The 55589-nt window shown below is 69.2% G+C and carries 53 protein-coding genes and 1 pseudogene; 21 read left to right on the forward strand and 33 right to left on the reverse strand.

Annotated elements, in window-relative coordinates:
• Nucleotides 1–131: 131 nt before the first annotated feature.
• Together BY998_RS21565 and BY998_RS21570 are read right to left on the reverse strand one after the other, a co-directional pair.
• On the reverse strand, nt 132–404 hold the full coding sequence (locus BY998_RS21565) for a DUF3072 domain-containing protein (protein WP_181425588.1): 273 nt from the start codon (nt 402–404) through the stop codon (nt 132–134).
• A gap of 74 nt (nt 405–478) precedes the next feature.
• Nucleotides 479–1366, reverse strand: coding sequence for a branched-chain amino acid aminotransferase (locus tag BY998_RS21570; protein ID WP_110353752.1), 888 nt, complete (start codon nt 1364–1366; stop codon nt 479–481).
• 216 nt (nt 1367–1582) lie between these two features.
• On the opposite strand from BY998_RS21570, the gene BY998_RS21575 reads away from it, so the two are divergent.
• From BY998_RS21575 to BY998_RS21605, 7 genes are all read left to right on the forward strand, one after another.
• Complete coding sequence (locus BY998_RS21575) at nt 1583–2161, forward strand: MarR family transcriptional regulator (RefSeq protein WP_110353753.1); 579 nt, start codon at nt 1583–1585, stop codon at nt 2159–2161.
• Nucleotides 2161–2889, forward strand: a complete 729-nt coding sequence (locus BY998_RS21580; protein ID WP_110353754.1) for a response regulator transcription factor — start codon at nt 2161–2163, stop codon at nt 2887–2889. The genes BY998_RS21575 and BY998_RS21580 overlap by 1 nt, the downstream gene beginning before the upstream one ends.
• 8 nt (nt 2890–2897) lie before the next feature.
• Nucleotides 2898–4304: an ATP-binding protein gene (locus BY998_RS21585; RefSeq protein ID WP_110353755.1), complete on the forward strand. Its 1407-nt coding sequence runs from the start codon at nt 2898–2900 to the stop codon at nt 4302–4304.
• A gap of 147 nt (nt 4305–4451) precedes the next feature.
• Nucleotides 4452–4643, forward strand: a complete 192-nt coding sequence (locus BY998_RS21590) for a hypothetical protein (protein WP_110353756.1) — start codon at nt 4452–4454, stop codon at nt 4641–4643.
• 43 nt (nt 4644–4686) lie between these two features.
• On the forward strand, nt 4687–5868 hold the full coding sequence (locus BY998_RS21595) for a pyridoxal phosphate-dependent aminotransferase (RefSeq protein ID WP_110353757.1): 1182 nt from the start codon (nt 4687–4689) through the stop codon (nt 5866–5868).
• 184 nt (nt 5869–6052) lie between these two features.
• On the forward strand, nt 6053–6466 hold the full coding sequence (locus BY998_RS21600) for a DUF1236 domain-containing protein (RefSeq protein WP_110353758.1): 414 nt from the start codon (nt 6053–6055) through the stop codon (nt 6464–6466).
• Between the two features lie 246 nt (nt 6467–6712).
• Nucleotides 6713–7009, forward strand: a complete 297-nt coding sequence (locus BY998_RS21605) for a hypothetical protein (RefSeq protein ID WP_110353759.1) — start codon at nt 6713–6715, stop codon at nt 7007–7009.
• A gap of 8 nt (nt 7010–7017) precedes the next feature.
• Here BY998_RS21605 and mscL read toward each other — a convergent pair whose 3' ends face one another.
• On the reverse strand, nt 7018–7443 hold the full coding sequence (mscL, locus tag BY998_RS21610) for a large conductance mechanosensitive channel protein MscL (RefSeq protein WP_110353760.1): 426 nt from the start codon (nt 7441–7443) through the stop codon (nt 7018–7020).
• Between the two features lie 455 nt (nt 7444–7898).
• Here mscL and BY998_RS21615 point away from each other — a divergent pair, with 455 nt between their 5' ends.
• Nucleotides 7899–8606, forward strand: a complete 708-nt coding sequence (locus BY998_RS21615) for a sigma-70 family RNA polymerase sigma factor (protein ID WP_110353761.1) — start codon at nt 7899–7901, stop codon at nt 8604–8606.
• Between the two features lie 19 nt (nt 8607–8625).
• On the opposite strand, the gene gyrB is transcribed toward BY998_RS21615, so the two are convergent.
• The 7 genes from gyrB to BY998_RS21645 all read right to left on the reverse strand — a co-directional run bounded on the left by gyrB (nt 8626) and on the right by BY998_RS21645 (nt 15195).
• Complete coding sequence (gyrB, locus tag BY998_RS21620) at nt 8626–11073, reverse strand: DNA topoisomerase (ATP-hydrolyzing) subunit B (RefSeq protein WP_110353762.1); 2448 nt, start codon at nt 11071–11073, stop codon at nt 8626–8628.
• Between the two features lie 252 nt (nt 11074–11325).
• Complete coding sequence (locus BY998_RS21625; protein ID WP_110353763.1) at nt 11326–11970, reverse strand: MBL fold metallo-hydrolase; 645 nt, start codon at nt 11968–11970, stop codon at nt 11326–11328.
• A 78-nt stretch (nt 11971–12048) separates the two neighbouring features.
• Entirely contained in the window at nt 12049–12453 is a 405-nt protein-coding gene (locus tag BY998_RS21630; RefSeq protein ID WP_110353764.1) for an acyl-CoA thioesterase, read from the reverse strand.
• A gap of 82 nt (nt 12454–12535) precedes the next feature.
• Complete coding sequence (locus BY998_RS24515) at nt 12536–12679, reverse strand: hypothetical protein (RefSeq protein WP_181425589.1); 144 nt, start codon at nt 12677–12679, stop codon at nt 12536–12538.
• Nucleotides 12680–12883: 204 nt separating this feature from the next.
• Nucleotides 12884–13168 (reverse strand): hypothetical protein, encoded by a 285-nt coding sequence (locus BY998_RS21635; RefSeq protein WP_110353765.1) that lies wholly within the window; start codon nt 13166–13168, stop codon nt 12884–12886.
• Nucleotides 13169–13286: 118 nt separating this feature from the next.
• The gene (locus tag BY998_RS21640; protein ID WP_110353766.1) at nt 13287–13472 is read right to left on the reverse strand and encodes a DUF1508 domain-containing protein; all 186 of its coding nucleotides are present in this window, start codon (nt 13470–13472) and stop codon (nt 13287–13289) included.
• Nucleotides 13473–13644: 172 nt separating this feature from the next.
• On the reverse strand, nt 13645–15195 hold the full coding sequence (locus BY998_RS21645) for a DEAD/DEAH box helicase (RefSeq protein WP_110353767.1): 1551 nt from the start codon (nt 15193–15195) through the stop codon (nt 13645–13647).
• Nucleotides 15196–15733: 538 nt separating this feature from the next.
• On the opposite strand from BY998_RS21645, the gene BY998_RS21650 reads away from it, so the two are divergent.
• Complete coding sequence (locus tag BY998_RS21650; protein ID WP_110353768.1) at nt 15734–16819, forward strand: calcium-binding protein; 1086 nt, start codon at nt 15734–15736, stop codon at nt 16817–16819.
• An 86-nt stretch (nt 16820–16905) separates the two neighbouring features.
• Here the strand turns inward: BY998_RS21650 and BY998_RS21655 are convergent, their stop codons facing one another.
• Nucleotides 16906–17142 (reverse strand): hypothetical protein, encoded by a 237-nt coding sequence (locus BY998_RS21655; protein WP_110353769.1) that lies wholly within the window; start codon nt 17140–17142, stop codon nt 16906–16908.
• 190 nt (nt 17143–17332) lie between these two features.
• Here BY998_RS21655 and sseA point away from each other — a divergent pair, with 190 nt between their 5' ends.
• The 3 genes from sseA to purH all read left to right on the forward strand — a co-directional run bounded on the left by sseA (nt 17333) and on the right by purH (nt 21881).
• Entirely contained in the window at nt 17333–18181 is an 849-nt protein-coding gene (gene sseA / locus BY998_RS21660; RefSeq protein WP_110353770.1) for a 3-mercaptopyruvate sulfurtransferase, read from the forward strand.
• 270 nt (nt 18182–18451) lie between these two features.
• Nucleotides 18452–20164, forward strand: a complete 1713-nt coding sequence (locus tag BY998_RS21665) for a heparinase II/III family protein (RefSeq protein ID WP_110353771.1) — start codon at nt 18452–18454, stop codon at nt 20162–20164.
• Nucleotides 20165–20282: 118 nt separating this feature from the next.
• Nucleotides 20283–21881, forward strand: coding sequence for a bifunctional phosphoribosylaminoimidazolecarboxamide formyltransferase/IMP cyclohydrolase (gene purH, locus BY998_RS21670; protein ID WP_110353772.1), 1599 nt, complete (start codon nt 20283–20285; stop codon nt 21879–21881).
• Nucleotides 21882–21992: 111 nt separating this feature from the next.
• Here purH and BY998_RS21675 read toward each other — a convergent pair whose 3' ends face one another.
• The 5 genes from BY998_RS21675 to BY998_RS24875 all read right to left on the reverse strand — a co-directional run bounded on the left by BY998_RS21675 (nt 21993) and on the right by BY998_RS24875 (nt 31284).
• Nucleotides 21993–23729 (reverse strand): MFS transporter, encoded by a 1737-nt coding sequence (locus BY998_RS21675; RefSeq protein ID WP_110353773.1) that lies wholly within the window; start codon nt 23727–23729, stop codon nt 21993–21995.
• 244 nt (nt 23730–23973) lie between these two features.
• Complete coding sequence (locus tag BY998_RS21680; protein ID WP_110353774.1) at nt 23974–25659, reverse strand: cation acetate symporter; 1686 nt, start codon at nt 25657–25659, stop codon at nt 23974–23976.
• A complete protein-coding gene (locus tag BY998_RS21685; protein WP_110353775.1) occupies nt 25656–26042 on the reverse strand; it encodes a DUF485 domain-containing protein in 387 nt (128 codons plus the stop codon). Before BY998_RS21685 ends, BY998_RS21680 begins: the two co-directional genes overlap by 4 nt.
• A gap of 343 nt (nt 26043–26385) precedes the next feature.
• Nucleotides 26386–28335, reverse strand: coding sequence for an acetate--CoA ligase (gene acs, locus BY998_RS21690; RefSeq protein WP_110353776.1), 1950 nt, complete (start codon nt 28333–28335; stop codon nt 26386–26388).
• A 270-nt stretch (nt 28336–28605) separates the two neighbouring features.
• Complete coding sequence (locus tag BY998_RS24875; protein WP_245421695.1) at nt 28606–31284, reverse strand: ATP-binding protein; 2679 nt, start codon at nt 31282–31284, stop codon at nt 28606–28608.
• Between the two features lie 240 nt (nt 31285–31524).
• Between BY998_RS24875 and BY998_RS21700 the strand changes: the two genes are divergently transcribed.
• Entirely contained in the window at nt 31525–32001 is a 477-nt protein-coding gene (locus BY998_RS21700) for a phasin (protein ID WP_110353777.1), read from the forward strand.
• Between the two features lie 182 nt (nt 32002–32183).
• Entirely contained in the window at nt 32184–32510 is a 327-nt protein-coding gene (locus BY998_RS21705) for a hypothetical protein (RefSeq protein WP_110353778.1), read from the forward strand.
• A gap of 84 nt (nt 32511–32594) precedes the next feature.
• On the opposite strand, the gene BY998_RS21710 is transcribed toward BY998_RS21705, so the two are convergent.
• Complete coding sequence (locus tag BY998_RS21710; protein ID WP_110353779.1) at nt 32595–33257, reverse strand: L,D-transpeptidase; 663 nt, start codon at nt 33255–33257, stop codon at nt 32595–32597.
• Nucleotides 33258–33674: 417 nt separating this feature from the next.
• On the opposite strand from BY998_RS21710, the gene BY998_RS21715 reads away from it, so the two are divergent.
• Nucleotides 33675–34196, forward strand: a complete 522-nt coding sequence (locus BY998_RS21715) for a hypothetical protein (protein WP_146221826.1) — start codon at nt 33675–33677, stop codon at nt 34194–34196.
• Nucleotides 34197–34221: 25 nt separating this feature from the next.
• On the opposite strand, the gene BY998_RS21720 is transcribed toward BY998_RS21715, so the two are convergent.
• From BY998_RS21720 to hisB, 9 genes are all read right to left on the reverse strand, one after another.
• Entirely contained in the window at nt 34222–34743 is a 522-nt protein-coding gene (locus BY998_RS21720; RefSeq protein ID WP_110353781.1) for a response regulator, read from the reverse strand.
• A 270-nt stretch (nt 34744–35013) separates the two neighbouring features.
• Nucleotides 35014–36150, reverse strand: a complete 1137-nt coding sequence (locus BY998_RS21725) for a transglycosylase SLT domain-containing protein (RefSeq protein WP_110353782.1) — start codon at nt 36148–36150, stop codon at nt 35014–35016.
• Between the two features lie 373 nt (nt 36151–36523).
• The gene (coaA, locus tag BY998_RS21730; protein WP_110353783.1) at nt 36524–37537 is read right to left on the reverse strand and encodes a type I pantothenate kinase; all 1014 of its coding nucleotides are present in this window, start codon (nt 37535–37537) and stop codon (nt 36524–36526) included.
• Nucleotides 37534–37857 (reverse strand): phosphoribosyl-ATP diphosphatase, encoded by a 324-nt coding sequence (locus BY998_RS21735; RefSeq protein ID WP_110353784.1) that lies wholly within the window; start codon nt 37855–37857, stop codon nt 37534–37536. The genes coaA and BY998_RS21735 overlap by 4 nt, the downstream gene beginning before the upstream one ends.
• A gap of 120 nt (nt 37858–37977) precedes the next feature.
• Nucleotides 37978–38754: an imidazole glycerol phosphate synthase subunit HisF gene (gene hisF / locus BY998_RS21740; RefSeq protein ID WP_110353785.1), complete on the reverse strand. Its 777-nt coding sequence runs from the start codon at nt 38752–38754 to the stop codon at nt 37978–37980.
• Between the two features lie 32 nt (nt 38755–38786).
• A complete protein-coding gene (gene hisA, locus BY998_RS21745; RefSeq protein WP_110353786.1) occupies nt 38787–39533 on the reverse strand; it encodes a 1-(5-phosphoribosyl)-5-[(5-phosphoribosylamino)methylideneamino]imidazole-4-carboxamide isomerase in 747 nt (248 codons plus the stop codon).
• Nucleotides 39534–39576: 43 nt separating this feature from the next.
• On the reverse strand, nt 39577–40239 hold the full coding sequence (hisH, locus tag BY998_RS21750) for an imidazole glycerol phosphate synthase subunit HisH (RefSeq protein WP_110353787.1): 663 nt from the start codon (nt 40237–40239) through the stop codon (nt 39577–39579).
• Nucleotides 40236–40730 carry a DUF2628 domain-containing protein gene (locus tag BY998_RS21755; RefSeq protein ID WP_110353788.1) on the reverse strand — a complete coding sequence of 165 codons (495 nt, stop codon included), beginning with the start codon at nt 40728–40730 and terminating at the stop codon, nt 40236–40238. The genes hisH and BY998_RS21755 overlap by 4 nt, the downstream gene beginning before the upstream one ends.
• 16 nt (nt 40731–40746) lie before the next feature.
• On the reverse strand, nt 40747–41334 hold the full coding sequence (hisB, locus tag BY998_RS21760) for an imidazoleglycerol-phosphate dehydratase HisB (protein WP_110353789.1): 588 nt from the start codon (nt 41332–41334) through the stop codon (nt 40747–40749).
• Nucleotides 41335–41534: 200 nt separating this feature from the next.
• On the opposite strand from hisB, the gene BY998_RS21765 reads away from it, so the two are divergent.
• Nucleotides 41535–42440 carry a metallophosphoesterase gene (locus BY998_RS21765; protein ID WP_110353790.1) on the forward strand — a complete coding sequence of 302 codons (906 nt, stop codon included), beginning with the start codon at nt 41535–41537 and terminating at the stop codon, nt 42438–42440.
• Nucleotides 42441–42473: 33 nt separating this feature from the next.
• Nucleotides 42474–42737 (forward strand): YARHG domain-containing protein, encoded by a 264-nt coding sequence (locus BY998_RS21770; RefSeq protein ID WP_110353791.1) that lies wholly within the window; start codon nt 42474–42476, stop codon nt 42735–42737.
• Between the two features lie 120 nt (nt 42738–42857).
• Here BY998_RS21770 and BY998_RS21775 read toward each other — a convergent pair whose 3' ends face one another.
• The 4 genes from BY998_RS21775 to petA form a co-directional block, all read right to left on the reverse strand.
• Nucleotides 42858–43733, reverse strand: coding sequence for an S-methyl-5'-thioadenosine phosphorylase (locus BY998_RS21775; protein ID WP_110353792.1), 876 nt, complete (start codon nt 43731–43733; stop codon nt 42858–42860).
• Nucleotides 43734–43933: 200 nt separating this feature from the next.
• Nucleotides 43934–44827 carry a cytochrome c1 gene (locus BY998_RS21780; RefSeq protein WP_110353793.1) on the reverse strand — a complete coding sequence of 298 codons (894 nt, stop codon included), beginning with the start codon at nt 44825–44827 and terminating at the stop codon, nt 43934–43936.
• Between the two features lie 22 nt (nt 44828–44849).
• The gene (locus BY998_RS21785) at nt 44850–46139 is read right to left on the reverse strand and encodes a cytochrome b N-terminal domain-containing protein (RefSeq protein ID WP_110353794.1); all 1290 of its coding nucleotides are present in this window, start codon (nt 46137–46139) and stop codon (nt 44850–44852) included.
• 34 nt (nt 46140–46173) lie between these two features.
• Nucleotides 46174–46722: a ubiquinol-cytochrome c reductase iron-sulfur subunit gene (petA, locus tag BY998_RS21790; RefSeq protein WP_110353795.1), complete on the reverse strand. Its 549-nt coding sequence runs from the start codon at nt 46720–46722 to the stop codon at nt 46174–46176.
• A gap of 355 nt (nt 46723–47077) precedes the next feature.
• On the opposite strand from petA, the gene BY998_RS21795 reads away from it, so the two are divergent.
• Entirely contained in the window at nt 47078–48358 is a 1281-nt protein-coding gene (locus BY998_RS21795) for an O-acetylhomoserine aminocarboxypropyltransferase (RefSeq protein ID WP_110353796.1), read from the forward strand.
• Nucleotides 48359–48364: 6 nt separating this feature from the next.
• Here the strand turns inward: BY998_RS21795 and BY998_RS21800 are convergent, their stop codons facing one another.
• The 3 genes from BY998_RS21800 to BY998_RS21810 form a co-directional block, all read right to left on the reverse strand.
• Nucleotides 48365–49219, reverse strand: coding sequence for a formyltransferase family protein (locus tag BY998_RS21800; RefSeq protein WP_110353797.1), 855 nt, complete (start codon nt 49217–49219; stop codon nt 48365–48367).
• Nucleotides 49219–49986: an SDR family NAD(P)-dependent oxidoreductase gene (locus BY998_RS21805; RefSeq protein WP_110353798.1), complete on the reverse strand. Its 768-nt coding sequence runs from the start codon at nt 49984–49986 to the stop codon at nt 49219–49221. Before BY998_RS21805 ends, BY998_RS21800 begins: the two co-directional genes overlap by 1 nt.
• 61 nt (nt 49987–50047) lie before the next feature.
• Nucleotides 50048–51355 carry a capsular biosynthesis protein gene (locus BY998_RS21810; protein WP_110353799.1) on the reverse strand — a complete coding sequence of 436 codons (1308 nt, stop codon included), beginning with the start codon at nt 51353–51355 and terminating at the stop codon, nt 50048–50050.
• Nucleotides 51356–51687: 332 nt separating this feature from the next.
• On the opposite strand from BY998_RS21810, the gene BY998_RS21815 reads away from it, so the two are divergent.
• From BY998_RS21815 to BY998_RS21825, 3 genes and pseudogenes are all read left to right on the forward strand, one after another.
• Nucleotides 51688–53634 carry a capsular biosynthesis protein gene (locus BY998_RS21815; RefSeq protein ID WP_110353800.1) on the forward strand — a complete coding sequence of 649 codons (1947 nt, stop codon included), beginning with the start codon at nt 51688–51690 and terminating at the stop codon, nt 53632–53634.
• Between the two features lie 9 nt (nt 53635–53643).
• The gene (locus tag BY998_RS21820) at nt 53644–55113 is read left to right on the forward strand and encodes an LTA synthase family protein (RefSeq protein ID WP_110353801.1); all 1470 of its coding nucleotides are present in this window, start codon (nt 53644–53646) and stop codon (nt 55111–55113) included.
• A gap of 194 nt (nt 55114–55307) precedes the next feature.
• Nucleotides 55308–55589, forward strand: a pseudogene (locus BY998_RS21825) (sugar transporter); the annotation flags it as partial.

Below are 55589 nucleotides of genomic sequence, written 5' to 3' on the forward strand. Positions count from 1 at the left end.
GGTCTCTCGGGTTCGAGGTTGGTCGTCGCAACCCGACCCTACCCGGCAACCGCCGATGACCACCCCTCAGCTACACCACCATCCGGGACACGACCGAGGGCGTCCATCGCCGCGCGTTTCGTGGGGCGAGTTCAGTCCTTGCCCGTCTCCTTGCGCAGCGCGTCGATGCGCTTGGAGGCTTCTGCCTTGTCGAGGTCGGCCTCGAAGGCGTCCGGGGACTTCGCCTGCTCGGACAGCGTCTTGAGATAGGAGGCCTGGGCGCCGGTCATCGGCTCGGCTCCGGTCGTCCACTCGTCGGGATCCTTGATCCGGTTCGACTCGTCCGTCGGATCGGATTTGGGGTTCTCGGCCTGCGCCTGGTTCTTCGTGGTCTTGCCGGTCATCGACACGCTCACATCGTTCATGGAATGTTCTGTCCAGGAACGCGGCGCGGCGGGCGAGGTTCCGAGTGCCTTACACCCGGAACCTCGATCAGTGCTCAGGCCGCTGCGGCCTGCGGCTGCACCTCGGCGAGGTAATCGTCCATCAGCGTCTTGGTCAGGGCGGCGGGCGTGAAGCGGTAGGGGCCGATCTCGGCCACCGGGGTCACCTCGGCCGCCGAGCCTGTGATGAAGCACTCGGAGAAATCGGCCATCTCCTCGGGCCGGATGCGCCGCTCCACCACCCGGACGCCGCGGCGCTTGGCCAGTTCGATCACCGTCTGGCGGGTGAGCCCGTTGAGGAAGCGGTCGGCCTCTGGCGTATGGATCACGCCGTCGGCGATGAAGAAGACGTTGGCGCCGGTGCATTCGGCGACGTTGTCCTCCCAGTCGAGCATCAGGGCGTCGGCGTAGCCCTTGTTCTCGGCCCGGTGCTTGGAGATCGTGCAGATCATGTAGAGGCCCGCCGCCTTCGAGGTGGAGGGGGCCGTGCGCGGATCGGGGCGGCGGTAATCGGCGATGTCGAGGCGGATGCCCTTCATCTTGGTCGCCGGGTCGAAGTAGCTCGGCCATTCCCAGGCGGCGATGGCGAGGTGGATGGTGTTCTTCTGCGCCGCGACGCCCATCATCTCGGAGCCGCGCCACGCCACGGGGCGCAGATAGGCGTCCTTCAGGCCGCTGGTGGTCAGCACCTGCGCCTTGGCCGCCTCGATCTCGTCGACGGAGAACGGGATCTCGAAATCGAGCAGCTGTGCCGAGCGGAGCAGGCGCTCGGAATGCTCCCGGCTCTTGAAGATCCGGCCGCCATAGGCCCGCTCGCCCTCGAACACCGCCGATCCGTAGTGGAGGCCGTGGCTGAGCACGTGGATCTTCGCCTCGCGCCACGGCACCATGGCACCGTCGAACCAGATCGTGCCCTCGCGCTCGTCGAACGGGATCACGGACATCTCTCGAAGTTCCTCTGCGCGGCCTTCAGCGGATCCAGGGCCGCGGGGTCGCAGGTGGTCGGAAAACCGGCGCGCCGCCGCTCGTCGTCGTGGGGAGCGGGCGCAGCCGGACGGGTTGACGGGTAGCAACGAGGCTGAGATATGTCAACAACACTGACTTATCTTCCCGACCCGGCCCAAGCTCCTCCATCCGCCGCCGACCGAGGTGTCCCCGACGTGACCCGCGTGATGACGAGAAGCGCCGAGATGGCCATTCAGCCGGCCGCCGAGGACCCGTTCCCGGGCCGGGTGACGGAGGCGGGTGGCGAGAGCGACGACCTGATCGAGCTCCTGTTCTTCGCGTATCGCGATTTCGTCGCCGATCCCGACCGGATCCTGGCGCAGTACGGCTTCGGGCGGGCGCATCACCGGGTGCTGCATTTCGTCGATCGCTATCCCGGCCTCACCATCGCCGAACTCCTCGATATCCTGCGCATCACCAAGCAGAGTCTCAACCGGGTGCTGAAGGACTTGATCGACCAGGGCTATGTCGAGCAGCGGACCGGAACCAGCGACCGGCGCCAGCGGCTCCTGTTCTGCACGCCGTCCGGGCGGGCGCTGACGGCCGACCTCACCCGCGTTCAGGTCCGCCGGATCGTCCGCGCGCTCGACGCGCCGGCCGAGGCAGACGAGGGCGAGCGCGACCGCGACGCCCGCGCGGCCTCCGCCCAGGACTTCCTGCTCGCGATGATCGAACCGGCCGAGCGCGCCGCCATCCGCCGCCTGATGGCCCGCCGCGCCACGGTGCGCGCCTGATGTCCGCGGGGAATGCCCTCCGGGCCCGAACGGAACTGCCGGACCACGCGCCGCACATCCTGCTCGTCGACGACGACCGCCGGGTGCGCGAACTCCTCTCCCGCTTCCTCTGCGAGCAGGGGTTCCGCGTCACGGCCGCAGCGAGCGCGGCCGAGGCGCGCTCGCGCGGCCAATGCTTCGTCTTCGACGCCCTGGTGCTCGATGTGATGATGCCGGGCGAGAGCGGCTTCGACTATGCCCGCTCCGTGCGCGAGACCTCGCGGGTGCCGATCCTGATGCTGACGGCCCGCTCCAACCCGAACGACCGGGTGACGGGCCTGGAGATCGGCGCCGACGACTACCTGCCCAAACCCTTCGAGCCGCGCGAGCTGATCCTTCGGCTCAACAACATCATCCGCCGCCACGCCTCGGCGCCCCAGAGCCGCCCCATCGGCGACGAGGCGGTGAGCTTCGGCCCCTTCAGCTTCCGCGCGGACCGGGGCGAGCTGCGCCGCGACAGCGAGCCGGTGAAGATCACCGAGCGCGAGCGGGAGATCCTGACCATGCTGGCGCAGGCGCGCGGCGGCAATGTCGAGCGTGAGACGCTGGCCGGCAATGGCGGTCTGGCGGCCGAGCGCACCATCGACGTGCAGATCAACCGCCTGCGCCGTAAGATCGAGCCGGACCCGGCCAATCCGAGCTTCCTGCACACCGTGCGCGGCGTCGGCTACCGCCTCGCCCTCGATTGAGGCACGACATGGCGGCCCCCGCCGGCCCCACCGCGACCGCATCCCGTCCGACCGGCGCCCTGACCGGGCCGTTCGGCCGGGTCCGGAGGATCTGGCGGCGCGTCAGCCGCGCCGTCGGCGACGTGCTGCCCAAGGGTCTCTACGCCCGCTCGCTGATCATCATCATCGCGCCGATGGTGCTGCTGCAATCGGTGATCGCCTACACCTTCATGGAGCGGCACTGGCAGCTCGTGACGCGGCGCCTCTCGGCGGCCGTCACCGCCGATGTCGCCGCACTCATGGACATCTACGAGTCCTATCCGCAGGACAAGAACGCCGAGACGCTCGGGCGCATCGCCGGCGAGCGCCTGAACCTCGATGTCGACATCCTCAAGGGGGCCAAGCTGCCGAGCCCGGGGCCGCGGCCGTTCTTCTCGATCCTCGACGAGGTGCTGTCCGACGAGATCCGGCGCCAGATCCGCCGGCCGTTCTGGATCGACACCGTGGGCCGCTCGAACCTGATCGAGATCCGAGTCGCGATTCCCGAGGGCGTGATGCGGATCACCGCCCGCCGCAACCAGGCCTACGCCTCGAACTCGCACATCTTCCTGCTCTGGATGACCGGCTCGTCGCTGGTGCTGCTCGGCGTGGCGATCCTTTTTTTGCGCAACCAGATCAAGCCGATCCTGAGGCTCTCGGCGGTGGCGGAGGGGTTCGGCAAGGGGCGGGAGATCGAGTTCAAGCCCCGCGGCGCCCGCGAGGTCCGGCAGGCGGGCCACGCCTTCATCGAGATGAAGCGACGCATCGAGCGCGCCATGGAACAGCGCACGGCCATGCTCAACGGCGTGAGCCACGACCTGCGCACCATCATCACCCGCTTCAAGCTCTCGCTGGCCCTGGTCGAGCAGACGCCGGAGGTGGAGGATCTCCAGCGCGACGTGGACGAGATGAGCCGGATGCTGGAGGGCTACCTCGCCTTCGCCCGCGGCGATTCCGCCGAGACCGCCGCCGAGACCGACATGCGCACCATGCTGGAGGATCTGCGCAGCGACGTGGAGCGGCTGGGCGCCCATGTCGAGGCGGTCGAACTCGACGGGCACCCGACGGTGACGGTACGGCCCGACGCCTTCCGGCGCTGCCTGTTCAACCTCGCCGCCAACGCCGCGCGCTACGCCGACACCGTGGCGATCTCGGGCAAGCGCGAGCACCGCTCCTTCCTCGTCTCGATCGACGACGACGGGCCGGGCATCCCGGTCGAGAGCCGGGAAGAGGTGTTCAAGCCGTTCGTGCGGCTCGACGACGCGCGCCAGGATGCGGGCGGCTCGGGTCTCGGCCTCGCCATCGCCCGCGACATCGCCAGGGCGCATGGCGGCGACGTCTCGCTGCAGGACAGTCCCCTCGGGGGCCTGCGGGCGACGGTGCGGATCCCCGCCTGACGCCTGTTCAGCCGTCGTCGAAGCGTGAGCGTCGAGATTCTGAGCCGACGGGAGCTTCCTCGGGTGGAACGGCGATGCTAAGACCGCCGCTGCCTGATCTTCGTCCGCGCCGCCTTGCGGTCCCTCCTGTTGAGCGAGTGTCGTCGTATGAACCCGCTGGTTCCGCTCCTGTCCCTTCTGCTTCTCCCCATCGCCGCGATCTGCGCCCTGCTCTACCTCGATACGGGGATCGAGCCGGCCCTGTTCTGGGCGACCGTGAAGACCTTCGCGATCCTGTTCGTCGTCGGCGGCGCGATGTCCTACGCCGCGAGCCGACTCGCCGACCGCACGCACGCCTGAAGCGGAGCAGCCCGTCCGCGCTTCTGAGCGAGGGCCGCAGGTCGTGATGCAGGTCGTCCCCGCCTTCGGCCGGATCGGCGAGGAGAACGCCTTCGCCGTCCTCGCCCGCGCGGGCGCTCTGGCGGCCCAGGGCCGGGACATCGTCAATCTCGGCATCGGCCAGCCGGATTTTCCAACGCCGGCCCACATCGTGGAAGCGGGCGTCAAGGCCCTGCGCGACGGCCATCACGGCTACACGCCGGCCGTCGGCATCCCGCCCCTGCGCGAGGCGGTGGCGCGCGACATCCTTCGGCGCCACGGCGTCGAGGTCTCGCCCGATTCGGTCATGGTGGTGCCGGGCGGCAAGGTCACCATGTTCATGGCGATCCTGATGTTCGGCGAGCCCGGCGCCGAGATCCTCTACCCCGATCCGGGTTTTCCGATCTACCGCTCGATGATCGAGTTCACCGGGGCCACCCCGGTGCCGGTGCCGATCCGCGAGGCCAACGGCTTCGCCGTCTCGGCGCAGGAGACCTTGTCCCTCGTCACCGAGCGCACGCGCTTGCTGATCGTCAATTCGCCGGCCAACCCGACCGGCGGCGTGACGCCGAAGGCGGAGATCGATGCCCTGGTGAAGGGCCTGGCGGCCTATCCGGATCTCGCCGTGCTCTCGGACGAGATCTACGGCACGATGACCTATGACGGGCAGGCGCACGTCTCGCTTCTGGGCTATCCCGAACTCCGTGACCGGCTGATCTATCTCGACGGCGCCTCGAAGACCTACGCGATGACGGGCTGGCGTCTCGGCTGGTCGGTCTGGCCGAAGCCGCTCTACGACGCCGCCCGCAAGCTCGCGGTGAATTCGTTCTCCTGCGTGAACGCCGCCGCGCAATGGGCCGGAGTCGCGGCGCTCGACGGGCCGCAGGACTGCGTGACCGAGATGATGGCGGCCTTCGACCGCCGCCGTACCCTCATCGTGAACGGCCTCAACGCCATTCCCAGCCTGTCCTGCATCGTGCCCAAGGGGGCTTTCTACGCCTTCCCGAATGTCGCCGGGACCGGTTGGAAGGCGAAGGCGCTCGCCTCCGCGCTTCTGGAGGAGGCGGGCGTGGCCGTGATCGGCGGACCCGATTTCGGCATCCACGGCGAGGGCTACCTGCGCCTCTCCTACGCCAACTCCGCCGAGAACATCGAGAGCGCCCTGGCGCGCCTCGCCGACTTCCTCGCGCGGACGCGCCCCGCCTGAGCGGGAAAGATTCGTGCAGCCGCGAAGACGCACTCGGCGAAGCGTCATCTCCGGTCCGAGGGATCGGAAGCAATCTCGGCCTTTCTCACCTTTTCGTGCATCCCTATCCGCGGATCGGGCGTTGTTGGGGCATGCTTCGCTGCACTCACGGTGCGGTGAACGTCGCAACGACGGAGAACTACGAATGAAGATCAAGACCCTGCTCGCCGCCTCGGCCCTCGCCCTCTCCCTGCCCATGGCGGCCCAGGCTCAGGGCACCCTGCGCGGTGCTGAGCGCGGAGCCGAGGAGGGCGCGGCGGCGGCCGGCCCGATCGGCGGTATCGTCGGCGGCGCGGTCGGCGCGGCTACCGGCACGATCGGCGGTATTCTCGGCGTCGACGACCGTCCGCGCTTCCGCTCCTACGTTCGCGAGCGCAATGTGCGCTCCTACGATTACGACGGTCGCCTCGCGGTCGGCAGCACCCTGCCCGATTCCGGCGTGACCTATTACGAGGTTCCCTCGGAGTACAAGGTCACCCGCGGCACCCGCTACACCGTGGTGAACGATCGGCCGGTACTGGTTGATGGCCGCCACCGGGTCATCGAAGTGCTCGACTAACGATCGCGGACATCGCCGCACGTCCTGATGCGGCTCGATCCGGCCCCGGCACCTACTGTGCCGGGGCCGTTTTGTTGAGTGAGACGGCCCTTCTGCATCCATTCGGCCGATGTCGAGTGTTCGAGCCTCCGGGTTTCGGTGTCGTCTCGCACGTTTGCGAAACCGGCCCGGCGAGATCGTTCGCAACGCTGTCCGTCTTCAATCGTTGAAGTCCACGAGACCTCCGCGCCCCGATCAGGACAGACGATGACCACGCCCAATCCGACGCCTGAGAACGCCTCCGACAGCCCGCCCCTGCCGGAATCCGTGCGCGACCATCTCGGCCACGAGTTGCGCGGCGTCCTTACCGAGGCGGCGCCCGAACCGCGCTATCTCGGCGACGAGCAGCCGGCCGTGCCGCCGAAATTCGAGCCGCAGATCCGTCGGCTGGAAACCCGGCTGAAGACCCACGAGGAAGGCACCGAGGCCGTCGAGCAGGCGCTCGACCGCATCCTCGACGCCTTCGGGATCGCGCCGCCGGATAACGACGCGACCAAGCTCTGAGGACGGGCTCAGCCCCGCCGAGCGGCCAGGAGATCGCGAATCTCCGACAGGAGCTTTACGTCCGCCGGCACCTCGGCCACGGGCTCCGGCTTGGCCTCCTCGCGCGACTTCAGAGAGTTCATGGCGCGGATCACGAGGAAAAGCACGAAGGCGACGATGGTGAAGTTGACGGCGAGCGTAAGGAACTGGCCGTAGCCGACCACCGCGCCGACCTTCTTGGCATCGGCATAGGCCATGCCGGCCTGCACCTTCGATGAGAGCGGGATGTAGTAGTTCGAGAAATCGAGCCCACCGGTGATCGCGCCGACGATCGGCATGATGATGTCCTGCACCAGCGAATTGACGATGGCGCCGAAAGCGGCGCCGATGATCACGCCGACGGCGAGATCGACCACGTTGCCGCGCAAGGCAAATTTCTTGAATTCTTCAAGCATCCTGAGACTCCCGCCGAAAACAGCCGCGCTAGGCTCGTGAAACTAAGACGGGCGCTCCGGCCGCCAAGAGGAGCTGGGCCGGCTTCCGCGCGAGCCATTCCGGACCCTCCTGGCCTGCGCGATCCAACTTTCGCGGCAACCGAGCCTCTGACTTCGACCGATGGACATTCCACCGACCGGCAATCCGGATTGATCGGTTCAGGCCAAGCTTCGCGCGATCGGCCTTGGAGCAGAAGCGTCCCTGACGGCAATGTTCAGCCTCCGCTGACGCCGAGCGGTCAGTTTCTCAGACACCTTTGGAAACAAAAAAATCTTCCCAACCCGTGACTTTGCTCGACGGGACGAGAGGCAATCGCTGTGTCGAAGCGTCCGTTTAGAGTCAGTTCATTTTTCAATTGCTACCGAACAGGGACTACTTCGAACACTCCCCGACGCAACCCGAGGCTCCCCTTCGGATGATCGACGACCCGACGCACCCCCTCTTGCCAGAAGCTCCCGGTGAAAACCGGGGCGAAGCGGCAAAAGCCGTGCCCGGTCACCTCGCCCTGGCCCTGCGCGACTACTTCGATCTAGCCGGACAAGCCCCTCTTCCAAACCGGTTGGCCGAACTCATCCAGCACTTCGAGGCGGCACTCGCCGTCCATGGCGGTCGGATGGAAGTGATCTTCCGGGACGATCTCGTGAAGGCCCTGCCGATGCTGCGAACCTTCGCGATCTCGCTCACCGCCAATCCGGCCCGGGCCGACGATCTGGTTCAGGAAACGATGGTCAAGGCTTGGGCGAACCGAGAACGCTTCACACCGGGCACCAACTTCACGGCCTGGCTGTTCACGATCCTGCGCAACCAATTCTACACCGAAGTGCGCAAGGGCCGCCGGGAGGTGGAAGATGCCGACGGCGTTCATGCCGGTACGCTCACGGCGCATCCGGATCAGGAGCACGCGGCGGGTCTGCGCATGGTGATGAACCTGATCGGTACATTGCCGCTGCCGCAGCGGCAGGCCCTGCTCCTCGTGGGAGCGGAAGGCTTCACCTACGAGGAGGCCGCCGAGCAGCTCGGCTGTCAGGTCGGCACGGTGAAGAGCCGCGTCAGCCGGGCGCGGGCCTTCCTCGTCAGCTCGTACGAGGGCTTGCCGGACGGCCTCTCGGCGGCGCGGGTCTGATCCCGCGCCGCCGGCCAGATTACACGTCGAGATTGGCCACGCTGAGTGCGTTTTCCTGGATGAACTCGCGCCGCGGCTCGACCACGTCGCCCATCAGCTTGACGAATAGGTCGTCGGCGTCGGTCGTATCCTTGACCTTCACCTGCAGCAGCGAGCGCACGTCGCGGTCGAGCGTCGTCTCCCAGAGCTGCTGGGCGGTCATCTCCCCCAGCCCCTTGTAGCGCTGCAGCTGCAGCCCCTTGCGGCCGAAAGCCATCACCGCCTCGAACAGACCGACGGGGCCGTAGAGTTCGGTCTCGTCGCCCTTGCGGGCCAGCGTCACCGGCTCGGCGTAGATCTCACGCAGGGTCTCGGCCCGCTCGGCGAGGCGGCGCGCCTCCTGCGAGGAGAGCAGCGTAGCGTCGAGATTCGCGACCTGGGTGACGCTGCGCAGGGTGCGGCTGAAGACGTAGCCGCCCTCCGAGGCCGCGCCGGTCCAGCCCTTCTCGATCTCGTCGGCGATCCGGTCGAGCCGCTTGGCGGTGCGGTCGGCCAGCACCTCTGCCTCGCCGGGATGCTCGGCCGCGTCCTTTTCGAAGGCGCCCGCCAGAACCGCCTGCTCGACCACGGCGCGGTCGTAGCGGGTGTGGAGGCTGCCGAGGATGCCGCGGAAGGCGCGGGCCTCCTCCACCAGGGTCTTGAGCTGCGCGCCACCGAACTCGGTGCCGGAAGCGAGCCGCAGCACGGCACCCTCGACGCCCTGATCGATCAGGTAGTCTTCCAGCGCCCGCTCGTCCTTGAGGTAGAGCACGCGCCGCCCCCGTTCCGCTTTGTAGAGCGGCGGCTGGGCGATGTAGAGGTGCCCGCGCTCGATCAGCTCCGGCATCTGGCGGAAGAAGAACGTCAGGAGCAGGGTTCGGATGTGCGAGCCGTCCACGTCCGCATCGGTCATGATGATGATGCGGTGGTAGCGCAGCTTGTCCGGGTTGAAGCCCTCGCGGTCGGTGCTCGATCGGCCGATGCCGGCGCCGAGCGCCGTGATCAGCGTGCCGATCTCGGCCGAGGACAGCATCCGGTCGGCGCGTACCCGCTCGACGTTCAGGATCTTTCCGCGCAGCGGCAGAACCGCCTGGAAGGTGCGGTCGCGGCCCTGCTTGGCCGAGCCGCCGGCCGAATCGCCCTCCACCAGCAGCAACTCGCACTTCGACGGATCGCGCTCCTGGCAATCGGCGAGCTTGCCGGGCAGCGAGGCGATGTCGAGCGCGCCCTTGCGGGTGATGGTCTCGCGGGCCTTGCGCGCCGCCTCGCGGGCAGCCGCCGCCAGCACCACCTTCGCCATCACCGAGCGTGCCTGGGCCGGATTCTCCTCCAGCCAGGTCGAGAGTCCCTCGTTGAGGATGTTCTCGACCGCCGGGCGCACTTCGGACGAGACGAGCTTGTCCTTGGTCTGCGAGGAGAATTTCGGATCGGGCACCTGCACCGAGATGACCGCGGTCAGCCCCTCGCGGCAATCGTCGCCGGTGAGCGAGACCTTCTCCTTCTTGGCGATGCCGGAGGACTCGGCGTAGCCGGTCATCTGGCGCGTCAGGGCGGCACGGAACCCCGCCATATGCGTGCCGCCGTCGCGTTGCGGGATGTTGTTGGTGAAGGGCAGGACCGTCTCGTTGAAGGAGTCGTTCCACCAGAACGCCACCTCGACGCGGATGCCGTCGCGCTCGCCGAGCACGGTCACGGGCTTGGCCATGCCGTCGACCGGTTTGCGGGAGCGGTCGAGATAGCGCACGAAGGCCTCGACGCCGCCCTCGTAGCAGAGCTCCTCGCGCTTGTGTTCGGCGTGGCGGGCGTCGGTGAGCACGATGCGCACGCCCGAATTCAGGAAGGCGAGTTCGCGCAGGCGCTTCTCCAGCGTCGGATAGTCGAACTCCGTCATCGTGAAGGTTTCGGTCGAGGGCAGGAAGGTCACCTCCGTGCCGCGCCGGTCGCCCGCCGGGCCGACCACCTCCAGCGGCGCCACCGCGTCGCCGTGGCGGAATTCCATCCGGTGCTCCTTGCCAGCGCGCCAGATCCGCAGCTTGAGGCTTGTGGAGAGCGCGTTGACGACCGAGACGCCGACGCCGTGCAGGCCGCCCGAGACCTTGTAGGAGTTCTGGTCGAACTTACCGCCGGCATGGAGCTGGGTCATGATGACCTCGGCCGCCGAGACCCCCTCCTCCTTGTGGATGTCGGTGGGGATGCCGCGCCCGTTGTCGGAGACCGTCACGGAGCCGTCGGCGTTGAGCGTCACGGTCACGAGGTCGGCATGGCCGGCCAGCGCCTCGTCGATGGCGTTGTCCACCACCTCGTAGATCATGTGGTGGAGGCCGGAACCGTCGTCGGTGTCGCCGATATACATGCCGGGCCGCTTGCGCACGGCATCCAGGCCCTTGAGAACGCGGATCGATTCCGCGCCGTAGCTATCGGCGTGTTCGGTGTTCGGGGAGTCAGCCATGAAATTCCTCGGGCAGGCGGCTCGCGAGCCTCTTTTCGACACCGGCCGGGCCGGGCGTGCCTGCTATCTCCGTATCGAATTCATATAGGCGTTCCCCCCTGATTTTGCATCGCTTTTCGCGTCGGGAAAGCGCCGCTACGGCCCGCTTTGTGACGCGGTTCTCGTTAATCCTCCGTTAGGCGCGCCGAGAGGCTTGCAGACCTGCCGCGCGGGTGCCGCCCAGCGGCGCCTGATCACCAGCATCCCTGCCGGTCAGTCCTGCAGGAACGGGTTCGTCGCCCGCTCCTGTCCCAGCGTGCCGGTCGGCCCGTGGCCGGGAATGAAGGCCACGTCGTCGCCGAGCGGCAGCACCTTCTCCTTGATCATGCGGATGAGTTGCTCGTGGCTGCCTCCGGGCAGGTCGGTGCGGCCGACCGAGCCCTGGAACACCACGTCGCCGACCAGGGCGAAGCGGGCGTCGCGGCTCATGAAGACGACGCTGCCCGGAGAATGGCCGGGGGCGTGCCAGATGTCGAAGGTCAGGCCGCCGACGGTGACGGCGTCGCCCTCGTTCAGCCAGCGGTCCGGCGCGATCGCGCGGGCGCCTTCGAGACCGTAGCTCGCGCCTACCTCGGGCAGCGAGTCGAGCAGAAACTTGTCCGCCTCGTGCGGCCCCTCGACGGGCACGCCCAGCCGTTCCTTCAGCTCCGCGGCGCCGCCGGCATGGTCGATATGGCCGTGCGTCAGCAGGATCTTCTCGACGGTGACGCCCTGCGATCGGATGGCCGCCTCGATACGGTCGAGATCCCCGCCCGGATCGACCACCGCGCCGACCTTCGTGGCGTCGTCCCAGATCAGGGTGCAGTTCTGCTGGAACGGGGTGACCGGGATGATCGCGGCGCGGGGCGTAGCGGGCATGCGGACTCGTCTGGCTCTCTTGGACGGCTCTCGTCCGGTTCTAGCCTGCCGCCGGGCGAAGCGCCAATGCGGGCCCGCTCAGGTCTGGACGGGGATCGGGCGCGGCCGGCCCTCGTCGTCGATGGCGACGAAGGTGAAGGTCGCCTCCGTCACCTTCTCTCGGAACTGGGTCTGGAAGCGGCGCGCCCAGGCTTCGAGGTGGATCTTCATCGAGGTGCGCCCGACATGGCCGATCCGGGTGTAGACGCACAGCACGTCCCCGACGCGCACGGGGCGGATGAAGGTCATCGCATCGACCGCCACGGTGACGACCCGCCCCTGGGCCCGCTCGACCCCGGCGATGCCGCCGGCCTGATCCATCTGCGAGAGCACCCAGCCGCCGAAGATGTCGCCATTGGCGTTGGTGTCGGCGGGCATGGCGATGGTGCGCACCGTCAGGTCGCCGATCGGATGCTCCTCGTCCCCATCGATCGCCTGCGTCATCGCTCCCTCCCCCGTCCGCGACTCGTTGATGGGAGCCAAGCACGGCCGCAGGATGCGCGCCAGGGCCGGCCCGAAGCTCGTCTCAGGGCATGATCCCGGCGAGCTTCAGGCCGGCGGCGAGGAAGATCGCCGCCGCGCAGACGAAGAATTCGAGGGGGATGTCCTGCCAGGACAGGCTGCGGAAGCGCGCCGCCGCGCGCTGCTGCCGCGTCACGAGATCGATCATCGGGCGTCCTCCGGAGCGGCCCGTCTGATGCGGGCCGGCTCGGCAAGGGATGATCCTATAACGGTTCGACCTCCGGCGGCCAGCGCCCCGGCGACAACGACGCCGAGACCGTCGCCCGAGAAAAAACCCCGGGGCGAGGCTCCGGGGTCTTCGATGTCGGGCCGTCTCGATCGCGCGCCCGCTTCGCCGGGCGCGCGGTTCGGCTCAGTAGTAGAACCGGCGCGGGCCGTAGAACCGGCGCGGACCACCGTAGAAGCGGCGGCCGTAATACGGGCGACGGTAGAACGGGCGCGGGCCGTAGAAACGGCGGCCGTAATACGGACGCGGACCCCAGCCGCGACGGTAGTACTGCGCCTTCTCGGCGGCGACCGGTGCCGCGTCGGCGACGAGGGCAGCGGCCGGGCCGACCGGGGCGGCCGAAGCGCCCTGCGGGGCGACCGCGACGAGGCCGAGGGCCATCAGCGCGGCGATCAGGAGTTTTTTCAGCAAGTCTGCATTCCCTCTACGGCAATCGCGAACGGACATGCCTCTGCCGACACGCCGCCGAGGCCCAAACGCGCGAGGGACCGAAAGGGTTTCGCGGAGTCCCGCCCGAGCGGGGCGGCGATCAGGCGATCTTCATCGTCATGTCGACGGTGGACGCCTCGCCGCTGCGCTTCACCAGGGCGATGGCGTGCTCGCAATCCTCCCGGCGGACATAGCCCTCGCCGGAATCGGCGATGACGTTGCCGTTCTGCACCCGCAGGCGCCAGCGCCACTCGCCGCCCGCGTCGCGATAGAGTTCGAAGCGCATCCCGCATCCCTCCCGCCGGACCGCGCGTCGAAAAAAGCGCGGCGCGGGATAGAACGCATCCCGCGCCGAAAGGATCGATTCGGACCGTCTCAAGAAGCGCCCGCTCGGAACCCATCCTTACGCGGACGGCTCAGCGGGCGTTTCGTGAGGGACGGAAGGCTCGCTGAACCGATCAGGAGCGCGGAGCGCGGTCGAGCCAGCCGATCGCGCGGCCGCCCTCCCCGCCGGAGCGGGCGGGCTGGCCGTCGGGGCGACGGGCGCCGCCGTTCGGACGGCCGCCCTGCGGACGTGCGCCCTGGGGCCGGGCCGCCTGGGGGCGACTCTCGCCGGCCCGCTCGGGACGGCGCTGATCGGGCCGCGGAGCGTCGGAGCGCGGCGCACCGGAGCGCTGGTCCTGCCTGTGACCCGGCTGACCCGGACGACCGCCACGGCCCTCCTGCGCGCGCGGCTCGCCGCGTCCCTCTCCACGCCCCTCACCACCGCGACCGCCGGGGCGGCCCTGGCGCTGGCCGGGACGGCCCTGCGGCTGGCGCGGCGGACGGCGCGCCTCCTCGGCGGCGGTCTCCTGCGCCTCCTGGCGGGACGGGGGCGCGAAGCCCTCCGGGAAGCCGGCGACCGGCACCTTCTGGCGCGTGGTCCGCTCGATGTCGCGGAGATACGCGCGCTCCTCGTCGTTGCAGAACGAGATCGCCTGACCCTCGGCGCCGGCGCGGGCCGTACGGCCGATCCGGTGGACGTAGGATTCGGGGACGTTCGGCAGGTCGTAGTTCACGACGTGGGTCACACCCTCGACATCGATGCCGCGGGCGGCGATGTCGGTGGCGACCAGCACCCGGCAGGAGCCGTCGCGGAAGGCGGCCAGTGCCCGCTCGCGCTGCGGCTGGCTCTTGTTGCCGTGGATCGCCGCGCCGACGATGCCGGCCTTGTCGAGGCCGCGCACCACCCGGTCCGCGCCGTGCTTGGTGCGGGTGAAGACGAGCACGCGCTCGATCTTGGGATCGCGCAGGATGTGGTTGAGCAGCGCCTGCTTGGCGCCGGTGTGGCAGAAGATGACCTGCTGCTCCACGCGCTCGGCGGTGGTCGCCACGGGCGTCACCGCAACCTGCACCGGGTTGGAGAGATACTGGTCGGCGAGCCCGGCGATGTTCTTCGGCATGGTGGCCGAGAAGAACAGGCTCTGGCGCCGCGCCGGCAGCATCTTCACGATGCGCTTGAGCGCGTGGATGAAGCCGAGGTCGAGCATCTGGTCGGCCTCGTCGAGGACGAGGATCTCGACGCCTTCGAGCGTCAGCGCCCGCCGGTCGACGAGGTCGATCAGGCGGCCCGGCGTGGCGACGAGGATGTCGACGCCCGGCGCGACCGCGCGCTCCTGACGGCTGATGTTCACGCCGCCGAACACGACCGTGTTGGTGTAGGGCAGGTGGCGGGAATAGTCGGCGAAGCTCTCGGCGATCTGGCTCGCCAACTCGCGGGTCGGCGAGAGAACGAGAACGCGGCAGCCGCGGCGGGGGGCGCGGCGGTTGTCGAGCGAAAGGCGGTGCAGGATCGGCAGGGCGAAGGCGGCCGTCTTGCCGGTGCCGGTCTGGGCGATGCCGCAGAGGTCACGGCCCTCCATCGCGGCCGGAATGGCCTGCGACTGGATCGGCGTCGGCGTCACGTAGCCGGCCTCGGCAAGCGCGCGCAGGACGGGCTCGGCGAGGCCGAAATCGGTAAACTGGGTCAAGTGGGTACTTTCGAGGCAGCTGAACCCGGGCCGGCGAGCAAGGCTCACACGGGATCTTCGACGGGTCCGTCGGTCCGGAAGGCGGCCCGCGTGATGGGGCAGCCTGGGGTGCATGCACGTTGAAGAGAGGGGCCGGGGCGCGATCTCGAAACGAGACGCGAACCGTCACGCAGCCCCCTCAAGCGACCCCGTTCGGCCGCTGACGCTGCACCTGCGATATGCGACGTTGCACCTGCGAAGTCAATGACTATGCCCTAACCCGGACTATGCCCCACCCGACGGTGGGCCGGCCGCCACGGACGATCGCCGCGTCGAAGAACGTGCTCGCGCCGCAAAACAGCTTTCGGACCGCAACCCGACGGAGAAGCTTGAAACGCTCAAGTCTAAATTCCATCATTTGAAATTATCATCGGCAATCTGCGCCTAATTTTATCATTTATTGCGTTGAATAAAAATATTCGACTGAGGGGGAACCGCTCCACGTCTGCATTGGATGCCCGGACGGCTGCTTGGCAGCTCTGTGGGCAGGAGACAGACGATGGCGATCATTTCAGGAACGAACGGGGACAACATTCTCAACGGCACGGCCGGCGACGACATCATCCTCGGATTGCTCGGGAACGACACCATTTCCGACGCGGCTGGCTTCAACCGGATCGACGGCCAGGACGGCAACGACACGATCACCGGCGGCACCGGTCTCGATTTCATCGCCGGCGGGCCGGGCAACGACACGATCTTCGGCGGGAACGGCGCAGACCAGATCATCGGCGAGGCCGGCAACGACACGATCTACGGTCAGGACGGCGACGACTACGCGGCCGGCAATCCCGGTGACGATGCCCTGTACGGCGGATCGGGGAACGACTTCCTGGTCGGCGAGGCGGGCGCCGACCTCGTCGTCGGCGAGGCGGGCAACGACTTCGTGGCCGGCGGCGATGACAACGACACCGTCCGCGGCGGCGACGGCGACGACCTCGTCGTCGGCGACGCGGGCAACGACCTCCTGTTCGGGGACGCCGGCAACGACACCGTCTTCGGCGATTTCGGCGACGACCGGATGTCGGGCGGCTCGGGCGCCAATATCCTCGACGGGGCGGCCGGCACCGACACGGCGGTGTTCGCCTTCAACTTCGCCGATGCCCAGGTCTCGTCGGCCGGCACCCTGTCCATAATCGGCGGCCAGAATTCGACCGATACGGTCAAGAACACGGAGATCTTCGAGTTCGCCGACCGCGCGATCGTACAGGGCGACGGCAACGCGGTCGTCGACGACCTGTTCTACTTCAGCCGCTACGGCGACGTTTACCGGAACGGCAACGACGCCGAGCAGCACTACGACGATTACGGCTGGCGCGAGGGCCGCGATCCGAACGCCTTCTTCGACACCAAGGGCTATCTCGCGGTCTATACCGATGTCGCGGCGGCCGGCATCAACCCCCTCGAACACTACCTGACCTATGGCTGGAAGGAGGGACGCGATCCCTCGGCGCAGTTCGATACCAAGGCCTACCTCGCGGCCTACGGGGATGTGGCGGCAGCGGGCCTGAACCCCCTGCAGCACTATCTCGAATACGGCGCCGTCGAGGGCCGTTCGACCTTCGGCGACGGCACCTTCGCCTGAGCAGCGTCCGGCCGCCCGCGGCGCGAAAATGATCGGTGCGGCTCCACGAGGTCTCGCTCGTGGGGCCGCATCGATGCGGCTTGGCCCTATCCTTCGTCGAACCGGCTCATCCGGAAGACCTCGATTCCCGCGCCGTCGATCACCCGCACCGCCTCGGCGGCCGGACGGGTGCGCTGGGGCACCCGCGCCCGGGCGAACATCCGCCGCGCGCGCTCCTCGGCGCCCTCCCGGGTCGGTGTACGGACCGAGATCCGTTGTTGGACGCCCCCCGGCGCGTCGGCCTCCTCGGGGCCGAGCACCTCGATGTGATAGGTCTCTCGCACGTCGCTTCGGCTCCTCGCCTCTCTCGATCGAGGCATACCGCAAGATCGGGCCGCCCGCAGGCCGGCGAAAGGGCGCCGGACAAACGGGACGCGGTGACGCGGGGGTTTCCCATCCCCGGCCTTGCCGAAACCTCGCCGATGCCGGATGTGGTGTCTGACCTCCGGGGCAGGCTCGCGAGCGAGGAGATCCATGACGACATCGCCCTTCGTGACGCCGGACTGGCTGCACCAGCGCCTGAGCGCGCCCGACATCGTCGTGCTCGACGCCTCGTGGTACCTGCCGGCGCAGGGGCGCGACGCCGAGGCCGAGTATCGGGCGGCGCATGTTCCCGGTGCCATCCGCTTCGACCTCGACGCGATGAGCGACACCGAATCTTCCCTGCCGCACATGCTGCCCCGGCCCGAGGTGTTCTCCTCGCGGATGCGGGCGCTCGGCTTCGGCGACGGGGCGCAGGTGGTCGTCTATGACGGGATGGGCCTGTTCTCGGCTCCGCGGGTGCGCTGGATGCTGCAGACCTTCGGCATGCGCGACGTTTCGATCCTGGAAGGCGGCCTGCCGGCCTGGATCGCGGCCGGCTACCCGACCGAGGACGGCGAGAGCCGCCCGCGGGACCGGCGCCACTTCACCGCACGGCTCGACAACGGCGCCGTGGCCGATGCGGGCGATATCGCCCGGGCCCTGGCCGGCGGCACGGTCCAGGTGGTCGATGCCCGCTCCGGGCCGCGCTTCCGCGGCGAGGAGGCCGAGCCGCGCGCGGGCGTGCGCCCCGGCCACATGCCCGGCGCCAAGAACCTCCACTACGCCGCCCTCCAGGCCAATGGCCGCCTGCGGGACGAAGCCTCCCTGCGCGCGGCGATCGCCGAGGCTGGGGTCGATCTCGGCCAGCCCGTCATCACGACCTGCGGCTCCGGCGTGACCGCGGCCATCGTCGCGCTGGCGCTGGAGACGCTCGGGCGGCCACCGCGGGCTCTCTACGACGGCTCGTGGGCGGAATGGGGCTCGGATCCCGCCCGCCCCGTCGAGACGGGGCCGGCCTGAAGGCGCGTTCTCCGTCCTCCTCTCCCGCCGGACGCATCGCGCGATGCGGGGCGGGAAAAGGACGACACAGCGTTAGCGAAAGGTTAAGAGGGCCGGCCTAAGCTTTGCCGAAGCGGGCCCTCCGGTGCCCCGTCGCGCCCGGCGCGGCTCGGACTGAACGCGATCGGCCGATCACGATCGCGGCGCGGATGCCCGCATCAGAACAAAGGCTCGGCACCGCCCTTCCCCCACGCGAGGAGGCGGGGCTCCACGAGGCTCGGAGGATTCCGCTTGGGCAGGGGCCCCGAACGCTGGCAGCTCTACCGTCTCCTCGGCCGCGAGGTGGTGCGCGCGGTCCGCGAGCGGGCGGCGCGGTTCACGGCGCGGCCCGAGATCCTCACCCGCGCCCGGGTGACCGCCCTCGTCATCGCGCCCCACGACCTGCGCACCAGCGACGCGTCGCTGGCCGACGACATCTATTCCGGCCTGTTCGTGTTCGCCGGCCGCTCGCTGGTGGTGAGCGGGCGCTCGCCCTTCGATTACGATCCCCCCTCCCCCGATTGGGCGGACGCGCTCTACGGCTTCGGCTGGCTGCGCCACCTGCGCGCGGCCGACACGGCGCTCGCCCGCGCCAACGCCCGGGCCTTCGTCTCGGACTTCATGAGCGGTCGCGGCGAGGCGGCCCGCGCGAGCCCGGTGCCCGTGGCCTCGCGACGGCTGATCTCGTTCCTGTGCCAGTCGCCGCTGGTGCTGGAGGGGGCCGACCACGCCTTCTACCAGGGCTTCCTCAAGGCGGTCGGCAAGGGCGCGCGGGATCTCGAGCGCTCGCTGCGCCGCTCGGCCCCGCCGCAATCGCGCCTGCTCGCGGCGGTCGCGCTCACCTATGCCGGCCTGTGCTGCGAGGGCATCGAGCCGATCCTGCGCCGGGCAACGCGAATCCTCGTGCGCGAACTCGACGCGCAAATCCTGCCGGATGGCGGCCACCGCTCCCGCGACCCGCGCTTCGCCATGGAATTGCTGCTCGACCTGCTGCCCCTGCGCCAGAGCTTCCTCAGCCGCAGCGTCGATCCGCCGGAGGCGCTCCTGCGCGCCGTCGACCGGATGCTGCCGGCCCTGCGCCTGCTGCGCCACGGCGACGCCTCGCTCAGCCACTTCAACGGCATGGGCGTGACGGCCGCCGACCATCTCGCCACGCTGCTGGTCTATGACGGGGCCGGCACCGAGCCTCTGATGTACGCCCCCCATTCCGGCTATGCCCGGCTGGAGACCGGCCGGGTCGTCCTGGTCTGCGATGTCGGCGCGCCGCCGCCGATGGAGCAGTCGCGCGAGGCCGGCGCGGGCTGCCTCTCCTTCGAGCTGACGAGCGGGGCACAGCGCATCGTCGTCAATTGCGGGACCCCCGCCAGCGGCGGCGAGGTGCGCCGGATGTCCCGCAGCACCGCCGCGCACGCGACGGCGACGGTTGCCGATACCTCCTCCTGCCGCTTCCTCGACGAACCGGAAGGCTGGTGGGGCCGTCGGCTCGCCGCACGCTGGCTGTTGGCGCGGCGCGGCCCCGTGGTTCTGCGGGGACCCACCGACGTCGCGGTCGAGCGGCGCACCGAGTCGGGTGCGCTCGTCCTCGCCGCCCGGCACGACGGCTACGCTGCCGAGTTCGGGATCGTCCACGAGCGCCGCTGGCGGCTCGCCGAGGCGCCGGTCCGCTTGGAGGGCGAGGACGCCTTCCGCCGCGATGGCCGGCACCGTCGCGGGCACCCGCCCGCGGTGGCGGTGCGGTTCCATCTCCACACGGCGGTGACCGTGCAGGCGCAAGAGGAGGGCGGCGTGCTGCTGACCCTTCAGACCGGAGAAACCTGGCGCTTCACGGCCGAGGGCGCGACGCTGGCGATCGAGGATAGCGTCTACTTCGCGGGCGTCGTCGGTGCCCGCCGCACGGCGCAGCTCGTGCTGCACCTGACTGTGGCCGAGGACATGCTGGTGCGCTGGCGGATCGAGCGGGTCTGACGGAGCGGGAGACAGTTTCGCTCGCGTGCACAGGGGCTTTTCGCCGGCGAACTGGCCGCTACGGCCGGTTCCGTGCTACCGCGCGCGCGATTTCCCTCGACGATTCAAGGCCACAACGATGCCGCGCGACCAGATCCGGGTCACCCGCGCCCTCCTTTCCGTTTCGGACAAGACCGGGCTGACGGCCTTCGCGGCCGCCCTGAACCAGCGAGGCGTCGCTCTTGTCTCGACGGGGGGCACCCACCGGGCGCTGACCGAGGCAGGCCTGCCCGTCACCGAGGTCGCGGAGCTGACGCGCTTCCCCGAGATGATGGACGGTCGCGTGAAGACGCTGCATCCGGCCGTCCACGGCGGACTGCTCGCGGTGCGCGACAATCCCGAGCATCAGGCGGCGCTCGCCGCCCACGGCATCGGCGCCATCGATCTTCTCGTGGTCAATCTCTACCCGTTCGAGGAAACGCTGAAGGCCGGCAAGGCCTATGACGACTGCGTCGAGAACATCGATGTCGGCGGGCCGGCCATGATCCGGGCGGCCGCCAAGAACCACGCCGACGTGGCAGTGGTGGTCGACGTCGCCGACTACGACGCCATCCTCGCCGAACTCGCCGACCATTCGGGCAACCTCACCGCCGCGACCCGGCGGCGGCTGGCGCAGAAGGCATTCTCGCGCACGGCCTCCTACGACGCGGCCATCGCCAACTGGCTGGCCGAGGTCGAAGGGGGAAGTGAGGCTCCGACCTTCAAGGCGCTCGGCGGCACGCTGGCGCAGAGCCTGCGCTACGGCGAGAACCCACATCAGACAGCCTCGTTCTACCGCCTGCCCGGCACGCTGCGCCCCGGCATCGCCACCGCACGGCAGGTGCAGGGCAAGGAGCTTTCCTACAACAACCTCAACGACACCGACGCCGCCTACGAATGCGTCGCCGAGTTCGACCCCGCCCGGACGGCGGCGGTGGCGATCATCAAGCACGCCAATCCCTGCGGCGTGGCGCAAGCACCGAGCCTGCTGGAGGCCTATGAGCGGGCGCTCGCCTGCGATCCGACCTCGGCCTTCGGCGGTATCGTCGCCCTGAACCGCCCCCTCGATGCCGAGGCCGCGAAGAAGATCGTCGAGATCTTCACCGAGGTCATCATCGCCCCGGACGCCTCCGAGGAGGCCATGGCCATCGTCGGTGCCAAGAAGAACCTGCGGCTCCTGCTGGCGGGCGGCCTCGCCGATCCGCGGGCGAAGGGCGAGACCATCCGCACCGTGGCAGGCGGCTTCCTCGTCCAGGGCCGGGACGCGCTGAGCGTGGACGACATGGACCTGAAGGTCGTCACCAAGCGGCAGCCGAGCGAGGCCGAGCTTGCCGACATGCGCTTCGCCTACCGCGTGGCCAAGCACGTCAAATCGAACGCCATCGTCTACGCACGGGGCGGCGCCACGGTGGGCATCGGCGCCGGGCAGATGTCGCGGGTCGATTCCTCGATCACCGCCGCGCGCAAGGCCGCGGAGGCGGCGCAGCGCCTCGGGCTCTCCGAAAGCCTGGCCAAGGGCTCGGCGGTCGCCTCGGACGCCTTCTTCCCCTTCGCCGACGGCCTGCTCGCCGCGGCAGAGGCCGGGGCCACCGCCGTGATCCAGCCCGGCGGCTCGATGCGCGACAACGAGGTGATCCGCGCCGCCGACGAAGCGGGTCTCGCCATGGTGTTCACGGGTGTGCGCCACTTCCGGCACTGAGACACCGCCGTCGTCGCGTCGTCTTTCGCCGGAGCACATGGCTTTCGAAATGAAGAAGGCCCCGCCTCGCGGCGGGGCCTTTTCCGTATGGGCGGATCCGATCCGAGGGACTTAGGCCAGGATATCCCGGTCCTTGGTCTCGGGGATGAAGATCAGGCCGATCACGAAGGTGAAGAGCGCGATCACGATCGGGTACCAGAGGCCGAAATAGATGTCGCCGGTCTGGGCCACCATCGCGAAGGCGGTGGCGGGCAGGAGACCGCCGAACCAGCCGTTGCCGATATGGTAGGGCAGCGACATCGAGGTGTAGCGGATCCTGGTCGGGAACAGCTCCACCAGCGCGGCGGCGATCGGGCCGTAGACCATCGTCACGTAGAGGACGAGGATCGTCAGGATGCCGACCACCGCGAGCTTCTGGCCGGTGAAGATGTCGATTGGATTCGCGGCCTTGATCACGGTCGGGTTGGCCGTCGCGGAGGGGTAGCCCGCCTCGGTCAGCGCCGCCGGCACCGCCTTGGAGAAGTTCGGGTCGGCGACGGGGAAGTCGCGGCCGTTGACGCTGACCACGGTCGGGGTGCCGGCCGGCTGGTTCTCGGTGGTGTAGTTCACGGCCGAGCGGGCGAGCAGCGCCTTGGCGATGTCGCACTCCTTGGTGAACTTGGCGGTGCCGACCGGATTGAACTGGAACGAGCAGTCGTCCTTGTTCGTCTTCACCACCACCGGCACGCTCGCCTGGGCCGCGTGCAGGGCCGGGTTGGCCTGGGCGGTCAGCAGGTTGAACAGCGGGAAGTAGGTGAGCGCCGCGATCAGGCAGCCGCCGAGGATGATCGGCTTGCGGCCGATCCGGTCCGAGAGGCCGCCGAAGAACAGGAAGCCGCCGGTCGCGAGGATCAGCGACCATGCGATCATGATGTTGGCCGTGAACTGATCGACCTTCAGGATGCTCTGCAGGAAGAACAGCGCGTAGAACTGGCCGGTGTACCAGACCACCGCCTGGCCGGCGGTGAGGCCGAGCAGGGCCAGCAGGGCCCACTTCGCGTTCTTCCACTGGCCGAAGGCCTCCGAGAGTGGCGCCTTGGATTGGGTGCCCTCCGACTTCATCTTCTGGAAGGCCGGGCTCTCCTGCATCTGCAGGCGGATCCAGACCGAGATGCCGAGCAGGACGACCGAGACGAGGAACGGGATGCGCCAGCCCCAGACCTGGAAGGCCGTCAGCGTGGTCGTGGTGCCGTCCGCGTTGGTCACCGTCGTGGCCGGGAAGGCGCTGTTCACGTAGCCCTGCGTCGAGAGGATGATAACCAGCGAGAGCAGCAGGCCCAGCGTCGCCGTCGTCTGGATGAAGGCGGTGTAGAAGCCGCGTCGTCCGGGAGGAGCGTGCTCGGCCACGTAGACCGCTGCGCCGCCATACTCACCGCCGAGCGCGAGGCCCTGGAGCATGCGCAGGGCCAGCAGCGTGACCGGCGCGATCCAGCCGACATTGTAGGCCGCGAGCGTCGAGTAGGAGGGCAGCAGGCCGACGCAGAAGGTCGAGATGCCCATGATCAGGATGGTGACGAGGAAGGTGTACTTGCGCCCGACCATGTCACCCAGTCGGCCGAAGACCAGGGCGCCGAAGGGGCGCACCAAGAAGCCCGCGGCGAAGGCCAGCAGCGCGAAGATGTTGCGCGTCGCCTCAGGGTAGGCGGAGAAGAACTGTGCGCCGATGATCGCGGCGAGCGAGCCGTAGAGATAGAAATCGTACCACTCGAAAACGGTCCCGAGCGAGGAGGCCATGATGACCTTCTTCTCGCCCGCAGTCATCGGCCTGACTGCGTCCCCGGACCGCGGTACCGCGGTTGCCCCAGCCATCGTCGTCGCTCCTCCAGATCACGCTCCGCGCGGGTGTTCGGTCATCCGACTTCTCCCGCTTCATGCGCTCGGCGCATGTGCACGATCGTGTTACCGCATGCCTCGAAAGCGCCCAATAGGTAAATCGCGATGCAGGCTGCGTAGTTGACAGAATTTGCGCGGCTGTGGCGGATGAATTTCCTACGACGCGAAGCGGGCGCGGCCGAGGAGGCCGCGCCCGCGATCCTTGGGTCTGCGTCGAGGCTCAGTGCGCGTGGGCGCCCGAGGCTCCGATGCCGGTCTCCGAGCGCACGTACTGGGCGTCGAAGGCGGCCCGCTCGCGGTTCCCCCGGCGCGTCCGGTCGAGCGTCGAGACCACCCAGATCGTCACGAAGGCGAGCGGCATCGAGAACAGGGCCGGGTTGGCATAGGGGAACAGCGCCTTCGGGTGCCCGAAGGTCTTCACCCAGACCGCATCCGACAGAACCACCATGACGACCGCCGCGACGAGGCCGACGAGGCCGCCGAGGAGGGCACCCCAGGTCGTGGTGCCGCGCCACAGGATCGACATGGCCAGGACCGGGAAGTTGCAGCTCGCCGCCACGGAGAAGGCGAGGCCGACCATGAAGGCGACGTTCTGGTTCTCGAAGACGTAGCCGAGATAGATCGCCACGATGCCGATGCCGACGGCGGAGGCCTTGGAGAGATTGACCTCCGCCTTCTCGGTCGTGCGACCGCGGGCGAAGACCTGGGCGTAGAGATCGTGGCTGATCGCCGAGGCGCCGGCCAGCGTCAGGCCCGCCACCACCGCGAGGATGGTCGCGAAGGCCACCGCCGAGATGAAGCCGAGGAAATACGGCCCGCCGACGGCGTTGGCGAGGTTCACGGCCACCATGTTGGTACCGCCGACCATGTCCTTGATCTTGTCGTAGGTCGTGCCGTCCGCGCCGAGCTTGAAGTAGCTCGGGTCCGACATCAGCAGGGCGATGCCGCCGAAGCCGATGATGAAGGTGAGGATGTAGAAGTAGCCGATCAGGCCGGTGGCATAGAACACCGACTTGCGGGCGGCCTGGGCGTCCGACACCGTGAAGAAGCGCATCAGGATGTGCGGCAGGCCCGCGGTGCCGAACATCAAGCCGACGCCGAGCGAGATCGAGTCGATCGGGTTCGAGACGAGGCCGCCCGGCGCCATGATGGCGTCGCCGTTCGGATGCGTCTGCGTGGCCGTCGCGAACAGCTTCTCCGGGCTGAAGCCGTACTTGTAGAGCACGGCGCCGGCCATGAAGGTGGCGCCGCCCAAGAGCAGGCAGGCCTTGATGACCTGCACCCAGGTCGTTGCCTTCATGCCGCCGAAGGCGACGTAGACGATCATCAGCGCGCCGACGATCACCACGGCGTAGAGGTAGGGCAGGCCGAACAAGAGCTGGATCAGTTTCCCGGCGCCGACCATCTGGGCGATCAGGTAGAAGGCCACTACGACCAGCGTGCCGGTGGCCGAGATGATGCGGATCGAGGTCTGGTCGAGGCGGAAGCTCGCCACGTCGGCGAAGGTGAACTTGCCGAGGTTGCGCAGGCGCTCGGCGATCAGGAACAGCACGATCGGCCAGCCGACGAGGAAGCCCGTCGAGTAGATCAGCCCGTCGAAGCCGGACGAGTAGACGAGTCCCGAAATGCCGAGGAACGAGGCCGCCGACATGTAGTCGCCGGCGATCGCCAGGGAGTTGGTGCGCGCCGAGATACCGCCGCCCGCGGCGTAGAAGTCGGCGGCCGATTTCGAGCCCTTCGCCGCCCGGTAGGTGATGCCGAGGGTGAACAGCACGAAGAACAGGAACATGAAGATGGCGGGCCAGTTCGTGGCCTGCTGCTGCACCGCGCCCAGATCGGGCCCGGCGGCGAGCGCCGGGGTTGCGCCGAGAAGAACGGCGCCGAGGAATGGGACGAGGCGGCTCATTTGGCGAGGCTCCGGATGAGTTCGGCCGAGAGCCGGTCGTAGCGGGTGTTGGCGCGGGCGACGTAGATGCCCGTCAGCACGAAGGCGAAGACGATCACGAACATGCCCATGTAGAAGCCGAGCGAGGCCGTTCCGCCGACCTTAGTGGCCAGGAGCGCCTTGTCGAAGGCGATGAGGCCGATGAAGCCGAAGTAGACGAACAGCATCAGGCCGGTCAGGATCCAGCCGAAGCGGGTGCGGTCGTGGACCAGGGTCTTGAAGATCGGATGGTCGGCGATGCGGTCGAGCCGGTGATCGGGCTCGGGCATCTCCAGGGCTCCGTTCCCGTGATGGGTGCGGGCATCCGCGGTCGCGGACGAGCCGGCCGTCTGTGTGACGCTCATGAAATTCCTCCCGCCCGATCAACCCCGCACGTCGGCAGGGCCCGCGGCTTGTTCGTCTTGAAGGTGATCGCGACGCGGTCGTCGTTGTTCCGCTTCGTTGCGGAGCCCGGTCAGGAACCGGGAGCAGTGCCCCGGTGCCAGGGTCGCTAGGTGTGAACCTTCGAAAGGCCGATTGCAACGGCAGTGACGCTAAGTCTCTGCCGCATCTCGCTTTCTTTCGCTGGCTTCTAGCTAGGATGCAAGGCGAGCGCCGGGTGCCGACGCGGCACGGGCAACGCGCCGCGTCGTGACATGCGCTTCCTGCCATGTGTCCCGCCGCGTCGTTGCGGCGGGACGGAACGGGTCAGGCCGAGCGGTTCTGACGGTTCTCGATCAGGTCTTCGACGACCGCGGGTTCGGCGAGCGTCGAGGTATCGCCGAGCGAACCGAAATCGTCCTCGGCGATCTTGCGCAGGATGCGGCGCATGATCTTGCCCGAGCGGGTCTTGGGCAGGCCGGGGGCGAACTGGATCAGGTCGGGCGAGGCGATCGGGCCGATATCCTTGCGGACCCAGGTGACCAGTTCCTTGCGCAACTCGTCCGAGCCGTCCTCGCCCTCGTTGAGGGTGACGTAGGCGTAGATGCCCTGGCCCTTCACGTTGTGGGGATAGCCCACCACCGCGGCCTCCGAGACCTTCGGGTGCGCCACCAGCGAGGACTCCACCTCCGCCGTGCCCATCCGGTGGCCGGAGACGTTGATGACGTCGTCCACGCGGCCCGTGATCCAATAGTAGCCGTCGGCGTCGCGGCGCGCGCCGTCACCGGTGAAGTAGAGGTTCTTGTAGGTCGAGAAGTAGGTCTGCTCGAAGCGCTCGTGGTCGCCGTAGACCGTGCGCATCTGGCCCGGCCAGCTGTCCTTGATGCAGAGGTTGCCCTCGCAGGGACCGTCGAGCTCCTTGCCCTCGGCATCGACCATCACCGGCTGCACGCCGAAGAAGGGGCGGGTCGCCGAACCGGGCTTGAGCTTCGTGGCGCCGGGCAACGGGGTGATGAGGATGCCGCCGGTCTCGGTCTGCCACCACGTGTCGACGATGGAGCAGCGCGAGTCGCCGACCACGCGGTAGTACCAGTCCCAGGCCTCCGGGTTGATCGGCTCGCCGACAGAGCCGAGCACCCGCAGCGATTTGCGCGAGGTCTTCTTCACCGGCCCCTCGCCGCCGCCCATGAGCGAGCGGATCGCGGTCGGCGCAGTGTAGAAGATGTTGACGTTATGCTTGTCGATCACCTCCCAGAAGCGGGAGTTCGACGGATAGGTCGGGATGCCCTCGAACATCAGCGTGGTCGCGCCGTTCGCGAGCGGCCCGTAGACGATGTAGCTGTGGCCCGTCACCCAGCCCACATCCGCCGTGCACCAGTAGATGTCGCCCTGGTGGTAATCGAAGACGTATTCGTGCGTCATCGCGGCGTAGACGAGGTAGCCGCCGGTGGTGTGGACCACGCCCTTCGGCTGGCCCGTCGAGCCCGAGGTGTAGAGGATGAAGAGCGGATGCTCCGCCTCGACCGCCTCGGCCGGGCACTCGTCGGTCACCTGCTCGGCGGCCTCGTGGTAGTAGACGTCGCGGCCGGGCTCCATCGCCACGTTGCCGCCGGTACGCTTGACCACGATGACGTGGTCCACGAAGTCCGCCTCCAGGCGCTTGATCGCCTCGTCCACATTGGCCTTGAGCGGCACCTTGCGACCGCCGCGCAGACCCTCGTCGGCGGTGATGACGAGCTTCGAGCCGCAGCCCTTGATTCGGCTCGCGAGGGAGTCAGGGGAGAAGCCGCCGAAGACGATGGCGTGGATCGCGCCGAGCCGCGCGCAGGCCAGCATCGCGTAAGCGGCCTCGGGGATCATCGGCAGGTAGAGCGTGACACGGTCCCCCTTGCCGACGCCGCGGTTGCGCAGGACGTTGGCCATCCGGCATACTTCCGCGTGCAGCTGCCGGTAAGTGATGTGCTTCGACTCGTTGGGATCGTCGCCTTCCCAGATGATCGCGGTCTGGTTGCCGCGGCTCTCCAGGTGGCGGTCGATGCAGTTGAGCGCGACGTTGGTCTTGCCGTCCTCGAACCATTTGATCGAAACGTTGTCGGGCGCGAAGCTGGTATTCTTGACCTTGCTGAAAGGTGTCGACCAGTCGATCCGCTTGCCGTGCTCAGCCCAGAACGTCTCCGGATCGGAGACGGAAGCAGCGTACATTTCCTTGTACTTGGCGTCGTCGATCAGGGCGTGCTCACGCCACGCGTCTTGAACGTCGATGACCTTCTCGCTCATGTCGTTTCTTCCCTGACGGTTCCCGATCGTATCGCGAAGGTCCGCGCAGCCGGGGCTTATCCAAACTCTTAAGCGCAGATGAACAGACCCGGCAAGCGCCAAAAAGTCGAAGCTCGCGGTTTTGGGCAACAGAATTGCACAAAATTAAATCGCGCATCGAAGAGCCGGCGCCTGGACTGGTCGTTCCCTACGAAAACCCGCGAGCGCGCGGGGTTGATCCCACCCGGCGAGGGTCGCATCGGCGCTGGCGGCGAGACCGGCCGTTGCGCGTCAGGCGGCCGGAAACATCATCTCGATGAGGGTGCCCTCGGCCTTGCGGCTGCTGATCCGGAAGCGCCCGCGATTGGCCTCCACCAGGGCTTTTGTCAGCGGAAGGCCGAACCCCTTCTCCTCGCCCTCTGCCGGCCCAGCATCGGCCCGGAACGGTTCGAGGGCGCTCAGCATTTCGTCCTCGCTCATTCCCGCCCCCGTGTCGCGCACCCGCAGAGCGACCTCGCCGCGCTCGGCCAGGGTGGTCGAGACGATGACCTGCCCGCCGGCCTCGCTCGCCTGGATCGCGTTGCCGAGCACCGTCAACGTCGCCTGCCGGATCGAGCGCTCGTCGGCCCGCAGCAGCGGCAGGTCCGGGGCGAGGCTGGTGCGCAGGACGATGCGGTCGCGGGCCGCCTGGGCCTGCCGCGCGGCGATGCAGGAAGCGACGAGATCGTTGAGGGCGAGATCGGCGAAGGTCAGGTGACTGCGGCCGGCCTGGATCTCGGCAAGGTCGCGCAGGTCGTCGATCAACCCGCCGATCCGACCGCCGGATAGGCGCACCTCACGCAGATAGGCCTCCAGCCGCTCGGCATCCGCCCGGTCGAAGCGGTCGGAGAGCATCATGTCGGTGAGGCTCAGGATGGCGTTGAGCGAGGGCCGGATCTCGCGGCTGACCCGGGCGAGGGCGTTGGCCTTCCAGATCGCGACCGACTCGGCCTCCTCCCTCCGAGCCGGCTCGATCGCCCGGACCGCCGGGGCCTCGTCGCGGATCTCCCGCAGGCTGGCGCAGTAGCCCGGCGCATCCTCGCCGAGGAGCCGGGCGATGCGCAGGCGTAGGGCGGCGGCGCCGGTTCGGGCGGTGACGGCGTGAAGCTCGCTGGCGCCGGAATCGCGGGAATCCGTCACCGCCGCTTCCAGGGCAGGCAAGCTGTCGGGCGAGAACAGGTCGGCGAAGCGGCCGCCCACGATCTCGCGCGGATGCGCGTGCACGAGTTCGGCCGCGCTCGGGTTCAGGCCGACGACGCGCCCCTCCCCGTCGAGGGTGACGACGCCCTCCTCCAGGCTGTCCAGCACCTTCTCCGCCCGCAGCCGGGCGGCGTTGGGCGGGACGAGCGGTGCCTCGCCGGTGGCCGCGGCGGGCAGGGCTCGCACGAGGCAGATCTCGGCCGCGGCCCCCTCCCAGACGAGATGCGCGTGATCGACGAGCAGCGCCACGGTGCTGCCCTCGGCCCCGGCGAAGGGCGTCGCGCCGGCATTCCGGCGCTCGGACGGCGGAAGGCCGCGGAACAGATGGTCGAGCCCCGCCCGCCGCAGGGCGGACAGGTCGGCGTAGCCCGTCAGGTCGAGGAAGGCCCGGCTCGCGAACAGCGCCTCGCCGTCGCGGTAGACCAGCACGCCCAGCGGCAGGCTTTCGAGAAGCTCGGCCAGCGCCGAGCGCGCGCGGCCCTCGGCCTCGGCGAGGCGACCCGGCGGCATCGGAAACGGCGTCACCGAGCCGCCCGACGGGAGGTCGGCGCGGGGCGGGGCGGGCCCCTCCTCCAGGGCGGATTCGTCGGCGGCGAAGCGCAGTCCGAGAAGACGGGCAACCTCGCGGAAGGCGGCGTGCTCGTTGACCGAAAGACCGGCCTCCCCGCCGTCCGACGGTATCTCGCCCGATCCGCTCTCGTCCGCCGCCCGATCCGTCCTTCCGGCCGTCTGCTCGGACTCTACCTGATCAGCCTCTTGCCGATCGCCCTCTTCCCAATCCGCCGCGTCCCGAAGCGCCTCATGCCGAAGCACCTCTTGCCGAAGCACCTCTTGCCGAAGCGCCTCCCCGGCCTTGTCATCGGCCTCGACCGGGCGCGGACGCCGCTCGCCCAGGATCGCGAAGCCGCCGAGGCCCGAGAAATCCTGGTTCGGGCGGCCCGCCGGGGCACCGGACATTTCGAGCGCGTGTTCGAACAGGCGGCCCCGAACCACGAGCGGCAGCGCCCGAAAGGTCCGGCGCTCGGTCAACGCCCCAGCGAAGGCTGCCCCCTCGATCACGCCATCGGCCGCCAGCCCCTGCCAGTCCCGGCCGGTCAGCACTTCGGCGAGGTCCGGATGCGTCGGGGAAAGATGGGTGAGCACGCCCTCGGCGTCGCTGCGCCAGACGAAGCGCGCGGGTACCTCGGCGGTCTCTACGGGAGCGGGCGGCTCCGCGGTCCGCAAATCGACGGGATTTACTGCTTCCGACGACTTGTCCGCCTCGACCGGCCTCGCGTCCTCGGGCACCGCGATGGTCGCGGCCGAAGCCTTCGCGACATCGGCCGGCCGCAGCGTCGGCAGCGCGCCGATGGGCGCGAGCAGGATCGCCGACCGTCCCGGCTCGATCGCGACCCGGGCGGCGAGGCCGACGACGGGAGAAGCAACCCCGCGAGGATCGAGGCGCAGTCGCACGAGACGCGGCCGACCCTCCAGGGAACCGGCGCGGCGGATCTGCTCGCCCAGGCGCAGCGACGGGAGCACCGTGCCGTCCAAGGCGGCGATGCCGGCACGCAGGGCGAGTGCCGAACCGGCGGCGTGCAGAATCGCCTCCGCGCCTGCATCGAAGACGAGAAACGGCGCGCCTTCCCGGACGAGGTGAGCCGTCGACGTTTCCTCCCGCCACCGCGCGAGGGCGTCAGCGAGGACCGGATCGCCCTCGGGCGAACCTGCCTGTCCTGCGCGGTCCGACATCCGAACCCTGGTCATAAGCCCCTTCATGGCCCTATCGACGGTCGCTTGGGGCAATATCACGGCGCCTTGTGTAACTTAACCGGCGCCGGACGTGGACACTGAAGCCTGCCGACACACGTTTATCAACTGGTAACCTTAATCGGCCCTGCGGGGCTGGCGAAAGTGCCACCCCTGCGCTATTTTGCACCGCACATTGTGCGCCGCACAAAGAGCGCCCGATGCAACCCTGAGGAGACAGGTATGAGCAACACCCCGAATTACGAAGTTCCGGCCGAGATGCGGGACTTCGCCGAGAAGAGCGTCGATCAGGCCCGCAAAGCGTTCGATTCGTTCATCGGCGCCGCCCGCCGGACCGCCGAGACGGTGCAGGGCTCGACCGATCTGGCGCGTTCCAACGCCACCAGCATCTCCTCGCGCGGCTTCGAATACGCCGAGCAGAACGTCAACGCGGCGTTCGACCTCGCGCAGAAGCTCGTTCGCGCCCGCGACGTGCAGGAGGCCATGCAGCATCAGGCGGAGTTCGTCCGCGCGCAGTTCGCCGCAATCCAGGCCCAGGCCAAGGAGTTCGGCGGACTGGCCCAGAGCGCGTTCCAGCAGAGCGCCGAGAACGCCAAGAGCGCGATGCAGCAGGGTGCGGCCGAGGCCCGTCAGGCCTACGAGCAGGGCGTCGAGACCGCCCGCGAGAACGCCAACGACGCGCAGAAGGCGACCTCCTGACGCCTTCCCCACGGCGATCGGGGCACAGACCCCGGTCCTCACCCGCGTCCGACGGCCCGCCCCCTCCGGTGCGGGCCGTTTTCGTTCAACGGCTCCTTCGCCCTTTTTCCGCCGCCCGAGGGCAGCAAGGCTCACGCTCTGCCGGCCCCGCCACGCGCCGGCCCAGCGGAGATCCCGATTCCATGCGCCCCGCCCGTATCCTCGGCTTTGCGGCCCTGCTCGCCCTCGCTGCTGGGGGCCCCGCGCCCGCACAGGCCCAATATTACGACGACGGCTACGATGCCCCTCCGCCGCGCGCCCGCGTCTATCGCGACCGCGACTGGGGCGGCCCGCCGCCGCGCCGCGCCGTGGGCCTCAACTGCGATGCCGTGCAATCCGGCATCGGCGGCCTGCAGCCCTTCTCCTGCCCGCTGCCGGGCCCGCGTCCACTGGGCGCCCGCTGCTTCTGCGATATGCCGGTCTCGTTCCTGAACGGACCGCGCACGGCCGTCGGCCGCGTCGCTCCCTGACGCCGGAGCCCCGACGCAGAAAGGGGCCGCGCCAGTGCGTCCGGCGCGGCCCCTTTTTGAAGGGCTCAATGAACGCGGGAGGCGTCAGTTCACGACGACCGTGGCGCCGACCTTCACCCGCGAATAGAGGTCGGTCACGTCCTCGTTGGTCATGCGGATGCAGCCCGAGGACACCGCCTGCCCGATCGTGTCCGGCTCGTTGGAGCCGTGAATGCGGTACTCGGAGCGGCCGATATACATGGCGCGCGCACCCAGCGGGTTCTCGATGCCGCCGGCCATGTAGCGCGGCAAGTCGGGGCGGCGGGCCAGCATGGCGGCCGGAGGGGTCCAGCTCGGCCACTCGCGCTTGGCGGTGATCTTGTTCACGCCGCTCCAGGTGAAGCCCGGACGCCCGACGCCGACGCCGTATCGGACCGCCTGCCCACCGGGCAGCACGTAGTAGAGGCGCCGCTCGGCGGTCGACACCACGATCGTGCCGGGGGCGTAACGGCCGTTGAAGGAGACGATCTCGCGCGGGATCTGCGCGACCTGGGCCTGCGCGGCCTCGGCCTGGCCATACCCCTGGGCGCTCGTACCGCGCTGGTTGGCGTATGGGTCGTAGACGGGCCAGCCGCCGCGCGAGGACTGCTCCTCGTAGTAATCGTCACCGTCCGAGCCGAACGGATCGTAGGGCGCGGCATGCGCCGTGCCGGCCGCGAGAACACACACGCCGACAACGCCGGCGACAACAGATGCCAGGGTCTTCATCGAGAGGCCTACCTGTGCAGTAATCTTTGCTATTACAAGCGTGACTGTGCTTCGTCGGTTCCCGGCTGTTTACGGATTTTCCACGACTCGGCCGTGTGCCCGCTCACATGAGCTTGGCCATACGGCCACGGTTACTCCCTGGGGCCGGCCGCGAGGCGCGTCTTGGGTAGTGTGACTTGGGCAGTGTGACTTGGGCAGTGTGACTCGGGCATCCGGTTGAGCCGGTCGCTTGCGGCTGCCAGGGGGAACAAGGCCGCGCGTGCGCCAATGAGACCCGGCTGGAACAGGCCCATAGAAAATCTCAAGACAAGCCAATCAAAGCACTGATTTCTATCGAAAAACTCTCATCGACATCAGCCTGCACGGAAGCAGGTTTGATTTCTCGACAGTAGCGCCCTAGCCTTGCCGCCCCGAAACTTGGAAGAGGTCGAAGGTATGGTGGGATGGATCCTCGGCAAACTGAAGTGGATCATGGTCCTATGCGCTGTCGGCGGACCGATCGTGGCGCTGGCCTGCTGGCAAGACGGTCATCGTCGGCGGGACGTGATGGCGATGGGGGTTCAGACCGAGGCGGCCATCGATAGCGCGACGCGGGTCAAGCGGCGCCGCGGCGGAACCACCTACAAGCTCGACCTCAGCTGGGCGGATCGCGGCGGTCTCCGGCACAAGGCGGAGGGAGTCTCCATCTCGCACGCCCTCGCCGCGCAGTTGATCGTCGACGACCGACTGGCCGTCGCCAGCCTACCCATCAAGTATATCATGGGCGAAGCCGGATCGCCGAAGGGTGACGAGAACGTCATCGTTCTGGATGACACCGCCCATCAGGAGCAGACCGACCGAGAGCTCATTTATGTCGGTTCGGGTGCGGGCGTCATCGGCCTGATCGGCGCGGGCCTGTTCTTCCTGCCCCGCCGACGCCGCGAGGCGGTTGCGGCCTAAATCGCGGCAGGCGCGGCCCCCGCGCTCAGCTCACCGGGGGCGAGGGGTCGCGGGCGGCCCGCTCGGCCTCCAACAATACGTCGAGGGCGCGCCAGGGCTTGGGGATGAACACCGCTCCATCGGGCAGCGTCGTCCCGGGCTCGGGCTCCACGCCCGAGGTCACGACGAGGCGGGTGCGCGGCCATAGGGTGGCGATGGCGCGGGCGAGTTGAAGCCCGTCCATGGCGCCCGCGAGACGGATGTCGGCGAAGACCAGGGCGACATCGCCGCCCTTTTCCTGAAGGAAGCTCAGGGCCTGCTCGGCGCTGTCGCAGCCGACGACGCGCAGCTCAGTCTCTTCGAGCACGCTCTCAGCGAGATCGCGGGTCGCCACATCGTCTTCGACGACGAGGGCGACGCGCGGCTCCGGGCGAAGGTCCCGCTCGGGCTCCGAGGGATGCGAGCGGTCCACCCGGCGCACCAGGGCGGCGAGATGATCGGGAATGCCCTCGGCGACGAGGTTGTCGTAGCAGGAGGCGAGCGCCTCGCCGATCTGGTCGAGCTGCATGCCTGGCGACAGAGAATCACCGGCCCGGCCGCGATACGTCCGATCTCGAAACGAGCCGTTCAAAGCGAAACGATCCTCTCCCAAGGCCTGCGGCGGAAGCCATCCCGCAACCGCTCCGTTGCCCGTCGCCGATCCGGAGGGCAGACGCGGATGGTGGTGGATGACCCGGTACAGGACATCAAAGCGGACCGGGGCCGCTCAGTTGCAACGAGGGAAGATTTTCGCCGTCGGGCCCCACCGCGCGGCGGGGGGCCGCAGCCTCCTCTCAGGTCACTGGGCCGTCTCGGCGTCGGCAACGGCGATCAGCCCGGCGACGCTGCGCACGTCGCGGTAGCGGTCACCCCGGGCGCTCATCATCGCCTCGAACTTCTGGTGAACCTGGGCAACGGAGAGGCTGGCCGGCTTGCGGTGACGACCGCGACCGGTGGTCCCGCCGAAGAAGATCGATCGGTTGGCGCGCGCCGGGCCGGGCAGGAGCGTGGCGGCGGCCGAGGTCGGCTGGTCCACGACCTTCGACAGGAAGTTCTCGGCGTCCTCGGGGCCGAGGAAGTGGGCGAGGTAGACTTCGCCGAGCGACAGTTCGCGTCCGATCTTGAGGGCGATGCGGCCGGCGTCGCGCTTGAGCATCTCACCGGCCATGACCGCCGAGAGATAGGGATCGCGGCGCATGTCGAGGATGCGGGCGCGTTCGGCCTGATCCTGGACGCTCGGACGGTCGTTGCCGTCCGGCACAATCAGGGCGGCGTCCTTGTCGTACCCGTATTTGGGTCCGAAATCGCGGATCACCCCGAGCCAGGTGCGCTCGATGAACTGGTACAGGCCGGTGGCCGAGGAGGTCTTGGCCTGCACGGCGGTGATGAAGCTCGATTCCTTATCGGCGACCGCCATGAGCAGGACCGGATCGGTCTCGACGGCCTGCGCTGCCTTGACGATGGTCTGCACCAAGTGGCGGCGGATCTTCATCGGTCCGAATTCGAGGATGTCGTTCGGATCGCCGCTGGAGGTCTGCGAGAGCAGGAAGTCGTAGGAGACGCGATCGACGGTGTTGGTGCCGAGCTCGCTGTCGAGCCCGTCCACCGCGCGGAAGCTGGAGGAGGCCGCCAGCACCGACGGGACCGGTGCCTCCGGCGCGAGCGCCTGCAGCCGGGGCTTGGGCATCGAGAGGTCGCTCGCCGCCTTGGTCGAGGCCTCGGCCCGGCCGAGATCGGTGCCTGCATTGAGCAGGACCGCGCTCAGGCCGCCGGCGAGCAGGGTCATCGAGAGGACGGAGCGCAGCAGCGCGGTGCGGCTGCCATGGTCGCGCCCCGTGCGGGCGGAGAGGGTGATGACGTCGGCGTTCGAGGCGGGGCGCCCGCCCTTGCGGGGGTCCCGGGTGGTCCGTTGCGATCCGATCGTACGGCCCTGCATCGTTGTCGTCGCTCACTCTTCGTGATGGCGCCAGCGGCGTATGAGCAACAGTTACGCCTCCGGATGTGGCGCAAACACGGCCGAGGTTGTGTCATCCCCAGGGCAAGCCGGGGCAATTTGCGGGCAAGCTAAGCCGTTTGAGCGGTTATCCCCGGTGTTTTCCACGGACGGTCGAGATCCACGGACTTTCACGCTGCGGGTCGATCGGACGACGGCGCGCCGGGATCGGTGCGGATGCGTTCCGGCACCATCGAGGCGAGGCCAACAAAGGACGCTTGGATGACGACGGTCGCCGAGCCGATGCAACGTCGATGGGACGTTCCGCCAATCGGGCCACCGGCAGCGAACGGCAAGGCCTACGCCGGCCCGCGGCTCACAACCGCCGCAGCGCGACGCTCTCGATGCGGTGGCTCGGCCCCTTGGCCAGGATCAGACTCGCGCGCTGGCGCGTCGGGAGAATGTTGTCGCGCAGGTTGGGCAGGTTGATCGTGGTCCAGAGCCGGTCGGCGATCTCCAGCGCCTCGGTCTCGGTCACCTCGGCATATTTGCGGAAGTAGGAGAGCGGGTCGCGGAAGGCGGTCTGGCGCAGGCGCAGGAAACGGTTGACGTACCAGCGATGGAGGTCGTCCTCGTGCCCGTCGAGGTAGATCGAGAAGTCGAAGAAGTCGGAGACGAAGGGAATCGCCGTGCCGTCCCGCGGCAGCCGGGCCGGCTGAAGGACGTTCAACCCCTCGACGATCAGGATGTCGGGGGATTCGATCACCTGCTCCTCGCCGGGAACCACGTCGTAGACGAGGTGGGAATAGACCGGCGCCGCGACGCGCTTGTGGCCGGCCTTGATGTCGGCGAGGAAGCGCAGCAGGGCGGCGCTGTCGTAGCTCTCGGGGAAACCCTTGCGCTCCATCGCCCCCATCCGCTGCAATTCGGCGTTGGGATGGAGGAAGCCGTCGGTCGTGATGAGATCGACCTTCGGAGTGTTGGGCCAGCGGGCCAGGAGCGCCTTGAGCACCCGGGCCGTGGTCGACTTGCCGACCGCCACGGAGCCGGCGAGCCCGATGATGTAGGGCACCTTGGCGTCGTGTTCGGCGAGCAGGAAGCGCTGGGTCGCCTTGAACAATCCCTGCGTCGCCGCGACGTAGAGCGAGAGCAGGCGCGAGAGCGGCAGGTAGATCGCCACGACCTCCTCGATGGAGATCGGGTCGTTGAGGGATTGCAGCCGGCCGATGTCTTCGGCGGTCAGCGTCAGCGGCGTGTCGGCGCGTAGTTGCGCCCATTCTTCGCGGCCGAAAATCCGGTAGGGCGAGAGGCGACTCGGCCCCTGGCCGGTCACCGGATTCTGGCGCTCCTCCGGTTCGATCCCAGCCGACGGGATCGGCGCGCCGATCATGTATGCCTCCGCGCCGCCTTCTCGGCGATGCCGCTCTGCGCCGTGCGCCGATCCAACTCGGCCATGACGTCGCTCAGCGGCACGCCGACGGTCCTGAGCGTCACCACGAGGTGGTAGAGCACGTCGGCCGCCTCCGAAACGAGCGCCTTCCGGTCGCCCTGCACCGCGGCGATGGCAGCCTCGACCGCCTCCTCGCCGAGTTTCTTGGCGGCCTTGGCCGGCCCCTCGGAAAGGAGCTTGGCGGTATAGGAGGTCTCGGGAGGCGTGCCGGCCCGGCTGTCCACCAGGGCGGCGAGGTCGTCGAGGCTGAACTTCGTCATCAGGCGTACAAGCGGAAACCGTACCATGCGGCATCGCATGATCGGATACCGGCTCACCGGACCCTGCGCAGGGCGGGCGCCCCGGTCAAGGGGCGCGGGCACCGCCGTTGCGGTTACCCATTACGGATCGAGCCGCATCGCAAGGCCCGCGGCGGCCATGTGGGCCTTGGCCTCACCAACCGTGTGCTGGCCGAAATGGAAGATCGAGGCCGCCAGCACCGCGCTGGCGCCGCCGTCGCGCACGCCCGCCACGAGGTCGTCGAGCCCGCCGACGCCGCCCGAAGCGATCACCGGCACCCGCACCGCGTCGGCGATGGTGCGTGTCAGCGCGAGGTCGTAGCCGGAGCGGGTGCCGTCCTTGTCCATGGAGGTGACGAGAAGTTCGCCTGCCCCCCGCTCGGACACGGTGCGGGCGAACTCGACCGCGTCGATGCCGGTGGGGTGGCGCCCGCCATGGGTGAAGATCTCCCACCGCGCGGCCTCGTCCGGGCCGGAGACGCGCTTGGCGTCGATGGCCACGACGATGCACTGGTCGCCGAACTTCTCCGCCGCCTCGGCCACGAAATCGGGGTTCTTCACGGCGGCCGTGTTGATGCCGACCTTGTCGGCGCCCGCGAGCAGGAGCGTGCGCACGTCGGCCACGGTGCGCACGCCGCCGCCGACGGTGAGCGGCATGAAGCAGGCCTCCGCCGTGCGGCTCACCACGTCGAGCAACGTGCCGCGGGCCTCGTGGCTCGCAGTGATGTCGAGGAAGCAGAGTTCGTCGGCGCCGGCAGCGTCGTAGACCTTGGCCGACTCGACCGGGTCGCCGGCATCGCGCAGTTCGAGGAACTGCACGCCCTTCACGACGCGCCCGTCCTTCACGTCGAGGCAGGGGATGATGCGGGTCTTGAGCACGGAGCGGCTTTCAGGCTGTCAGAATGCGGCGATCATTGCGCGGCGCCGCCTTTCGCCCGAGCGATGGCGGCCAACGCCTCCTTCGGATCGATGCGCCCGTCGTAGAGGGCGCGGCCGGTGATGGCGCCGGCCAGCACCGCGCAGTCCGGCTCCAGCAGGCGCTCCACGTCGGCCATCGAGGCAAGGCCGCCGGAGGCGATGACCGGGATGTTCACGGCCGAGGCGAGCGCCAGGGTCATCTCGATGTTGAGGCCCTTGAGGATGCCGTCGCGGGCGATGTCGGTGTAGATGATGGCGGCCACACCCGCATCCTCGAAGCGGCGCCCGAGCTCCTCGGCGGTCATGCTGGAGGTCTGGGCCCAGCCCTCGACCGCCACGCGCCCGTCCTTGGCGTCGATGCCGACGGCGATGCGGCCGGGGTGGCGGCGGGCCGCCTCGTGCACGAAGGCGGGGTCGCGCACCGCGGCGGTGCCGATGATGACCCGGCGCACGCCCTTCTCAAGCCAGCCCTCGAGGGTGCGCATCTCGCGCACACCCCCGCCGAGCTGCACCGGAAGCTTGATCCGCGCCAGGATCGCGTCGACGGCCGCCGCGTTGCGCGGCGCGCCGGCGAAGGCGCCGTCGAGATCGACCACGTGCAGCCAGGAGAAGCCCTGCATTTCGAAGGCTTCGGCCTGGGCGGCGGGGTCGTCGTTGAAGACCTTGGCCTGGGCCATGTCGCCCTGAACGAGGCGGACGCAGCGTCCTTCCTTGAGGTCGATGGCCGGATACAGGATCACGCGCTTGGCTCGCCGAAAACGGGGTATCGGATCTGGCGCGCCCTCAGGGGCGCCAGCGCAGGAAGTTGCCGAGGAGAGCGAGGCCCAGGCGCTGGCTCTTCTCGGGATGGAACTGGGTGCCGGCCATGTTGTCGCGCGCCACCAGCGCCGTGACCGGGCCGCCATACTCGGCATGGGCCACGACTTCGGCCGGTTCGGCGGCCTTCAGCGCGAAGCTGTGGACGAAATAGGCGTGTAGGCCGCCCTCGCCCGTCTCGATCCCGGCGAGCAGGGCGTGCTCGCGGTCGAGATGCAGCGTGTTCCAGCCCATATGCGGAATCTTCAGTTGCGGATCGGCGGGCTCGATCGGGGCGACGTCGCCGGCGATCCAGCCGAGGCCCGGCGTCTCCTCGTATTCGAGGCCGCGGCTCGCCATGAGCTGCATGCCGACGCAGATGCCGAGGAAGGGCTTGCCCTGCTCCCGCACGGCCTTCGTCATCGCCTCGACCATACCGGGCACCGAATCGAGGCCGCGCCGGCAATCGGCGTAGGCGCCGACGCCGGGCAACACCACGCGGTCGGCCCCAGCCACGATCTCGGGCCGGTCGGTGACGACGATGCGCGTGCCGTCGAGCCCGGCCTCGCGGGCGGCGCGCTCGAAGGCTTTGGTCGCCGAATGGAGGTTGCCCGATCCGTAATCGATGATCGCGACGGTCTGCACGCTCACCGTCCACCCTCGCTGGCCGGGAAGAATCCGAAGGGCGCATCCTCGTCGCGGCGGGCGACGGGGCGCGCGCCGGCCTGGGGCTGGGCCGCGGGGCGGGCCGGCGCCTCCGCATCGAGCCAGCGGGCGACAGCCTTCATCTCCGCCTCCTCCTGCGAGCCGGCGATCACCGCGTCGCGGGCGGGCCGGCCCCGACGGCCGTAGGTCCAACGGCGCAGGCTCGACGCCTCCAGGCCGATCAGCAGGCTCGCGAGCCCCGTGACGACGAGTGCCGCGAAGGGCGAAAGGCCGAGCGCCCGGCCCGCCAGCGCGAGCCCGACGAGGCCCAGGAGAACGATCAGCGCGGCGAGCCAGAGCCGGTGGCGCAGGAACCACAGCACGGTGAAGGCGAAGGCGCTCCAGGAGAAGCCGTCCCGCACGAGTTCCGCCCGCTCTAGCGCGGAGGCGTCACCCCGGACGGAGCCCTCGGGAACGTGCAGCGTATAGGTCCGCATCCTCGTCTCCCGGCTCCTAGAGCGATCCCTTGGTGGAGGGCACGCGGCCCTCCTCCCGCGGATCGATGGCCACGGCCTTGCGCAAGGCACGGGCCAGCCCCTTGAACAGGCTCTCGGCAATGTGGTGGGCGTTGTCGCCGTAGAGGGTCTCGACGTGCAGCGTGATCCCGGCATTCATCGCGAAGGCCTGGAAGAACTCGCGCACGAGCTCGGTGTCGAACTGGCCGATCTTCTCGACGCGGAAGCTCGTGCGGAAGACGAGGAACGGCCGGCCGGAAATGTCGATCGCCAGACGGCTCAGCGTCTCGTCCATCGGCATGTGGATGTCGGCGTAGCGGGCGATGCCGCGCTTGTCGCCGAGCGCCTTCGCCACCGCCTGCCCCAGCGCGATGCCGATATCCTCGGTGGTGTGGTGCTGGTCGACGTGCAGGTCGCCCTCGCACTTGATCTCGACATCGAACAGCCCGTGCCGGGCGAACAGCTCCAGCATGTGGTCGAGGAAGCCGACGCCGGTCGTGATCGCGGCCTTGCCGGTGCCGTCGAGATCGATCGACACGGATACGTCGGTCTCCGCCGTGCGGCGGCTGATGCTGGCGTTGCGCATCGCGTCCTTAGACTCGAAACCCTGGAGCGGTCGGCCCGCCTGGGCGGCCGGCCGGGCCTGCCTTGTAGTGTGGTTTTGCCCGGCGGGGGAAGGGTTTTGCGGACCGATCCCTCCCGGCTGCCGCGCATCGCCCCGGCGGGCGTCATCCGGCGGTCATGCGGGGGCGCCAGCCTGCCGCGTCGCATCCGTTCGAGGCCGCCATGCTGTCCCGCCGTTCCGTCCTCGCTGGCAGTGCCGCTCTCCTCGCCGGGCCGGTCCGCGCGGCAGAGGGGGTGCTGCGCTTCGGCGTGATCGCCGATCCGCAATATGCGGATGCCGCGCCCAACCTGAAGCTCGGCCGCTACTACGCCAACAGCCTCGACAAGATGCGCGCCGCCGTGGCGACCCTGAACGGCGAGGATCTGCGCTTCGTCGTGACGCTCGGCGACATCATCGACCGCGACGCGGCGAGCTTCGAGCGCATCCTGCCGATCTACCGCACCCTGCGCCACGAGACCCGCTTCGTGCTCGGCAACCACGATCTCGAGGTCGGGCCCGACCAGCTCGGCCGTGTGCCGGGATGGCTCGGGATGGAGCGCGCCCATTACGATTTCGCGGCCGCCGGTCTCCGCTTCGTCGTCCTCGACGGCAACGACGTCTCGCTGTTCGCCCCCCCGCCGGGCGATCCGCGCCGGGCGCTCGCCGAGACGCGGCTGGCCGAGGCAAAGGCGGCGGGGCTGGCCCAGGCGCAACGCTGGAACGGATCGCTCGGCGAAGCACAGATGACGTGGCTGGAGGGCGTGCTGGCGGCGGCCCGCGCGGCGGGCGAGCGGGTCATCGTGCTCTGTCACTATCCGGTCGCGCCCGAGAACCCACACAATCTCTGGGATGCGGGCCGGATCGCCGGGTTGCTCGCCCGGCAGCCGCACGTCGTCGCCTATTTCAACGGCCACAATCACGCGGGAAACTACGCGCAGGCCGACGGCATCCACTACGTCAACGTCCACGGCATGGTAGACACGCCCGACACCTCGGCCTTTGCCGTGGTGGAGATCGCGGGCGACCGAATGGAGATCCGCGGTTTCGGCCGCGAGCCAAGCCGCTCGCTCACCCTCAAAGCCGCCTGAGGCGCCCGTGCTCCGGCGGACCGGAGCCCGTTCATGCGCTTTCTCGCCGCCACGATCCTGCTGTCAGCCGCCGCCACGCCCGCGCTCGCGGCCTTCCCCTGCGATGCGCTATGGGGTGAGCGCAACGCGATCTACAAGGATGCGGGCTACTGCTTCCGCACCGAGCGCGCGATCCGCGCCTTCGGCAATGCGGGCTGCCGCTACGACGAACTCGCCGATGTGCCGCTGTCGGCCCGCCAGCGCGCCGACATCGCCGAGATCCAGCGCCAGGAGCGCATCAACGGCTGCGCACGCTGAATTTTCCGCCGCTCGCCGTCACTGCGAGAGCAGCGAAGCCGTTCGGCGGCGCGACCGTTCCGGAAAGGACGGAGCCCGGGATCGCTTCGGCTGAAGCCTGGCGATGAGGCTCCGCTGCGATCAGCCCTCGAGCACCCGCCCGGCCACCGCGTCGAGCTTGGCGACGAGGTCCGGGTCGCGATGGGCCGGCGCGGTCATGATCGCGCCGTCGAGCGCCCGGTGCGAGCCCGCCGGGCAATCCTCGCGCTCCGCCGGGAAGTCGCGGGCGACCCGGGCGACGAGTTGGGCCGCCTTGCCGGCGTTGGCGCGGGCCACGGCGACGACCGAGGCCACATCCACGCTGTCGTGGCTCGGATGCCAGCAATCGTAATCGGTCACCATGGCGATGGTCGCGTAGGTGATCTCGGCCTCCCGGGCGAGCTTGGCCTCCGGCAGGTTGGTCATGCCGATCACGTCGAAGTTCGAGGCCTTGTAGTGCTTCGACTCGGAGAGGGTCGAGAATTGCGGCCCCTCCATGCAGACGTAGGTGCCGCCCCGGTGCACCGCGATGCCCTCGGCCTCGGCCGCGGCGGCGATGCGCTTCTGGAGCACCGGTCCCACCGGGTGGGCGAAGGGCACGTGGGCGACGCAGCCATTGCCGAAGAAGGAGGTGGCGCGCCCGAAGGTGCGGTCCACGAACTGATCGACGAGTACGAATAGGCCGGGATGCAGCTCGTTGCGGAACGAGCCGCAAGCGGAGAGCGAGATGATGTCGGTCACGCCCGCGCGCTTCAGCGCGTCGATATTGGCGCGGTAGTTGATGCCGGTGGGCGAGAGCCGGTGGCCGCGGCCGTGGCGGGCCAGGAACACCACCTTGGTCTCGCCGATACGGCCGATGCGCAGCGCGTCCGACGGTTCGCCCCAGGGGGAGGAGATCGCCTCCTCGCGGACGTCCTCCAGGCCGGGCAGGTCGTAGACGCCCGAGCCGCCGATCACGCCGAGAACCGCTGCCGTCATGCGAGAATCCCCTGTCTCCGGCCGTTGCGCGACGCCGCGCGCGGCCCGTCGCGGGACGCGTCGCAGGGTCTAGCGATGACGATTTGAGTTCGCCCGGACTGGCCATGTCCGGCGCTTGGCAGCCCTTATCGCAGGCTTGCGCCGACAGGCAAACGGGCCCGCGAGGGGCCCGTTTGTTCGTGCTGACCGGTACAGTCGGCTCAGTAGGTCTTGTGCAGCTCGGGCTGGAGGCCGTGCACCTCGCCACCGACCTTTTTCCAGACCTGCTTCTTCACGTAGTAGAGCAGCCCCGCGAGCACGAAGAGGAACAGGATCACGCGCAGACCCAGCGCCTTGCGGGCCATCATGTGCGGCTCGGCGGCCCAGGCCATGAAGGCCGCCACGTCGTGCGAGTACTGCTCGACCGTCTCCGGCACGACGGGCTCGCCCTTGTCGTTCTTGGGATAGGTGAGCTGCCCATCGCTGAGCGGGTTCGGCATCGCGATGACGTGGCCGGGGTAGTATTTGTTGTAGTAGCCGCTGTCGGGCATCGTGAAACCCTTCGGGGCATCCTCGTAACCGGTCAGCAGCGCGTGGATGTAATCGACGCCCTGTTCCGAGTAGCCGGTGAAGGGCAGCGCATCGAAAACGAAGAGCGGGAAGCCGCGCTCGTAGGTGCGGGCCTTGGCCAGCACCGAGAAGTCCGGCGGCGCCTTGCCGCCATTGGCCGCGGCCGCCGCCTTGTCGTTGGGGAAGGGCGACGGGAAGCGGTCGGCCGGACGGGCCGGACGCTCCTTTTCGGCGCCGGAATCGTCGATTTCCTTGACGCTGTAGGTCTCGGCGAGCGCCTTGACCTGCCCCGCGGTGAAGCCCGGACCGCCGGGCTCCGCGAGGTTGCGGAAGGCGACCAGACGCATGGAGTGGCAGCTCGCGCAGACTTCCTTGTAGACCTGGAAGCCGCGCTGGAGCTGCGCCTGGTCGAAGCGGCCGAACATGCCGGCGAAGCTCCACTTCTCCCGCGGCGGGTTGATGCCGTGGCCGTCATCGGCGAGCGCCGAGGCGGCACCGAGGGAGGCCGCGAGAAGGGTCGCGGCGGCGAGGCGTGCGATGCGCATCGTTGTTGTCTCCCCCTGCCCGTCAGCGCTTGGCCGGTTCGGCCGCGGCGCCCGCGGGCATGCCCGATCCGCTCACCTGCTTGCCCTTGCCGGTCACGGTTTCGAGGATCGATCCCGGCAGGCGGTCGGGCGTCTCGAACAGGCCGACGAGGGGCATGACGATGAGGAAGTGGGCGAAGTAGTAGAAGGTACAGATCCGCGAGGCGAGGACGTAGCCGCCTTCCGGAGGCTTCGCGCCAAGCCAGCCGAGGATGATGGCGTTGACGAGGAACACCCAGAAGAACACCCGGTAGACCGGACGATAGTTGCAGGAGCGGACCCGCGAGGTGTCGAGCCAGGGCGCGAAGGCCAGGATCAGCACCGCGCCGAACATCAGGATGACGCCGCCGAGCTTATCCGGCACCGCGCGCAGGATCGCGTAGAAGGGCAGGAAGTACCATTCCGGCACGATGTGCGCGGGCGTCACCGACGGGTTGGCCGGGACGTAGTTGTCGGCGTGGCCGAGGTAGTTCGGCTGGTAGAAGATGAACCACGCGAACAGGATCATGAACACCACCACCGCGAACACGTCCTTGATGGTCGCGTAGGGGGTGAAGGGCACGGCGTCCTTGCTCGACTTGATCGGGATGCCGGCCGGGTTGTTCTGGCCCGTGACGTGCAGCGCCCAGACGTGGAGGACGACGACGCCCGCGATCATCCACGGCAGTAGAAAGTGCAGCGAGAAGAAGCGATTGATGGTCGGGTTGCCCACCGAGTAGCCGCCCCAGAGCAGGCTCTGGATCGTGTCGCCGACCACGGGGATCGCCGCCAGGATGTTGGTGATGACGGTGGCGCCCCAGAAGCTCATCTGGCCCCACGGCAGGGTGTAGCCGAGGAAGGCTGTGGCCATCATCAGCAGGTAGATGATGACGCCGAGCAGGTAGAGCACCTCGCGCGGGGCCTTGTAGGACCCGTAATAGAGGTTGCGGAAGATATGGACGTACACCGCCACGAAGAACATCGAGGCGCCGTTGGCGTGCGCATAGCGCAGCAGCCAGCCGTAGTTCACGTCGCGCATGATGTGCTCGACGCTCTCGAAGGCGTTGCTCGCGTTCGGATCGTAGTGCATCGCCAGCCAGACGCCGGTGATGATCTGGATGCCGAGGAAGGCGATCAGGATCGCGCCGAAGGTCCAGAAGTAGTTGAGGTTACGCGGAACCGGAAAGGCGACGAAGGACGAGTGCACCAGCCCGACGAGCGGCAGCCGTGACTCGAACCACTTCGCGAGGCGGCTCTTGGGGACGTAGGTCGAAGTCGCGTGTGCGCTGCTCATCGGGTTGCCCGCTCCGGCTTCTCGTGTCCTGTTCTTAGGCGACCGCCTTGCCGCCTTCTTCGCCGATCTTCAGCTTGGTATCGGTCTCGAAGGCGTAGGGCGGGATCGGCAGGTTGGTCGGCGCCGGGCCGCGGCGCACGCGGCCGACGGCGTCGAACTGCGAGCCGTGGCAGGGGCAGGACCAGCCCTCGTAATTGCCGGAATGTCCGATCGGCACGCAGCCCAGATGGGTGCAGTTGCCGTAGGCGACGAGCCAGCGGTCGTGACCCGCCTTGACGCGGGTGTCGAAACCGGCCGGGTCGATCATCTCGGAGAGGGGCACGGCCTTCATGTCCGTGACTTCCTTCTCCGTCAGCTTGCGCACGAAGATCAGCTTGCCGCGCCAGAACACGTTGACGATCTGGCCGTCCTGGATCGGACTGAGATCGACATCGAGCGGCGCGCCGGCCGCGACCGTGGCGGCATCCGGCGCCATGGAGGCCACGAAGGGCCACGCCACCGCGCCCACGCCGACGGCCAAACCCGCGCCGGTTGCGAGGAACAGGAAATCTCGCTTGGTGCCCTGAGGCCCTTCGTCTGCCAAGGTAACCCTCCCGTCAGCCGGCAGTGCCGAGCCTCTCCGGGCACCGCGGATGCTTCGATCCGGGCATACCTTGGAGGCTTTTCAATTCAAGGTCCGGGTCGACGGCAGACACCATCGCGCGCCGGCAATCAATGCGACCCGCGGTCACCATCGGATTGCCGATCCCGTCCCGGGCGCTCTCTGACATGCAAGATGCGAACGTGTCTAGACTGCCGCGCTTGAGGACTGTGCAGCGCGGCAACGTTACCCGCCTACCGTCACCAGAAGGTCACCTTGCCGCCCGGTGCCCGGATGCGGGGCGCTTGCACGTCCGGAGATCGCGGGCGTACACCGCGGGCCCTGAGGAGTTTACGCGATGACCGACCGCCAGCCCGGCTTCAACACCCTCGCGATCCACGCGGGTGCGACCCCCGACCCGGCCACGGGGGCGCGGGCGACGCCGATCTATCAGACGACGAGCTTCGTGTTCGACGACGTGGACCACGCCGCCTCGCTGTTCGGGCTCCAGGCCTTCGGCAACATCTACACCCGCATCACCAACCCGACGAACGCGGTGCTGGAGGAGCGCATCGCCGCGCTGGAAGGCGGCACCGCCGCGCTCGCCGTGGCCTCGGGCCACGCCGCCGAGTTCCTGACGCTGCACGCCCTGATGCAGCCGGGCGACGAGTTCGTGGCGGCCAACAAGCTCTACGGCGGCTCGATCAACCAGTTCAACCACTCCTACAAGAACTTCGGCTGGCAGGTGGTCTGGGCCGACACCGACGATCCCGATTCCTTCGAGCGGGCGATCACGCCCCGCACCAAGGCGATCTTCTGCGAGTCCATCGCCAATCCGGGCGGGGTCATCACCGACATCGCCGCGCTCAGCGTCATCGCCAAGCGCCACAACATCCCGCTCATCGTCGACAACACGATGGCGACGCCGTACCTGATCAAGCCCTTCGAGCACGGCGCCGACATCATCGTGCACTCGGCCACCAAGTTCCTCGGCGGCCACGGTAATTCCATCGGCGGCCTGATCGTGGATGGCGGCACCTTCCAGTGGCAGGGCGACGAGCGCTACCCGATGCTGTCGCAACCCCGGCCCGAATATGCCGGCATGGTGCTGGCCGAGACCTTCGGCAATTTCGGCTTCGCCATCGCGGTCCGCGTGCTCAGCCTGCGCGATCTCGGCCCGGCGCTCTCGCCCTTCAACGCCTTCCTGATCCTCAACGGCATCGAGACGCTGCCGCTGCGGATGCAGCGCCATTCCGACAACGCGCTACAGGTCGCGCGCTTCCTCAAGGATCACGCCGACGTCGAGTGGGTGAGCTACCCGGGCCTGGAGAGCGACCGCTACCACGCGTTGGCGCAGCGCTACACGCCCAAGGGCGCGGGGGCCGTGTTCACCTTCGGCCTCAAGGGCGGCTACGAGGCGGGAGTGAAGCTGGTCTCGAATCTCCAGCTCTTCAGCCACCTCGCCAATATCGGCGACACGCGCTCGCTGGTGATCCACCCGGCCTCGACCACGCACCGCCAACTCACCGACGAGCAGAAGCGCGCGGCCGGCGCCGGCCCGGAGGTGGTTCGCCTCTCCATCGGCATCGAGGACCCGCAGGACCTCATCGACGATCTCGATGCCGCCCTGCGGGCCTGATCAGGCTCAATCCCTGCGGGAAAGCGTGAGCGCATCCCGCAGGTCGCGGCCGTCGGTGAGGTTTTTTCCTTCCCGACGCATCCGGGCGAGCATGGCCCGATCCGGAAAGCCGCAATAGGGCAGCACCGGCGCCGTCCGGCCGGGCGGAAGCGCCCCCGCTGCCGCCTCGTCGAGGACCCGTTCGAGCAGGTGGCGGCCCCGCTCGTGCAGCCGCACGGCGGCGCGGGTGGCCGTGGTGTCGTCGGGCAACGCGACCGCCTCCTGCGCCAGGATCGCCCCGGCATCGATCGCCGCTGCGAGGCGGTGGATCGTAACGCCGAAACTCCCCCTCCCCTCCGCCAGGGCGTGGATCGTCGGCACGGGACCGCGATGGTGCGGCAGCAGGCTCGGATGCAGGTTGATCCCGCCGAGCCGCGCCCGCGCCAGGGTCGCCTCGGACAGGATCTGGTCGAAGTGGAAGGTGACGACCAGGTCCGGCGCGTGCGCGGCGAAGGCCCGCGCCACCGCCTCTCCGTTCACGTCGTCGACCGTGAGAACGGGTAGGTCGAGGCGGCGGCAGAGTGCGGCGAGCGGCGTCGCCTCGGGCGCCGCGCGGCTGCCGGCGAGCCGCTGCGTGAGCGGGGCGAGCGGGCGCAACAGGTCGGGCAGACCGAAATTGACGCCGAGATAGGGCAGGAAGCCCGGCCCCGAGCGGGCGAGGTGGCGCCGGATCTGCCCGGTCAGCCCACCCGTCGCCGGACGCTCGGCGTTCGAGAGCCCGACGAAGGCGATGTCCCGCGCGTGATCCGCTACGAAGCGGCGCACCGCGCGGGCGTTCGGCAGGGCTTCCAGCGCGAACAGGGCGAGGCGCGGCGCGGCCATCAGCGCCGCGGACGGTTACGGAAGCGGAACCCGCTCAGGCCCGCGCTGCGAATCCGTTCCGGCACCAGCAGCGCCCCGCGGGCGAGCGCGGCGAGAATCGCCGGAAAGGCGATCACGTCGCGGTCGCGCTCCAGCCCCTCGATGATGCGGCCGGCAGCCTGCTCCGCGCTCATCTCCAGGGGCCGCCAGCCCTTGATGACGCCGCCCATCGGCGTCTTCACGTAGCCCGGCGTGACCACGCTGAGGCGCACGCCCAGCGGCTTCAGCTTCTGGCGCAGCGCGAGGCCGTGGGCCAGGAGCGCGGCCTTGGCCCCGCTATAGGCCGGCGCATCCGGCAGCGGCGCGTAGGCCGCGAGCGACGAAATCAGCGCGATCTGGCCTCGGCCGCGCGCGCTCATCAGGGTCACGCAGGGCAGCATCACGTTGAGCGCCCCGCCGAGATTGATGTCGGCGGTCTCGAAAGCGGTCTCTTCCGTCTCCAGGCCGCCGCTCGGATGCCCCCCGTTCACCGCGGCGTTGACGATCACGAGGTCGAGGGGCGTCGCGCTGTCGAGTTCGCGGATCCAGGCGCCGATCTCCGTCCGCTCGCGCACGTCGATGATCCGCGTGCGGATGTCGGCCCCCCGTTCCCGGCATTCCTGCGCGACGGCCTTGAGCCGGGTCCGGTCACGGCCGGTCAGGACGAGGCTGGCGCCCTCCCGCGCATAGAGCCGCGCGAGGGCCGCGCCGATGCCGCTGGAGGCTCCGGTGATGAGGATGACGGGCAAGGATGTCTGTCTTTCGGGAGAGCCGGCGGTCGAGGTCCGGAACGGCCTTGACGCGCTGCCGTCAATAGGCGGGCGAGAACCGGCCGTCGCGTTCGGTCTCGTCCAGCGTGTCGCGGGCGATGGCCAGCGCCGCCGGCGGCAACGCGGCCTCGAGCCGGGGCACGGCGCCCGCCACCGCCCGCTCGATGGCCGGGCGCGAGAAGTAGCCGCCGTTGATCTGGGTGCGGTGCATGACGACCCGGGTGAAGTCGCGCATCAGCGCCATGTCCGGCGGCTTCGGATCGCTCCAGAAGGTGTCGATGTCGCCCTGATGCGTCAGGCCCGGCAGGTTGTAGACCGCTTGACCGAAGGCGAGGGTCGGCCGGCCGCGCTCCAGCGCCAGCATCCCCACCGTCGAGTTTACGAGCACGACGCCGCGGCTGCCGTCGATCAGCTTGGGCAGGTCGCCGCCGTCGATGAAGTCGAGGCGGTCGTTGCAGCCGTGGCGCTTGGCCGATTGCCGGGCGCGCTTGCGCCAATTCATGATCCCGCTGTCGAGCGGGTGCAGCTTTACGAGGAGCCGGGTCGGTGCCTGCGAGTGCTTCGCGAACGAGGCGATCACCCTGTCCATGAAGCCCTCGACGCCGAGGAACGGCGAGTGGACGCGGATCTGGTAGTCGCTGTCGAGTTGAAGCGGCAGCAGGAAGTAGTCGGCCTGGATCGCTGCGTAGATCTCGTTGACCCGCGCCGCCTCGCGCCGGGTGCGGCCGCGGCGCACGAACTTCTTGATCCAGCCGCCGTACTCCGCGGCGATGTGGTTCGGTCGATGGGTGCGAAAGCCCGGATAGAGATACGGGAAGCCGATATTGGCGATGTTGAAGCCGATATCCCACAGGCTGCGCCGGGCCATGTCGCCCGTCAGCGGCATCGCGCGCCCCGGCTGCGGCAGCTTGCGGGCGATCGCCCGGATCTCCTCGGCGCGCTTCGGCAGCGTGGAATTGCCGTTCACCCCGCCCGCCTCGCAGGTGATCCAGTAGGGCCGGACGTACCCTTCCTCGAAGACGTGGATGCGCACGCCCAGCGGCTTGGCGACCAGCACCGCGGCCTGATGGTAGGGTCGGCAGTCGCCGAACAGCACGATGTCGGTGACCGCGTGCTCGCGGATATAGGCTTCGAGGTAGGCGTCCCAGTCGTCGCGCTTGCCACGGTAATGGTCGGCCGGAAGGCGCCAGAACAGCCAGTCGCCCGCCGAGAAATTGATGCGGCGGACCTTGTGACCGCGCTCGATCAGCGCCGCGCCGAGAATCGAGAAGAACGGGGAGGCGATCCCCTGCAGGAACAGGAACGTGGCGGCGTGACCATGAACGGCACTGGCACGTGGCTGCGACATTCCGAGGTGCTCAATCCCTGAAGCGCGAAGCGAAGGGCCGACGGCGTCGAGGCTGACGAAATCTCATGCTCTGACCGTCGCAGCAACCACAGCGAGAGGAGAGCCGAGCGATTCGAGAACCTCCGTGGCCGATACGTCACGTCTTTTGAGAATGCGACGATCGGTCGGGGAGGTCTCGCGCCAGATTACGGCTCCGTTGTGTCCGGCCGATCGTCGTCCCCTGGAAAATCCGCCCCATCCCCGGGACGACCGTCCTCCGCCCCTGCTCCGCCGCCCATGCACGAACCGCCCTGGGCCGCGACCCCGGCTTGGGCTATGGAGCGGGCCTTGCCATGATCGATCTGCGCCACATCGAGCCGGACGGGGATACCGGGCTGCCCCGCTCCTTCCTGCCGCTCGGCCGGACGGTCCGGCATCTGCGCGCCGAGATCGAGGCGGCCACGGGCGTGCCCTTGAGCCTGCGCTCACCGGGTGCCCCGGCCCTCTGGTCCCCCGCTGCGGCGGGGAGCGGTCTTCCGGTCCTGCGGGTCGCCCCGGGGCCGCTCCTCAGCCCCTACGATTCGCCCGCCACCGGCTTCGCGAGCCTGAGACTGAGTTATGCCGGCCGCCCGGTCGGCGGCGAGGAGCCCTCGACGGACCTGGGCGATCTGCTGCGCGCGGTTCGCCTCTCCGGCTTCAACCGCTGGCCGCGATCCGGCGCGGGTTCGGCGGAAGAGGCTTTCGCGGGAGCGCCGGGCCTGGCCCTGATCGATGCGCGGACGGCGGCTTCCCGCGGGTCCGTGCACGCCTTCCTGGCGCGCCTCCTGGCCGAGTTCCCGTCCGCGCGTTTCGTCGCCGCCGGCCCGGACGGCTGCCCGGATGAGGCCGCGCCGACCGATCCGCGGCTCGTCGTCCTCACGGCGCCGGCCGATCCGTGGCGACTGTTTCCGCTCGCCGGGCGCATCCACGTGGCGCGGTGGGACGCCGGCTGGGAGGCGCAGGCCGCAGGCTTCGAGACGCATTGCTCCGACCCCGCGGCGGGCCCCCGGCCCGGCGATGCAGCCGCTCTCCTGGCGTCCCGCTTCGGCGAAGGCGTGCACGGCTTCGATCCCTGGACGCGGCGGCCGATTTCGCTTGCGGAGGCCGCCGAGCGGGTGGCGTGGTTGCGCGACCGCTTCCGCGGCGACGCGCGCCGGGTCGTCCTCGTCGGCGTCTCGGGCTGGAAGCGTGCGGCGCTCGATGTCTTCGCCGCGGGCCCGGCGGGGCCGCCGCTCCACACCATGACGGCGCAGGAGGCGGTCGCGCTGGCGCGCAGCCACGACGCCCGAGTTCAGGCCTGGGCGACCCGCTGCCCCGAGCAGCTTCCGGGCCTATGCGCGCAGGCCGGCATCCCCTTCGCGCGCATCGAGGACGGCTTCCTGCGCTCGGTGGGCCTCGGCGCCAGCCTGCAGCCCGGCGCGTCCATCGTCGTGGACGACCTCGGCATCTACTACGACCCGCGTGTCGAGAGCCGGCTGGCCCGCATCCTCCGGGAGGCGGCGTTCCCGCCCGACGTGACCGCGCGCGCCGCCGCCTTGCGCGAGAGCATCGTGGCGCGACGCCTGAGCAAGTACAATGTCGGCCTCGCGGGTGCCGGCGAGGATTGGCCCACGGACCGGCGGATCGTGCTGGTGCCGGGACAGGTGGAGGACGACGCCTCGGTGCTGACCGGTTCGCCGCAGGTTCGCGGCAACCTCGCGCTCCTGCGCGCCGCCCGCGCCCGAAATCCGGACGCCTTCCTGCTCTACAAGCCGCATCCCGACGTGGAAGCGGGCTTCAGGCCCGGCACGATCCCCGAGGCCGAGGTGCGGGCGCTGGCCGACCGCGTGGTGGGCGGCCTCTCGATCGTGGATCTGCTCGACCGCTGCGACCACGTCGAGACCATGACCTCTCTGGCAGGCTTCGAGGCGTTGATCCGGGGCTTGAGCGTGGCCGTTCACGGCCGGCCCTTCTACGCCGGCTGGGGCCTCACCGAGGATCTCGCCCCGGACGCCGACCGGGGCCGGCGGCTCTCCCTCGACGAGCTGGTGGCGGGCGCGCTGATCCTCTACCCGCTCTATCTCGATCCCGTGGCGATGAAGCCCTGCACGCCGGAGCAGCTGCTCGACCGCCTCAGCGAGGCCCGCGCCGCCGCCCCGCCCTCGCCGCTTGCACTCGGCGCCGTCCGCCACGCCACGATGCGGCTGCGCTACGCCGTCCTCAATCCGATCCTGCGCCGCCTTCGCGCCCGCCGCGGCGTGTCCGGCGGACCGCGGCGTTAAGGGCCTTCGATGAGCGCGGCGACCCTTCTCCTGCCCCTGGCGGTCGCGCTCGCGGGCTCCCTCGCCATCGAGGCGGCGGCCTCCCCGCGCCGGCCGAGCCTGCGTCCGGGCGATCTCGCGATCCGGCTGGCGGGCTACGCGCTCATCACGCTGTTCTGGTTCCAGTTCTCCTGGCGCCCCTGGCTCGCGGCCTCCTCCTGCCTGCTGACGCTCGCCATCCTCGCCGTGGTCGATTCGCTCAAGCGCCGAGTGATCGGCGAGCCGGTGGTGTTCAGCGACCTCGCCCTGCTCGCCCAGGTGCCGCGCCATCCGCAGCTCTACTACACCCTGCCGCTCACCGACCTGCGCATCGCGGGGCCGCTTCTGGCCGGCCTCGCCGCCGTCGTCGCGTGGTACCTGATCGAGCCGGCCGCTCTTCCCGACGCGACCGGCGCCGCCATCCTCGCGATCCTCGGATTGCCGGTCTCGCTGGCCGGCCTCGTGCTGGCGGGCCTGACGACGCCGGGCCGGGCCCTGCTGCGCCGTCTCTTTCCGCGGCCGGACCTCGAGCGCGACGTGCAACGGTTCGGGCTCGTCGCGACCATGATGGGCTACGCCCTGCGGCGCCTGGGCGAGGAGGCGCCGCCGGCTACGAAGCCGTCGCCGGCCGCCGGAGCGGATGCCGGCGACGAGGTCGTCGTCGTCGTCCAGCTCGAATCCTTCCTCGATCCCGCCCGCATCGGCGGCCCCGCTTTGCCCGCGATGTCGCGCATCCGGGCGCAGGCGACGCAGTACGGCCGCCTCGCCGTACCCGCCCACGGCGCCTACACCATGCGCTCCGAGCACGCGGTGCTGACCGGTTGCGAGCCCGAAACGCTCGGCTTCGGCCGCTTCGATCCCTACCTCGCCCGCAAGGGCGAGGAACCGACGAGCCTCGCCCGACTTGGCGCCGGGGCCGGCTTCGCGACGGTGTTCGTGCATCCCTTCCACCGCGACTTCTTCGACCGGGCGCGGGTGTTCCGCCGACTCGGCTTCGAGCGATTGGTCATGGAGGAGGATTTTGCGGGCGCGACGCGGGTGGGGCCCTATGTGGGCGACCTCGCGGTGGCCGAGCGCATCCTGGCGGAGGTCGCGCCGGGCCGGGGCCGCACCTTCGTCTTCAGCGTCACCATGGAGAATCACGGTCCCTGGAAGCCCGGGCGGCTCGCGGGCATCGACCGGCCGCTGGACCAGTACCTCCATCACGTCGCCAATACGGGTCGGGCCGTCGAGCGCCTGATCGACGGGCTGTCCGGGCGGCGGGCGACCCTGTGCGTGTTCGGCGATCACGCGCCCTCGCTGCCGGACCTGCCCCCCTCGGCGGAGGGGCCGGCGGCGACCGACTACGCCCTGTTCCGCTTCGGCCGGAACGAGGAGGCCGCACCGCTCCGGCGCGACCTCACGGCAGCGGGCCTCGGCTGTGTCCTGCGGGACGCCCTCGCGCCGAATCGACGGGGGTGAGTCGGTTAAGCGTGGCCGTGCCACGGTGGTGACGCATTGCTGCGTGAGCCCTCGGCGGCCTTCGCGCGGCCTGCGCGTCGTCGCGAGTATGAGTCCCCGGGGGCAACGGTTACATGGATCGCAGCATCGGTGCGCAGGACGAAGAACGGGCGAGCGGGGCCGATCGGCCGGCCGCGGCCCGGACGGGTCGGCCCATGAAGCGCGCGGTCGCCCTCGCGGTCGTCGGCACCGCGCTGGCCGTGTCGGGCTGCTCGTTCCTTCCGGCTGCCGGTCCGACCACCTCGGCGATCGAGACGGGTGCGGACGTGGCCACCGCCGAGGGGCTGTTCGCCCGCTACGAGATCATCGACGTCACCCCCGCCGTCGTCGAAGCCCTGCGCACCCGCCCCCTCGACAGCCTGCTCGTCACCTTCGGCGACAACCGCCCCGCCGTCGAACCCGTCATCGGCGTCGGCGATGCCGTCGCCGTCCAGGTC

The organism is Methylobacterium sp. B4, from assembly GCF_003201865.1.
Classification (GTDB): domain Bacteria; phylum Pseudomonadota; class Alphaproteobacteria; order Rhizobiales; family Beijerinckiaceae; genus Methylobacterium.

What these genes read in the sequence shown, in the direction of transcription:
- BY998_RS21775 (WP_110353792.1), bottom strand. Translation starts at nt 43,733, where the DNA reads ATGACGGCAGCGGTTCTCGGCGTGATCGGCGGCTCGGGCGTCTACGAC.
- BY998_RS21810 (WP_110353799.1), bottom strand. Translation starts at nt 51,355, where the DNA reads ATGTCGCAGCCACGTGCCAGTGCCGTTCATGGTCACGCCGCCACGTTC.
- BY998_RS24875 (WP_245421695.1), bottom strand. Translation starts at nt 31,284, where the DNA reads ATGTCGGACCGCGCAGGACAGGCAGGTTCGCCCGAGGGCGATCCGGTC.
- hisB (WP_110353789.1), bottom strand. Translation starts at nt 41,334, where the DNA reads ATGCGCAACGCCAGCATCAGCCGCCGCACGGCGGAGACCGACGTATCC.
- BY998_RS21615 (WP_110353761.1), top strand. Translation starts at nt 7,899, where the DNA reads ATGATCGACGACCCGACGCACCCCCTCTTGCCAGAAGCTCCCGGTGAA.
- BY998_RS21780 (WP_110353793.1), bottom strand. Translation starts at nt 44,827, where the DNA reads ATGCGCATCGCACGCCTCGCCGCCGCGACCCTTCTCGCGGCCTCCCTC.
- BY998_RS21700 (WP_110353777.1), top strand. Translation starts at nt 31,525, where the DNA reads ATGAGCAACACCCCGAATTACGAAGTTCCGGCCGAGATGCGGGACTTC.
- BY998_RS21705 (WP_110353778.1), top strand. Translation starts at nt 32,184, where the DNA reads ATGCGCCCCGCCCGTATCCTCGGCTTTGCGGCCCTGCTCGCCCTCGCT.
- BY998_RS21630 (WP_110353764.1), bottom strand. Translation starts at nt 12,453, where the DNA reads ATGACGCAGGCGATCGATGGGGACGAGGAGCATCCGATCGGCGACCTG.
- BY998_RS21770 (WP_110353791.1), top strand. Translation starts at nt 42,474, where the DNA reads ATGCGCTTTCTCGCCGCCACGATCCTGCTGTCAGCCGCCGCCACGCCC.
- BY998_RS21640 (WP_110353766.1), bottom strand. Translation starts at nt 13,472, where the DNA reads ATGCGCTTCGAACTCTATCGCGACGCGGGCGGCGAGTGGCGCTGGCGC.
- BY998_RS21580 (WP_110353754.1), top strand. Translation starts at nt 2,161, where the DNA reads ATGTCCGCGGGGAATGCCCTCCGGGCCCGAACGGAACTGCCGGACCAC.
- BY998_RS24515 (WP_181425589.1), bottom strand. Translation starts at nt 12,679, where the DNA reads ATGATCGATCTCGTGACGCGGCAGCAGCGCGCGGCGGCGCGCTTCCGC.
- BY998_RS21680 (WP_110353774.1), bottom strand. Translation starts at nt 25,659, where the DNA reads ATGAGCCGCCTCGTCCCATTCCTCGGCGCCGTTCTTCTCGGCGCAACC.
- BY998_RS21725 (WP_110353782.1), bottom strand. Translation starts at nt 36,150, where the DNA reads ATGCAGGGCCGTACGATCGGATCGCAACGGACCACCCGGGACCCCCGC.
- BY998_RS21765 (WP_110353790.1), top strand. Translation starts at nt 41,535, where the DNA reads ATGCTGTCCCGCCGTTCCGTCCTCGCTGGCAGTGCCGCTCTCCTCGCC.
- BY998_RS21585 (WP_110353755.1), top strand. Translation starts at nt 2,898, where the DNA reads ATGGCGGCCCCCGCCGGCCCCACCGCGACCGCATCCCGTCCGACCGGC.
- BY998_RS21815 (WP_110353800.1), top strand. Translation starts at nt 51,688, where the DNA reads ATGATCGATCTGCGCCACATCGAGCCGGACGGGGATACCGGGCTGCCC.
- BY998_RS21755 (WP_110353788.1), bottom strand. Translation starts at nt 40,730, where the DNA reads ATGCGGACCTATACGCTGCACGTTCCCGAGGGCTCCGTCCGGGGTGAC.
- BY998_RS21735 (WP_110353784.1), bottom strand. Translation starts at nt 37,857, where the DNA reads ATGACGAAGTTCAGCCTCGACGACCTCGCCGCCCTGGTGGACAGCCGG.
- mscL (WP_110353760.1), bottom strand. Translation starts at nt 7,443, where the DNA reads ATGCTTGAAGAATTCAAGAAATTTGCCTTGCGCGGCAACGTGGTCGAT.
- BY998_RS21675 (WP_110353773.1), bottom strand. Translation starts at nt 23,729, where the DNA reads ATGGCTGGGGCAACCGCGGTACCGCGGTCCGGGGACGCAGTCAGGCCG.
- sseA (WP_110353770.1), top strand. Translation starts at nt 17,333, where the DNA reads ATGACGACATCGCCCTTCGTGACGCCGGACTGGCTGCACCAGCGCCTG.
- BY998_RS21685 (WP_110353775.1), bottom strand. Translation starts at nt 26,042, where the DNA reads ATGAGCGTCACACAGACGGCCGGCTCGTCCGCGACCGCGGATGCCCGC.
- BY998_RS21800 (WP_110353797.1), bottom strand. Translation starts at nt 49,219, where the DNA reads ATGGCCGCGCCGCGCCTCGCCCTGTTCGCGCTGGAAGCCCTGCCGAAC.
- BY998_RS21795 (WP_110353796.1), top strand. Translation starts at nt 47,078, where the DNA reads ATGACCGACCGCCAGCCCGGCTTCAACACCCTCGCGATCCACGCGGGT.
- BY998_RS21605 (WP_110353759.1), top strand. Translation starts at nt 6,713, where the DNA reads ATGACCACGCCCAATCCGACGCCTGAGAACGCCTCCGACAGCCCGCCC.
- BY998_RS21590 (WP_110353756.1), top strand. Translation starts at nt 4,452, where the DNA reads ATGAACCCGCTGGTTCCGCTCCTGTCCCTTCTGCTTCTCCCCATCGCC.
- BY998_RS21650 (WP_110353768.1), top strand. Translation starts at nt 15,734, where the DNA reads ATGGCGATCATTTCAGGAACGAACGGGGACAACATTCTCAACGGCACG.
- BY998_RS21625 (WP_110353763.1), bottom strand. Translation starts at nt 11,970, where the DNA reads ATGCCCGCTACGCCCCGCGCCGCGATCATCCCGGTCACCCCGTTCCAG.
- BY998_RS21570 (WP_110353752.1), bottom strand. Translation starts at nt 1,366, where the DNA reads ATGTCCGTGATCCCGTTCGACGAGCGCGAGGGCACGATCTGGTTCGAC.
- acs (WP_110353776.1), bottom strand. Translation starts at nt 28,335, where the DNA reads ATGAGCGAGAAGGTCATCGACGTTCAAGACGCGTGGCGTGAGCACGCC.
- BY998_RS21720 (WP_110353781.1), bottom strand. Translation starts at nt 34,743, where the DNA reads ATGCAGCTCGACCAGATCGGCGAGGCGCTCGCCTCCTGCTACGACAAC.
- BY998_RS21565 (WP_181425588.1), bottom strand. Translation starts at nt 404, where the DNA reads ATGAACGATGTGAGCGTGTCGATGACCGGCAAGACCACGAAGAACCAG.
- BY998_RS21820 (WP_110353801.1), top strand. Translation starts at nt 53,644, where the DNA reads ATGAGCGCGGCGACCCTTCTCCTGCCCCTGGCGGTCGCGCTCGCGGGC.
- coaA (WP_110353783.1), bottom strand. Translation starts at nt 37,537, where the DNA reads ATGATCGGCGCGCCGATCCCGTCGGCTGGGATCGAACCGGAGGAGCGC.
- BY998_RS21600 (WP_110353758.1), top strand. Translation starts at nt 6,053, where the DNA reads ATGAAGATCAAGACCCTGCTCGCCGCCTCGGCCCTCGCCCTCTCCCTG.
- BY998_RS21785 (WP_110353794.1), bottom strand. Translation starts at nt 46,139, where the DNA reads ATGAGCAGCGCACACGCGACTTCGACCTACGTCCCCAAGAGCCGCCTC.
- purH (WP_110353772.1), top strand. Translation starts at nt 20,283, where the DNA reads ATGCCGCGCGACCAGATCCGGGTCACCCGCGCCCTCCTTTCCGTTTCG.
- gyrB (WP_110353762.1), bottom strand. Translation starts at nt 11,073, where the DNA reads ATGGCTGACTCCCCGAACACCGAACACGCCGATAGCTACGGCGCGGAA.
- BY998_RS21710 (WP_110353779.1), bottom strand. Translation starts at nt 33,257, where the DNA reads ATGAAGACCCTGGCATCTGTTGTCGCCGGCGTTGTCGGCGTGTGTGTT.